The 57,671-nt window shown below is 40.1% G+C and carries 58 protein-coding genes (2 of these 58 cut by a window edge); 13 read left to right on the top strand and 45 right to left on the bottom strand.

Features of this window, described 5'->3' with window-relative positions; all coding sequences use genetic code 11:
* The 5 genes from R2Q94_RS08615 to R2Q94_RS08595 all read right to left on the bottom strand — a co-directional run.
* A protein-coding gene (locus R2Q94_RS08615) for an efflux RND transporter permease subunit (protein WP_316821045.1) crosses the window boundary here: on the bottom strand, positions 1-2,084 show its 5' portion. Its footprint begins 976 nt before the window's first position; the window shows 2,084 of its 3,060 coding nt (coding positions 1-2,084); it begins with the start codon at positions 2,082-2,084; the stop codon falls past the left edge of the window.
* Positions 2,085-2,086: 2 nt separating this feature from the next.
* Entirely contained in the window at positions 2,087-3,010 is a 924-nt protein-coding gene (locus tag R2Q94_RS08610) for an efflux RND transporter periplasmic adaptor subunit (protein WP_316821044.1), read from the bottom strand.
* Between the two features lies 1 nt (position 3,011).
* Positions 3,012-4,262 (bottom strand): TolC family protein, encoded by a 1,251-nt coding sequence (locus R2Q94_RS08605; protein ID WP_316821043.1) that lies wholly within the window; start codon positions 4,260-4,262, stop codon positions 3,012-3,014.
* Positions 4,249-5,028, bottom strand: a complete 780-nt coding sequence (locus tag R2Q94_RS08600; RefSeq protein WP_316821042.1) for a phosphatase PAP2 family protein — start codon at positions 5,026-5,028, stop codon at positions 4,249-4,251. The genes R2Q94_RS08605 and R2Q94_RS08600 overlap by 14 nt, the downstream gene beginning before the upstream one ends.
* A gap of 62 nt (positions 5,029-5,090) precedes the next feature.
* A complete protein-coding gene (locus R2Q94_RS08595) occupies positions 5,091-5,831 on the bottom strand; it encodes a phosphatase PAP2 family protein (protein ID WP_316821041.1) in 741 nt (246 codons plus the stop codon).
* Positions 5,832-5,987: 156 nt separating this feature from the next.
* Between R2Q94_RS08595 and R2Q94_RS08590 the strand changes: the two genes are divergently transcribed.
* A complete protein-coding gene (locus tag R2Q94_RS08590) occupies positions 5,988-6,821 on the top strand; it encodes a mechanosensitive ion channel family protein (protein WP_316821040.1) in 834 nt (277 codons plus the stop codon).
* Positions 6,822-6,902: 81 nt separating this feature from the next.
* Here R2Q94_RS08590 and fabF read toward each other — a convergent pair whose 3' ends face one another.
* The 3 genes from fabF to R2Q94_RS08575 all read right to left on the bottom strand — a co-directional run bounded on the left by fabF (position 6,903) and on the right by R2Q94_RS08575 (position 9,238).
* Positions 6,903-8,156: a beta-ketoacyl-ACP synthase II gene (gene fabF, locus R2Q94_RS08585; protein ID WP_316821039.1), complete on the bottom strand. Its 1,254-nt coding sequence runs from the start codon at positions 8,154-8,156 to the stop codon at positions 6,903-6,905.
* A 55-nt stretch (positions 8,157-8,211) separates the two neighbouring features.
* Complete coding sequence (locus R2Q94_RS08580; RefSeq protein WP_316821038.1) at positions 8,212-8,670, bottom strand: PaaI family thioesterase; 459 nt, start codon at positions 8,668-8,670, stop codon at positions 8,212-8,214.
* A 124-nt stretch (positions 8,671-8,794) separates the two neighbouring features.
* A complete protein-coding gene (locus tag R2Q94_RS08575; RefSeq protein ID WP_316821037.1) occupies positions 8,795-9,238 on the bottom strand; it encodes a hypothetical protein in 444 nt (147 codons plus the stop codon).
* A 101-nt stretch (positions 9,239-9,339) separates the two neighbouring features.
* Between R2Q94_RS08575 and R2Q94_RS08570 the strand changes: the two genes are divergently transcribed.
* Positions 9,340-9,564, top strand: a complete 225-nt coding sequence (locus tag R2Q94_RS08570) for a hypothetical protein (protein ID WP_316821036.1) — start codon at positions 9,340-9,342, stop codon at positions 9,562-9,564.
* Positions 9,565-9,654: 90 nt separating this feature from the next.
* On the opposite strand, the gene R2Q94_RS08565 is transcribed toward R2Q94_RS08570, so the two are convergent.
* The 9 genes from R2Q94_RS08565 to R2Q94_RS08525 form a co-directional block, all read right to left on the bottom strand.
* The gene (locus R2Q94_RS08565; protein ID WP_316821035.1) at positions 9,655-10,023 is read right to left on the bottom strand and encodes a LiaF transmembrane domain-containing protein; all 369 of its coding nucleotides are present in this window, start codon (positions 10,021-10,023) and stop codon (positions 9,655-9,657) included.
* 129 nt (positions 10,024-10,152) lie between these two features.
* Entirely contained in the window at positions 10,153-10,734 is a 582-nt protein-coding gene (locus R2Q94_RS08560; protein WP_316821034.1) for a DUF4833 domain-containing protein, read from the bottom strand.
* A 302-nt stretch (positions 10,735-11,036) separates the two neighbouring features.
* Entirely contained in the window at positions 11,037-11,663 is a 627-nt protein-coding gene (locus R2Q94_RS08555; protein WP_316821033.1) for a TetR/AcrR family transcriptional regulator, read from the bottom strand.
* 174 nt (positions 11,664-11,837) lie between these two features.
* Entirely contained in the window at positions 11,838-14,357 is a 2,520-nt protein-coding gene (locus R2Q94_RS08550; RefSeq protein WP_316821032.1) for a DUF5686 and carboxypeptidase-like regulatory domain-containing protein, read from the bottom strand.
* A gap of 284 nt (positions 14,358-14,641) precedes the next feature.
* Complete coding sequence (locus tag R2Q94_RS08545) at positions 14,642-15,895, bottom strand: murein hydrolase activator EnvC family protein (RefSeq protein WP_316821031.1); 1,254 nt, start codon at positions 15,893-15,895, stop codon at positions 14,642-14,644.
* A 261-nt stretch (positions 15,896-16,156) separates the two neighbouring features.
* Positions 16,157-16,756, bottom strand: a complete 600-nt coding sequence (locus R2Q94_RS08540; RefSeq protein ID WP_316821030.1) for a hypothetical protein — start codon at positions 16,754-16,756, stop codon at positions 16,157-16,159.
* 1 nt (position 16,757) lies between these two features.
* A complete protein-coding gene (locus tag R2Q94_RS08535; RefSeq protein ID WP_316821029.1) occupies positions 16,758-17,237 on the bottom strand; it encodes an RNA polymerase sigma factor in 480 nt (159 codons plus the stop codon).
* 74 nt (positions 17,238-17,311) lie between these two features.
* Complete coding sequence (locus R2Q94_RS08530) at positions 17,312-17,764, bottom strand: SRPBCC family protein (protein WP_316821028.1); 453 nt, start codon at positions 17,762-17,764, stop codon at positions 17,312-17,314.
* An 11-nt stretch (positions 17,765-17,775) separates the two neighbouring features.
* Positions 17,776-18,378 (bottom strand): GNAT family N-acetyltransferase, encoded by a 603-nt coding sequence (locus R2Q94_RS08525; protein WP_316821027.1) that lies wholly within the window; start codon positions 18,376-18,378, stop codon positions 17,776-17,778.
* 123 nt (positions 18,379-18,501) lie between these two features.
* Here R2Q94_RS08525 and metN point away from each other — a divergent pair, with 123 nt between their 5' ends.
* The 4 genes from metN (at position 18,502) to R2Q94_RS08505 (ending at position 22,248) form a co-directional block, all read left to right on the top strand.
* A complete protein-coding gene (gene metN, locus R2Q94_RS08520; protein WP_316821026.1) occupies positions 18,502-19,533 on the top strand; it encodes a methionine ABC transporter ATP-binding protein MetN in 1,032 nt (343 codons plus the stop codon).
* Positions 19,526-20,179, top strand: a complete 654-nt coding sequence (gene metI, locus R2Q94_RS08515) for a methionine ABC transporter permease MetI (RefSeq protein ID WP_316821025.1) — start codon at positions 19,526-19,528, stop codon at positions 20,177-20,179. The genes metN and metI overlap by 8 nt, the downstream gene beginning before the upstream one ends.
* Before the next feature lie 52 nt (positions 20,180-20,231).
* Complete coding sequence (gene metQ, locus R2Q94_RS08510; protein ID WP_316821024.1) at positions 20,232-21,056, top strand: methionine ABC transporter substrate-binding lipoprotein MetQ; 825 nt, start codon at positions 20,232-20,234, stop codon at positions 21,054-21,056.
* 304 nt (positions 21,057-21,360) lie between these two features.
* A complete protein-coding gene (locus R2Q94_RS08505) occupies positions 21,361-22,248 on the top strand; it encodes an alkaline phosphatase (protein ID WP_316821023.1) in 888 nt (295 codons plus the stop codon).
* A 117-nt stretch (positions 22,249-22,365) separates the two neighbouring features.
* Here the strand turns inward: R2Q94_RS08505 and R2Q94_RS08500 are convergent, their stop codons facing one another.
* From R2Q94_RS08500 to R2Q94_RS08460, 9 genes are all read right to left on the bottom strand, one after another.
* The gene (locus tag R2Q94_RS08500; RefSeq protein ID WP_316821022.1) at positions 22,366-23,124 is read right to left on the bottom strand and encodes a metallophosphoesterase family protein; all 759 of its coding nucleotides are present in this window, start codon (positions 23,122-23,124) and stop codon (positions 22,366-22,368) included.
* Positions 23,125-23,208: 84 nt separating this feature from the next.
* Positions 23,209-23,886, bottom strand: coding sequence for a PAS domain S-box protein (locus R2Q94_RS08495; protein ID WP_316821021.1), 678 nt, complete (start codon positions 23,884-23,886; stop codon positions 23,209-23,211).
* Positions 23,887-23,966: 80 nt separating this feature from the next.
* The gene (locus R2Q94_RS08490) at positions 23,967-24,845 is read right to left on the bottom strand and encodes a universal stress protein (protein ID WP_316821020.1); all 879 of its coding nucleotides are present in this window, start codon (positions 24,843-24,845) and stop codon (positions 23,967-23,969) included.
* Positions 24,846-25,072: 227 nt separating this feature from the next.
* Positions 25,073-26,056, bottom strand: coding sequence for a class 1b ribonucleoside-diphosphate reductase subunit beta (nrdF, locus tag R2Q94_RS08485; protein WP_316821019.1), 984 nt, complete (start codon positions 26,054-26,056; stop codon positions 25,073-25,075).
* A 38-nt stretch (positions 26,057-26,094) separates the two neighbouring features.
* Positions 26,095-28,185, bottom strand: a complete 2,091-nt coding sequence (gene nrdE / locus R2Q94_RS08480; RefSeq protein WP_316821018.1) for a class 1b ribonucleoside-diphosphate reductase subunit alpha — start codon at positions 28,183-28,185, stop codon at positions 26,095-26,097.
* A gap of 4 nt (positions 28,186-28,189) precedes the next feature.
* Complete coding sequence (gene nrdI, locus R2Q94_RS08475) at positions 28,190-28,552, bottom strand: class Ib ribonucleoside-diphosphate reductase assembly flavoprotein NrdI (protein ID WP_316821017.1); 363 nt, start codon at positions 28,550-28,552, stop codon at positions 28,190-28,192.
* 18 nt (positions 28,553-28,570) lie between these two features.
* Positions 28,571-28,807 carry a thioredoxin family protein gene (locus R2Q94_RS08470; protein WP_316821016.1) on the bottom strand — a complete coding sequence of 79 codons (237 nt, stop codon included), beginning with the start codon at positions 28,805-28,807 and terminating at the stop codon, positions 28,571-28,573.
* A gap of 316 nt (positions 28,808-29,123) precedes the next feature.
* A complete protein-coding gene (locus R2Q94_RS08465) occupies positions 29,124-29,396 on the bottom strand; it encodes a hypothetical protein (RefSeq protein WP_316821015.1) in 273 nt (90 codons plus the stop codon).
* A 25-nt stretch (positions 29,397-29,421) separates the two neighbouring features.
* Complete coding sequence (locus R2Q94_RS08460; protein WP_316821014.1) at positions 29,422-30,504, bottom strand: ionic transporter y4hA; 1,083 nt, start codon at positions 30,502-30,504, stop codon at positions 29,422-29,424.
* Positions 30,505-30,682: 178 nt separating this feature from the next.
* On the opposite strand from R2Q94_RS08460, the gene R2Q94_RS08455 reads away from it, so the two are divergent.
* Positions 30,683-31,132: a DUF1842 domain-containing protein gene (locus R2Q94_RS08455; protein ID WP_316821013.1), complete on the top strand. Its 450-nt coding sequence runs from the start codon at positions 30,683-30,685 to the stop codon at positions 31,130-31,132.
* A gap of 210 nt (positions 31,133-31,342) precedes the next feature.
* Positions 31,343-33,322, top strand: coding sequence for an ATP-binding protein (locus R2Q94_RS08450; protein ID WP_316821012.1), 1,980 nt, complete (start codon positions 31,343-31,345; stop codon positions 33,320-33,322).
* A 25-nt stretch (positions 33,323-33,347) separates the two neighbouring features.
* Here R2Q94_RS08450 and R2Q94_RS08445 read toward each other — a convergent pair whose 3' ends face one another.
* The 7 genes from R2Q94_RS08445 to R2Q94_RS08415 all read right to left on the bottom strand — a co-directional run bounded on the left by R2Q94_RS08445 (position 33,348) and on the right by R2Q94_RS08415 (position 38,297).
* Positions 33,348-33,869 carry an OmpA family protein gene (locus tag R2Q94_RS08445; protein ID WP_316821011.1) on the bottom strand — a complete coding sequence of 174 codons (522 nt, stop codon included), beginning with the start codon at positions 33,867-33,869 and terminating at the stop codon, positions 33,348-33,350.
* A gap of 114 nt (positions 33,870-33,983) precedes the next feature.
* Positions 33,984-34,877: a hypothetical protein gene (locus R2Q94_RS08440; protein ID WP_316821010.1), complete on the bottom strand. Its 894-nt coding sequence runs from the start codon at positions 34,875-34,877 to the stop codon at positions 33,984-33,986.
* A gap of 117 nt (positions 34,878-34,994) precedes the next feature.
* Positions 34,995-35,306, bottom strand: coding sequence for a hypothetical protein (locus R2Q94_RS08435; RefSeq protein ID WP_316821009.1), 312 nt, complete (start codon positions 35,304-35,306; stop codon positions 34,995-34,997).
* 113 nt (positions 35,307-35,419) lie between these two features.
* Positions 35,420-35,989, bottom strand: a complete 570-nt coding sequence (locus R2Q94_RS08430; RefSeq protein WP_316821008.1) for a phosphatase PAP2 family protein — start codon at positions 35,987-35,989, stop codon at positions 35,420-35,422.
* 73 nt (positions 35,990-36,062) lie between these two features.
* Positions 36,063-36,770, bottom strand: a complete 708-nt coding sequence (locus tag R2Q94_RS08425) for a DUF2490 domain-containing protein (RefSeq protein WP_316821007.1) — start codon at positions 36,768-36,770, stop codon at positions 36,063-36,065.
* 109 nt (positions 36,771-36,879) lie between these two features.
* Positions 36,880-37,986, bottom strand: a complete 1,107-nt coding sequence (locus R2Q94_RS08420) for an NADH:flavin oxidoreductase (protein ID WP_316821006.1) — start codon at positions 37,984-37,986, stop codon at positions 36,880-36,882.
* Positions 37,987-37,997: 11 nt separating this feature from the next.
* Positions 37,998-38,297, bottom strand: a complete 300-nt coding sequence (locus tag R2Q94_RS08415) for a metalloregulator ArsR/SmtB family transcription factor (protein WP_316821005.1) — start codon at positions 38,295-38,297, stop codon at positions 37,998-38,000.
* Between the two features lie 200 nt (positions 38,298-38,497).
* On the opposite strand from R2Q94_RS08415, the gene R2Q94_RS08410 reads away from it, so the two are divergent.
* Genes R2Q94_RS08410 through R2Q94_RS08400 form a run of 3 tightly spaced genes read left to right on the top strand, consistent with a single transcriptional unit; the run spans position 38,498 to position 40,406 of the window.
* Positions 38,498-39,244, top strand: coding sequence for a hypothetical protein (locus R2Q94_RS08410; protein WP_316821004.1), 747 nt, complete (start codon positions 38,498-38,500; stop codon positions 39,242-39,244).
* Positions 39,245-39,297: 53 nt separating this feature from the next.
* Positions 39,298-40,074, top strand: coding sequence for a DUF1080 domain-containing protein (locus R2Q94_RS08405; protein WP_316821003.1), 777 nt, complete (start codon positions 39,298-39,300; stop codon positions 40,072-40,074).
* Between the two features lie 26 nt (positions 40,075-40,100).
* Positions 40,101-40,406, top strand: a complete 306-nt coding sequence (locus R2Q94_RS08400; RefSeq protein ID WP_316821002.1) for a hypothetical protein — start codon at positions 40,101-40,103, stop codon at positions 40,404-40,406.
* Between the two features lie 36 nt (positions 40,407-40,442).
* On the opposite strand, the gene R2Q94_RS08395 is transcribed toward R2Q94_RS08400, so the two are convergent.
* From R2Q94_RS08395 to R2Q94_RS08385, 3 genes are all read right to left on the bottom strand, one after another.
* Entirely contained in the window at positions 40,443-40,982 is a 540-nt protein-coding gene (locus tag R2Q94_RS08395; RefSeq protein WP_316821001.1) for an RNA polymerase sigma factor, read from the bottom strand.
* 162 nt (positions 40,983-41,144) lie between these two features.
* On the bottom strand, positions 41,145-41,795 hold the full coding sequence (locus tag R2Q94_RS08390; RefSeq protein ID WP_316821000.1) for a response regulator transcription factor: 651 nt from the start codon (positions 41,793-41,795) through the stop codon (positions 41,145-41,147).
* A gap of 141 nt (positions 41,796-41,936) precedes the next feature.
* On the bottom strand, positions 41,937-44,111 hold the full coding sequence (locus R2Q94_RS08385; RefSeq protein WP_316820999.1) for a PAS domain-containing protein: 2,175 nt from the start codon (positions 44,109-44,111) through the stop codon (positions 41,937-41,939).
* Between the two features lie 399 nt (positions 44,112-44,510).
* On the opposite strand from R2Q94_RS08385, the gene R2Q94_RS08380 reads away from it, so the two are divergent.
* Entirely contained in the window at positions 44,511-44,759 is a 249-nt protein-coding gene (locus R2Q94_RS08380; protein WP_316820998.1) for a helix-turn-helix transcriptional regulator, read from the top strand.
* A gap of 178 nt (positions 44,760-44,937) precedes the next feature.
* Here the strand turns inward: R2Q94_RS08380 and R2Q94_RS08375 are convergent, their stop codons facing one another.
* From R2Q94_RS08375 to R2Q94_RS08335, 9 genes are all read right to left on the bottom strand, one after another.
* On the bottom strand, positions 44,938-46,350 hold the full coding sequence (locus tag R2Q94_RS08375) for a FecR domain-containing protein (RefSeq protein WP_316820997.1): 1,413 nt from the start codon (positions 46,348-46,350) through the stop codon (positions 44,938-44,940).
* Positions 46,351-46,506: 156 nt separating this feature from the next.
* Positions 46,507-47,904, bottom strand: coding sequence for an aminopeptidase P family protein (locus R2Q94_RS08370; protein ID WP_316820996.1), 1,398 nt, complete (start codon positions 47,902-47,904; stop codon positions 46,507-46,509).
* 167 nt (positions 47,905-48,071) lie between these two features.
* Positions 48,072-48,452 (bottom strand): PH domain-containing protein, encoded by a 381-nt coding sequence (locus R2Q94_RS08365; RefSeq protein WP_316820995.1) that lies wholly within the window; start codon positions 48,450-48,452, stop codon positions 48,072-48,074.
* Position 48,453: 1 nt separating this feature from the next.
* Complete coding sequence (locus R2Q94_RS08360) at positions 48,454-48,819, bottom strand: DUF6370 family protein (protein ID WP_316820994.1); 366 nt, start codon at positions 48,817-48,819, stop codon at positions 48,454-48,456.
* A 52-nt stretch (positions 48,820-48,871) separates the two neighbouring features.
* Complete coding sequence (locus tag R2Q94_RS08355) at positions 48,872-49,807, bottom strand: helix-turn-helix transcriptional regulator (RefSeq protein ID WP_316820993.1); 936 nt, start codon at positions 49,805-49,807, stop codon at positions 48,872-48,874.
* Positions 49,808-49,828: 21 nt separating this feature from the next.
* On the bottom strand, positions 49,829-50,932 hold the full coding sequence (locus tag R2Q94_RS08350) for an efflux RND transporter periplasmic adaptor subunit (protein ID WP_316820992.1): 1,104 nt from the start codon (positions 50,930-50,932) through the stop codon (positions 49,829-49,831).
* Positions 50,933-50,976: 44 nt separating this feature from the next.
* Positions 50,977-54,255, bottom strand: coding sequence for an efflux RND transporter permease subunit (locus R2Q94_RS08345; protein ID WP_316820991.1), 3,279 nt, complete (start codon positions 54,253-54,255; stop codon positions 50,977-50,979).
* A 12-nt stretch (positions 54,256-54,267) separates the two neighbouring features.
* Complete coding sequence (locus R2Q94_RS08340) at positions 54,268-55,665, bottom strand: TolC family protein (RefSeq protein ID WP_316820990.1); 1,398 nt, start codon at positions 55,663-55,665, stop codon at positions 54,268-54,270.
* Between the two features lie 116 nt (positions 55,666-55,781).
* Entirely contained in the window at positions 55,782-57,257 is a 1,476-nt protein-coding gene (locus R2Q94_RS08335; RefSeq protein WP_316820989.1) for an arylsulfatase, read from the bottom strand.
* Positions 57,258-57,387: 130 nt separating this feature from the next.
* On the opposite strand from R2Q94_RS08335, the gene R2Q94_RS08330 reads away from it, so the two are divergent.
* Positions 57,388-57,671, top strand: partial view of a DMT family transporter gene (locus tag R2Q94_RS08330; RefSeq protein ID WP_316820988.1) — the 5' end (the start) only. It continues 577 nt past the right edge of the window; only the first 284 of its 861 coding nucleotides appear in the window; it begins with the start codon at positions 57,388-57,390; its stop codon lies off the right edge, out of view.

Here is a 57,671-nt window from a genome sequence, read left to right as displayed (position 1 = left end):
ATCACAATTCCATCAAACACATCAGCAGTCCCTTTAACTTTTGAAACCACATCTGCTACACTTTTTGAAAGTTGTTGAAGAACTTTCTGATTTGTTCCAAATATTTTCAGTTCGATAGGCTGTGTCGCACTCATCAAATCGCCCAGCATATCTCCAATTACCTGTCCGAAGTCAACAGTTAATGCTGGCTGGGACTGTTCAATTTCACTTCTAATCTCATCGATGACCTCATTAGTTGTCCGCTTTCTGTCCTGTTTCAACTGGATCAGGTAATCTCCAGTATTTGGAGCTGTGATAAAAAATCCCATTTGCGTACCAGTACGTCTTGAATAAGCCTCCAGTTCAGGAATCTTAACCAGCATTCGCTCTACTTCCGTTAGAATCCGATCGGTCTCCTGAAGGGAAGTCCCTTCAGGAGTTTTATAGTCCAGAACAATACTACCTTCATCCATCTCAGGTAAAAAACCCGTTTCCAGACGCGGAAACAAAAGTACCATCAGCAGCAGCAGGATTGCGATAAATCCAAAGCTCAGATAGGGTCTGTGAATAAAATAACTGATCCAGGTCTTAGCACCAGAAACATTCAGTTCATTTTTTGGAGCCGCTGTCTTTTCTTTTTTTGTCAATAACAGGTAGATCACCGGCAAGCCAATCCAGGTCACGAAAAAGGAACAGATGAGTGTGATGACCATCGTTTTGGTCATCACCTGAAAATAAGCACCTGCAACACCAGTCATCAGTACAAAAGGGACAAAAATGACGATGGTGCTAATTGAAGAAGCCAACATTGCAGGAAAAAGGTAGCCGATCGCTTTTTTTAGCAAGCCCGGAGTTCGTTCAGCTGGATGCTCTTCGTGTGTACGATGAATCTGTTCGACCACCACAATTGCATCATCTATGATTAACCCAATAGCTGCTGCAATCGCTCCTAATGTCATGATATTAAAGGAATAACCGATCAGGTTTAAAACAATCAAAGTGAGACCAAGGGTAATCGGAATGGTGATCAGAATGGTTAGACTTGGCTTCCAGGATCTTAGAAAGAAAATCGCCACCACTATGGCCAGCAGTAAACCTAGCCACAAGCTATCCGTCACACTGGTTACCGCCCGATTTACAAATTCTGCCTGTAAATAATAAGGTTTAATGGTTACGCCCTGAGGTAAAATCTTTCTCAAATTAGCAACCTTTTGTTCCATTTGCGCAGAAAGATCAATCAGGTTGGCATTAGGTTGTTTGATCACTGCAATCAGGATCCCCTCTTTACCATTGGCATTCACGCGTGTATATTCGATGGCTTCCGCTACATTTACCTCCGCCAGATCTTTTAACCGAACCGCTCTGTTGCCCTTTTTACTAACGATCAGGTTTTCCAGATCTTCTTTAGTTTTTAAAGTAGCATCCGTAACTGATAAGTATAAATAATTATAATCTGAAAGATATCCGTTCGATTTCACAAAATTAGTTTGTGCCATCGCGCCGGCAATTTGTTCCGGACTGATCGCCAATGCGCTCATCCTGGAAAAATCTAACTTTACCCGATATTCTTTCGTTTTTCCTCCAATGATCCTGATTTCTGAAACACCCTCCACTTGTAGTAAAAATGGCTTAATGGTATAATCCGCCAGCTGTTTCAGCTCTACCTGCGACTTACTCTTGCTTTCCAGAGTATAACCACTTACTGGAAGAATTGCAGGATTCATTTTTTCTATGCTAAGGTTCAACCCGGCAGGGAGACTGTTTTTAATCCTGGCAATTTGCGATTCAATTCTTTGCTGACTTAAATCAATATCTGCATTCCAGTTCATGTAAGCAGATATTTCACAACTTCCCCTGCTGGTTACACTCCTAATCAGCTTTAAATCGGGTACCTGTTTTACCACACTTTCCAGAGGTTTCGTCACCGTCAGCATCATTTGATTAACCGGTTGTAGCTCCCCTTCTGCAATGATTTTGATTTTAGGAAAAGTGATCTCAGGAAATAAAGCGGTCTTGATTTTAGTATAAGAAAAAGCACCAGCCAGAAGGATCAACAGTAATACTGCAATCAGAGGTCTCTTGTGAGAAATGAAAAAACTATTCATGGCTATTTCTTTATTTTAATCTTCGCGGTATCCGCTAGCCCATAGTTACCAGTCAGCACAAACCGATCATTTGCAGCAAAAACAGGATTCAGGATTTCAACCTGTTTTCCATCGTCTATTCCCTTTTTCACAGGCACTTTAACCGCTATCGAATCATTGCTCAATTTCATCACCCAAAACTCATCTTCAGTTTCATTACTCAGCACAGCTGATTTGGGAAGTGTTACCGCATTGGGATGAGCAACACTGATCAACCTGGCAACAGCCACCAGGTTTTCCGGAATGGAATGTCCGGGGCTAACACGGATGATGAAACGCTGCGTTTGCGCGATAGAATCTACAGTAGCCAATGGGATAGTCAACCTTCCATTTAGCTTTTCACCATCAGGTAAGCTGAGCAGAACCTCAGTGTTATTAATTACATTTTTCCGCATGGCATAAGGAACATCCAACAGAAACACCAGACTGTTTTTATTGCTCAATACCGCTAAGGTTTCTCCCTCCTGTACATAATCTCCTTTTTGATGGTTCAGCATCGTGATAAAACCCGATTGAGCTGCCCTGATGTTTGATATTCCGGAGAACTTAAATCCAGGGTCCAAACGATTGATCGAGTTTCCGATCGCCTGCGCTTCTTTGGTGACCAGGCTAAACAACACCTGGCCACCGTAGACAGCATCCCCTATGTTCACCTTCATATCCCGCAAGTATCCATTGATATTTGCTTTCACATTACTTTTTTCCAGAAAAGCCGAACTGGCATTTAAATCGACATAAGACATCATATCCTGATGCCCCGCATGGGTAACTTCTACAGGTGTCTGCAGTTCTATTGCATCCGACACTTCATCTTTCTGTTGCGTTCCGCAAGCCATCCATAATAAACCGAGGCCAAAGCCCATGATGTTCTTTATCAGCTTCTTCATATTACCTGTTCCAATAATTGAATTGATTGATCAGCTTAAAGCCGTTGATGTCTGTTTGGCGCAATAGATTCTTTGCCGCCAGATAATTGTTAATGGCAATGATATAATCCGCAATCCGAAGATCGCCGGTAGTTAAGAGTCGGCTGTCGACTTCCATGAGACTTTTCGCAAAGTGGATTTGGGCATTGATCTGAGGATACAGCGCTTTGTTTTCCCTAATCTGTTGCAACAATAACTCGACCTGCTGTTGGTGTTGCCGGACAAAAAACTCCTTATATGCGAGCCCTGTTTCCTGCTGAATACGCAACTGATGGAGTTGAATTGCCTTCTGGTGTCCATCATAAAGTGGAATAGAAAGCGTAAAGCCGGCACTGGTTCCAAAGTTCTTATAAGGTTGAAGTAAAAAAGAAGAGTTATATCCCCCATTTACATAGATATTGGCTTTAGGCCGGTAATTGAGTACTACACCTTTTTTATCATTTTCATTTTTCAGACTGTCGAGTTTAAAACGTGTGATGAAGAATTCACCTGCCACAGGTAGAGCAGCACTCAGATTTGGTGCTTTCAGTTCGGTTAATGCCGTATCCCGAATCCCACACAAGTAATTCAGAATCCCGTAATCATTCTTAAACTGAATTTCAGCCTGTTTCCAGGCCAATTGTTGTTGTTGAAAGCTGACTAAAAAAGTAAGGTATTCGGTTTGTTTATAGGTATTAGTCCGCGTCAGCTTTTTGAGGAGTTGTTCTTCTTTTTTCAGCAATTCATAGACCTCTGCATTAAAAGTCATTTGTTCCTGACTGGCATAGGCATTCAAATACTGATCGGTGATGTTTTTCTTTAAGTCCAGCACAGACCAATTGGCAGCATAAGTCAGGGAATCACTATGAATTTTCGTTTGTGTGATTTGCTGGTTGATTCTATCTTTTCCCACCAGGGTATAGTTTAGATTCAATAAAGCTTCCAGCGATTGCCCGTTGGTAATGGCCTGATCATAGCCATAACCTTTGATTACAGGCGCGTACACTCCAGCGGAACTTGCGGTTAGCTGTGGTTGATACCCAGCCCTCCACCTTAAACTATCCAGCTGATTACTCCGTTGTTGATTTCTAAGATCATGGAGCACCGGACTCGTACTCAGGCCTTGCCGGATGAAAAAATCCAGGTCTCTGCCAGACTGTAGCTGTCCTTTCCCTGAAAGGGATAAGAGGACAAAGCCGACAAGGGCAAAAATGCTATTTTTAAAACGTTCCATGGAAGGAGAGACCAAAGGTTTTATCCTCATAAACTGGCACCATACTGTAGCTGACCGTTTGTTTCCCCAACACAAGTTTCTTTAGATGGGGATACAGGTAATAGGCGATTTTGGTGGAAAGGATACCTATCCCGGCACCGGCTACCACATCACTGAACCAATGTTTATTGTTGTACATCCTTAATGTTCCGGTGGCTGTTGCTACTGCATATCCCGCAAAGCCATACCATGGAGAAACGTCTTTATATTCCTGTTTCAAAAACTCTGCACCTGCGAAAGCCAAAGCAGTATGTCCGGAGGGAAAAGAGGTATAACTACTTCCATCCGGTCTTAAACGATGTGAACTGTGTTTTAACAGAGAAACGCTACCTCCCATAATAGCAGAAGACAACAAGTAAATCCCTGTTGCATCTACCAGGTTATTTTTTCCTTTTATCCCGGCAAGGTTTAAAGCATAAACCGACAGTGCTGGTGCAAATTGCATGTAATTGTCTAAATGAGCCGCAAACAAGGGATGATCTTCCTGAAGCTCATTCCTTGTGCTGCGATCTAAATTACTGATGGGATTATCTCCGAAAGACAGGGCGCCATAGGTAATAAATGCTGCTGGAATGATCAGTGCTTTTACATGCAGCGGATTTTCGTTGGTACTCGCTTTCTGATTCTCCTGGATATTCTTTAAAGCTAAAGAATCAGTGGGTTCTACCTGGGCATACAAAAATGCTGGAAGACAAATTGCGATAAACAAACAGCGCAGCTTTTTCATGATTTGAATTTTAGATAAAGCTAACACTCAAATATGTAGAAATTCTGTAGCTGGTTTTCTACTTAAAAAGTTCCGGACATGGAGAATCCAACCGCCTTTTGCTGGTAAACGGGCATCACATTGAAATTACTTTGTTTGCGACCCATGATGAGTTTTTTAAGCTGAGGATACACCAGATAACCTAGTTTAGCAGATAAAATACCCACCCCGGCGCCAGCCACTACATCACTTACCCAATGCTTGTTGTTGTAAAGTCTGAAGATGCCGGTAGTTGTGGCCACTGCATAACCTGCGTAACCTATCCAGGGAGATACATCCTGATATTCCTGTTTCAGGAATTCGGCTGCAACAAAAGAAGCGGCGCTATGTCCGGAAGGAAAGGAATCGTAACCACTGCCATCAGGTCTTAACCTATGGGATTGCTTTTTAGCAAATGCAACTACGCCGGTCATGATTCCCATTGAAACCAGGTAATTCCCGGTAGCATCAACATAGCTGTTTCGCCCTTTTACTCCGGCCAGGTTTAGGCCATAAACGGCCACTGCCGGTACATATCTCATAAAGTCATCTGCACTTTTGGAAAAAAAAGGATGATCTTCCTGAAGTTCCCTCTGTGTATTGCGATCTATATCTCTGATAAAATTATCCCCTTTTGCCATGAGTCCATAACCTATAAATACTGCCGGTATGATAAAAGGAGCAATTTTAACCTTATTGTGGTTTGCTATGGAATCAACTTGCTGAGCCTTGGTACTCAGCGAAAAAAACAAGATTAGCACCAGGCTACACTTCAATCTCAACATCTTATACTGTTCTTTTTCAAAACTACCGATCAATTCTGTAGCAATTCTGTGGGCTTAAAAGCTTAATTTAGGCTTAAATTTCAAAATTAACAAAATCAGCTGCATTGATGGCATCATAAATGTTGCTACCAGCCGAATACACAAAAATTACCATATATGTCCAAAATTGAAATCACTCTGGATCAACTTTTAAACGGCTTAATTGCCCGTATCCCCTCTTTTATAGCGGCCATTCTTACCTTGTTTGTAGGACTTTGGCTGATCAAATTTTTGATTCGTTTTTTAACCAACCGATTTACAAAAGGCAGAATCGACATCTCTCTATCCAGCTTTCTCTTGAGCATCATCAAAGTAGTGCTATATGTGCTGTTGCTGTTAACGGTAGCTTCTACTTTGGGCATCCAAACCACTTCATTTGTTGCCGTACTCGGAGCTGCAGGTCTGGCGGTAGGTTTAGCCCTACAAGGTAGTTTGTCTAACTTTGCTGGCGGAGTGTTAATTCTCCTGTTTAAACCATTTAGAGTTGGCCATGCCATCAGCACCAATAATGGGGTGAGCGGTACCGTACTTAAAATTGACATTTTATATACCACATTAAAAGCAGGCAATGGTACTACATTATATGCTCCAAATGGTCCTTTGGCAAATGCGGTGATCAACAACTTAACGGATAACGAGACCAGGATGCTGGAATATGTGATTGGCGTATCCTACGATTCTGACATTAATGTAGCCAGGAACGCCATTACCAAAATTCTTGCTTCAGATCCACAGATCCTAAAAGATCCGGAACCTAAGGTATTGGTCACAGCTTTAGCAGACAGTTCCATTAGTCTGACCATCCGCGCCTGGGCATCCAATGCAGAGTTTTGGCCGGTTTACCACAGAAACTTTCAATCGATCAAAGAGGAACTGGATAAAAACAGTATCGGAATTCCAGCACCGCAGCGTGAGGTACATGTGATTACCGGAACAGAAACAGCAAAATAGATAGCCTTTAAGGCATAAAAAAAGAGGGTCGTAAATTTACGACCCTCTTTTTTTATGGATATGCGATAGAGAAAAAACCTTCTATTTACCTTCGTATTTTTTGAAGATAGATGTTGCAGTATGTCCACCAAAACCAAAAGTATTGTTCATTACATAATTGATTTTTTTAGACACCGACTTACCTAAAACGATGTTTAATCCTTCAGGAATCGCTTCATCTAAAACTTCCGTATTAGTAGTTCCAGGAACCATATCATCTTTTGCAGAAAGCACACTGATTACTGCTTCAATTCCACCTGCAGCACCTAGTAAATGGCCTGTCATTGATTTTGTTCCACTGATCAATACCGGAGCATCGTTAAATACTCTTTTAATAGCGATCATCTCACTTAAATCACCAAGACCTGTAGAAGTTGCATGTGCATTGATATAATCGATTTGTTCCGGTTGAAGTCCAGCATCAGCCAATGCTTTCTTCATTCCTTGTACCGCACCTAATCCCTGAGGATGTGTACCGGTTAAATGATAAGCATCAGCAGCCATACCACCGCCAACCATCTCAGCATAAATTGTCGCCCCTCTGGCAATAGCATAATCATAATCTTCCAGGATTAAAGCTGCTGCACCTTCCGCAATTACAAAGCCATCTCTGTCTTTATCAAATGGACGGGAAGCTTTTTCTGGCTGATCATTTCTTTTCGATAGTGCCTGAGCACCATTAAATCCTCCTACTGAAGAATCCGTAATTGCAGCTTCAGAACCACCGGCAATCATGATATTTGCTTTTCCTAATCTAATGGTATCAAAAGCACTGATAATTGCAGTGTTTGAAGAAGCGCAGGCAGAAACCGTACAATAGTTCGGTCCATGCAGTCCGTTACGGATAGAGATCACCCCTGCTGCAATATCAACGATCATTTTAGGAATAAAATAAGGGCTGAATCTTGGAGTACCATCACCTGAATGATATTCTTTCAATTGTTGTTCAAAAGTACCGATTCCACCATTCCCTGTTGCCCAGATTACACCTACTTCACAGCGGTCTTCTTCTGACATATTAGCGAAATCCAGTCCAGCAGCTGTGATGGCCTGATCAGTTGCTGCAACAGCATACTGAGTATAGACATCATACTTTTTGATTTCTTTCTTTTCAAAATAATCTTCTGCATTAAAATCTTTGACCTCACAGGCAAAATGAGTTTTAAATTTGGTAGAATCAAACTTTGTGATTGGCCCTACTCCACTCTTACCTGCCAGGATATTCTTCCACAATTCATCTACAGAATTTCCTAATGGACTAATAACACCCATACCGGTTACGACTACTCTTTTCATCCTATTTTTTATTTTATTTTAATATTGTTAAGGCTTAAAGCCATTCTATCTTCTTTTATTTGTGACCTGTACTTTCTTCTGGTTTTCTTTTTTCCGTCCGCAGCAGATTACTATAACCTTTTGCAATGAGTCTCGTTCTGCTTTCATTCCAAACTTCACAAGCGACATTAGCCACTTGCCGTCCTTTCTTAACCATGATCGTTTCCGCAATGATCAAGTCCCCTTCTTTCGCAGAGGCGAAATAATCGATCACTAAATTGATCGTAACATAGTAATGTGGTTCATCATAGGCAAACAGCGTTGCACCAATAGCATCATCAATGATAGCGGCTGTCATTCCACCATGCAGGATTCCCATTGGATTGGTCATTTCTTTCCTCACCTTGTGCTGCAATACCAGCTTTCCTTTTTCTACGGCCAGAATCCTTGGCTTTAACCAGTTCAGTACCGGCGACAAAGACCTATCCATCTCTTGTCCGATGTGCTGTATGAAAAATTCTGAGGGCTTAAGCATCTATCAATAATTTTAAGGTGAATTGGATAAGATTTCAGATCCGTGCAGCTGTGGAGGCTATAAATTCCACGGCGCAAATATACCCACCCTTAGTTGAAAAACAAACTAAAAGGCCGAATGAATGTTATCCAGCAATAGTTGCCTCAGCTTTAACTTGCGTTTCATTTGCTGTTTTCTCTGTTTCTTTAGCAGTCAAGCCTCTATTGATTTCGTTGTACATGGCTAAAGCATCAGGATGTAAGGCCAGGATTCCGTTTACCTGTTTTGTGTTTCCAATGGCCAATTGCTCATTTAACAGTACTACATCTGCCACTGTCAACTTTTTATGCTCAAATTTTGCGGTCCAGTGGTTGATAAAACCCGCCAGTTGTTTCGTTTCCATTTCAGAGCTGATCGGGCTCAGGCTTTTTTTCAGGACTTCCGCTTCATAGCTTGCTGGACTACACATTGGATTGAATGCCTTTAGAAAAGGCATATTGTGCCTGTTTAATTTCTTGAAGGAGCTGAAAAGATAAGGTAAAGCGATGAGGGTGATTAGGATTAAAGCGCCAATTGTAATATAGTTCATATTTAAGCTTTGATTTGATCTTTTCTTATATACCCTACTCAGGGATGATTGCAGCAAAAGTAATAGAAAAATAAGGAATATGACAAATACTAAATATACAGTTGCGTCACATTCATATCCATCACCACCTTTCCTTCGGCATAAGCAGACAATACCTCATATCTGGTGCCTACAGCAGCCTGAAAGGCCCGAGAGGGGAAAAAGACTTCAAGAGACCGCTTTATGAAATCCTTGAGCAGGATTACCATACGATTGCAAATCCCTCCAAGGTAGAAATATCAGCGATAACTGCTGATATTTCTACCGCTGCAAAACTGGAAGCATAACCTGGCTCTCCAGTTTTACTGAGAAAAAGATTTGTATATGACCAGTCGGAGCGACCGGATTTCCTTGCCACAACTGCATGGTAATAAGGATTAAAACTGTACAGGTTTCTTAGGGCCAAAACCTCCACAGGTATGAACTTTCGCTGGTTTAACCAACATATAAATCCCCAATCCTATTAAGATTAAAGATGCTTTTAATCCTGATAAGTCGAAAAACGACAAATCGCCCAAGGTGTAAACCCCTCCAATAATCACCAGAATCAACCAGCCGGAGATTTTAAAATCTCTACGGTAGCCCATCCACAATCCTATACCAAGCATGATCGTATGCCATGACAATAACCAGTGCGGAAGTCCCAATCCCAGGTTCCCCAATAGCATGATTAATCCTAATGCAACGATTACTGATCCAGTAATGATATGAAAGTTTAATTTTTGTTTTTTTTCTTGCGTTTCCATGTTCTTTTTTTCTTCAAAACTATGGAGCTGGGCAATGGAGATCAAGCGACCGATGTTGTACGTCCCTCTACCGTCGGTAGAAGCAGTAAAAACATCGGTGGATCGCTTTAAGAAATTCTGTTATACCGGTTAAACTTTGATTCTTTCTACAACTGGGGTATCAGTAGCTGTATTGATCCCGGTAAGTTCTACATACTTTACGTTTGGCAACCAGAAAGAGCCCCCTTCGATCCTCACAAAGATCTTGGACAATTCTATCTTTTTGTTATTTACCGTTACGTATACATGATACTTTTGATCCTCTTTCGACTGCATTAAATACATTGGAATTTTCTTATGAGATACAAAACGAATCTCCCACTGGTCTTTTGCAATTTCTTTAGTCTGGATACCATAGGCAAATTTTCTTTGAATATAGCTCAGGTCTTTCTTCTCATCATTGTCGTCGTAGCGAAGCCAATAAACCAGGATGGGTTCGTTTTTATTTACCTCTCCTCTGCCGTTCACATTGAGTTCATAAATGATGGTATTGGTATTTGGATCTCTTTGTAAATAGAACAATTGGTTCTTGATTCCTTTTGGCGTTGGAAACTTTAATGGAGAAGGATTACTGCGGTCGGCAGTCTGCGCATTTACCGTTGAAAATGCAGAGAGCAAAATAAACACAGCTAAAAAGCTGCAGCTTATTTTAGTGAAAATTTTAGAAGTCATTGTATAGGCTATTTTATTCCATTAAGCAAACCTGTTATTAAGTCTGGCGGGAATAAGGTAGGGCAAAGCTAGAGATTTCTAAAAACAACTTATCCAGTAGATTGTCAAAATAATGGTCTGGGCAATATTTTTTTTATGTAATCTAAGCCTTTATTCAGTATTACTCAGTTCTTGGTCTTTAGAAATCAACAGACTAACTCAACATAAATAAAAACAACAGACAAGCTTACATAACTAGCTGAATTACAATAACAAATAAAACAGTTAATAATTTGTTTTAATCAATTGATTAACGGAAATTATCATACAGAAAGGGTTTTTAGCATGGCTTCTATCCAGATTGGAATCCAGTATTTACGTTCTTCCATCAATTGATCAAACTCCAGCTTACTTTGCTCATCCGCGCCTCTGAGCACCGGACTTCCGACAAATGGAAAAACCAAAATTCCAAGGAGATTCATGATCAGATGTATCGGTGCTATTTTCTTTTGAGTAGTTGCTTCCAGCTGTTTATAAAAATTGGATTCTCCCAACATCTCCTGAATACTTAGGTTCTTTTCAAGCCAGGAGGGCGCTGCTTTTATTTCCGTAAGTATAAACAATGGCAGGTCTGGATACTTTTTTAGCAGGTCAATATAATGGACCGCAATGCGGGCTACTTTATCTTTGAGCACTGTATTCACATCGTTCAAAATCTCTTCCAATCCAACTAAAAATAAAGCCAGACTTTCGGCCATGACCACTTCAAACAGCTTCTCTTTGCTCCGAAAATAATAATTGAGGAGCGCAAGATTAATCCCCGCTTCTGCTGCAATATCCCGCGTTCTTGTTGCTGCAAATCCTCTATCTATAAAAAGCTTAGTTGCGGCTTCCTTAATCTTCTCTTCAGTAGTCAACACTACGGCTACTATATTTTCTTTCTCTGCCATTTTTAAATTGAATAGGTCCAACAAACCCCGCAAAGATAGAAAATCATCCCTCCCTTTAATCATTTGATTAAAGGGCCTTTCTTCAATTTTTCAAGAAAAAAAAAGCGATGTGGTTTTGTTCCCACATCGCTTTATTAAATTGTTATTCTTAAGTATCTATTAGCCTGCTTCGGTTTAGAAATCGAACTTCACCCTTGCACGAATCCCCCAGCTCGACACATCCGGATTATTCAGGTAATTGAACCTTTTCACTGCATCTACCCTTAGTACCTTAAAGATGTTTCCGATACCGACACTACCTTCCATATAAGGCTCGCTGTTGAGAGAATTCGTGATCGACTGCCCATTTGCATTACGAACAAACTGCATAGCCTCGGGATTCTTATCTGGATTATTTTCGTCCCTTAAACCACCATAAAGTACCTTTAAAGACATCACCTCACGCAACTTCAATTTCTTTAACAAAGGAATTTTATTGAAGAAGAAGCCGTTAAAGTTATGATCCAGGTTAACGCTCGCATAGTGGTCACTCACAAACTCTAAGAAGTTCATCAGGTTGTAAGAATTCAGTTGATAAGCATAAGTCTGATTGGCTCTGTGAATCGCCAACAAAGGGAAAGGGACTTTACCAATGATATAAGCACCTTCCAGGGTCACATCTGTATAGCCAAGCTGACTCAGGTAAACACGTTTATCAATACTTCCCATAAAGTTGTGGTAATTGTATTCTCCGCCTAACACCCCTTTAATCCCTCCGGTATAACGGAAATTGAAAACAGGATTTGGTCCTACGAATGGTACGCGATAAACTTTACCCTGGTAAAACTTCTCATTTGGCGCATATCTTAAACCCAGACTGATCTCCGTAGTATTAATATGATCCGTAGGCTTAATTAAGCCGTCCTGACTGACAGTATTGAAGTACAGTGACCCTGCAGGACTCTGCTTCCATTTGCGCAGCCCTAAGGTGTAAGAAAAATGATTTTCGAACTCATGTACATAATCCAGTCTGTAGAAATCATTATACAACATCATGTTGTTATCCCCTCTTTTGAAAGAAAGCAAGAAGTTATCCTCCTGAACGAATTGAAGTTCCTGTCCGGGGATCTTGGTATCTCTTTGAAAACTTGCCCTGATATAGTTTTGAGGAAAAGCGTAGATAGACTTATTATTTAAAGAATAAGTTCCACTCAGGAAGTACTTCCATTTTTCATCCTTAAAGCCATAAGCGGCATAAGTTTCGAAATAATAACGCTTGCTCAAGGCAGGAGTTGTTCTTCCCCCGAGGCGCAGTCGGAAACCTTCAACCCCATTAAAACTGTAAAAAGTGTTGACTGGCCCCATTTCAAAGGGACCAAAATCTTTATATCCAGCGAAGAACAGGGTAACGATATCCAGTGTTCTTTTAAAGGAAGGGATTGTTTGCAAGGAATCTATATTACTGTAGATATTTATTCCTGTCGGGCTGAGCGGTATAGGACGGTTACTTGCCCAGAATTCATCTGATTTTTTACTTGCATCAGAAAGCACAGCCAATTGTCCACCCACTCTAAACGTGGCATCAGGAACCGGCACATTGATTTTGAAATCCTTGAAGGCCACTGTTCTTTCTCCTGTGAAACCTCCCCCACTCTTCTTACTCAGTCCAAAATCAACAATCAGATTGCTTTTACTCAAATGATAGCGTTTATCAGGATTCTGTTCAAAATCCAGTTTAGCTTCTAAAGCGCGTACAAAATTCAGGTTAATGTCCTTATTGACGGTCAGGTAAGCATTTTGAACGGCATAATTACCATCCAGTGTGATGTACAACTTCCCTTCAAATAACAGGTCTGTTTTATTACGTGGGGTAAAAGCAAGTTCAATCAGTTGAGGACTATGATTCTTAATCGTATCGGTAATGAAAAACTTATAAAAGGTTGGGGCAGCGTCTGCAATTGGGCTCAACAACTGGTTACTCACTACATTGATATTGTTATCGTAGATATTGATATCCTGATACATACGGTCAAAATAAGCCGTTAAACCCTGGTTGTCAATAAAACGTTCATCAAAGTTGACTTTTTTATCTGCAACAACTACAGTTTTAGTGTCTTCCGGTTGTTTCCTAAAATAAACATTACTCAGCTTTTCTTCCTGAAATACAGGCAGAAAATTCTTTCCACCGATCTGCGTGGAGTCCTGCTCCTGGAATAAAAACTGATAATTACGGAAAATCCTTTTGTTTTTAAACTTATCTGAAAGGTTGCTCAGGGAAAACTTCATCAGTTCGTATTTTTGATATTCTACGAAGTGATAGTTTTCCATTTTATTCTTAGACTTATTGGCGATCACCTTTCTAATCAACTCCACAGCAGGATTTTCTTTATTGCGGTATCGAGGCTTTTTCCCGGCAGAAATCACCACCTCATTCATCAACATGGCATCTGGCATCAGTTGCACATTGATCAGCTGATTCGTCCCTGGCTTTATGGTTTTGGTTTGAGACTTATATCCTACATAGCTAAATTTAAGTACATTACCCTCTCCTTTAAGTGTAATGCTAAATTTACCATCTGCATCAGTTCTGCCGCCAAGGGTTGTCCCTACAATCAGGTAAGAAACATAGGGAAGTGTTTCTTTCGTACTCCCATCAGTTACAGTCCCGCTGACTACAGTCTGCTGGGCTTTTACCGGACCTGAAAATAATAACATCAAAAAGAAGATGAATAAACCGGCCGACTTAAAAAAGGCAGCAAACACCTCTTTTTGAATCAGAGATGGCTTTTCTAGGATAATAACAGTAGGCCTGTTGCCTGCTGGAGATGAGTATAATTTGTGCACGATACCGGTTAACTTATTTGATACTAAATAGAGTAAGTTCTGAGAACGGGCACAAATATATAGCTAACATCTGACTATCAGTACTGTTTTGGTCAGCATGAAGATCAAAGCTAGATGTTATGACATCTAAATGAAAATTCCGGAATTTTAATGCGTTATTTTGCGATCCAGGCTTCTGGATTGAGTTTGTTCTGCCCCCTCATAATTTCAAAATGGAGAACTGGTCCATCTTCTTTTGAAGCAACAATACCTAAAGTCTGCTTGGTTTCTACCTTATCGCCCCTGGCCACACTTACTGATTTAAGATTCTGATAAATGGTAAAATAATCTCCGTGGATTAAGGCTACGATATAAGTGCCATACAACTCTCTAACAAACAAAACCTTTCCTTCAAAGACTGCTTTTACGGCGGCACCATTCTCTGTCAGGATATTGATTCCATCGTTATTATAACTGGCCTGACCCTCTGTATGGGCTCCAAAGCGCTCTAAGATAGAATATTGACTCACTGGCCATGGCAAACGTCCTCTGTTATTTTCAAACCCTGCGGAAAGCTTAGCAGCCTCTGGAGAAGCAGTCAGGTAACTGGAATTGGTTTTCTCTTTTACCGCAGCCACTGGACGGCCTTCAGCAATGGCTTTTTGATTCGCTAAGCGCTCCTCTTCTTCCGCTTTTCTTCTGGCAATTTCTATCTCTTTTTGAATGGCAGCCCTGATTGCACGGTCAATATCCGCTTGTTTTCTTTTTCTCGCTGCAAGATCCTGTCTGAATTGTTTTTCCTGACGGCTAATCTGGTTTAACATCACCGATTGCTCAGATTTGTTTTTGTTGAGCTTTACTTTTTCCTGCTCCTGTTCGGTTAAAAGAGTGCTTTTTTCTTTTAGATTCTTATCCAGCACACCGATTTTATACTCTATATTTTTCTGTGTTCCCTGAAGGTAATCTACTTGTTTCTTACGGTACTGTCCAAATTGTTGCAAATATTTAATCCTTTTATAAGCCTGATTAAAGTTATCAGCGGCGAATACGAACATCATTTTATCATAAGCATTCTGATTTCTTTGCGCAAAGCGAATCATACTTGCATATTCTTTTTTGAGCTGACCTAGCTGTCCTTTTAAGGTACGAACTTCATTGCTGTTTTCATGAATCTGATTATCCAGATTTTTCACTTCAGAATTGATGACAGCAATTTTGTTTTGCATTAAGCGGATCTTTGCATTTACTGCTCTGATCTGACCTAAAGTCATCCGTTTATTACTGGAAGTCTCATTTAAATTCCTTTGCAACATTTCGATCTCCCTCTGGATCGCTTCTTTATTCCTTTTCAACTCTGCACTGGTTTGTGCAAAAACTAGGTTAGTTAGGGTAGTAAATATGATGATTAAGAATAATTTCTGGAGCTTCATTTTGTGTAATAAGTAACTGAATACCGCAGCTATGCTAGTGTGTTAAATTAGCAACGCGATTCTAAAACTATTGAAATCGGGGCTCAAATGCAAATTGTTAGGCAAAACAATCCAAAATATCATTGTATTTACCATATTGAGGGAGATTATGACACCTGGTTAACCTCCCTAAAAGTCTCTTCGATCAAATTGAAGCTGAGCTGATTATTGAAAAACCAACCTCATAAGACCCCTAAAATATAAGGTGCCCTATACATAAAATTAGTTTTCCATTTGTTGCAACTGCGATTCCAGCTTTGCAAGATATTTACCAAAGGCTACTTTATTCATTTTTTCCGCCAGATATATCAGGGGAATCCCCAAAAGCATCAGCAGAAATATAATCGTCAACATTTTAGGATCGGTAAATAACTCAGACGCCTCCTTCCCTTTTGCAATCTTTATCATGATAAACCCAGTCGGACCGGCAAATGGAATCATGATTAAGCCCCAAATCCTTTCAATTTTTAACGTTTGTTTAATGGCCTGGAGTTGTTCGCTTAAAACCGATTTTGTCGCATCTGCATAATTCAGGTCATATCTGATGGTTTTCATTTGCTGTTTAGCAAAGTAAATTCCCAATTCGTAAGCCAATATTAAAGCCAGAAAGCAGTATTTTAGTGGAGCATCAGTAAAAATTAAGCCGATGAAAAATGATATAGAGATTCCTCTGGCCCATAAAAATTTAATATAAAGGTTCTTTTTAAGGAGTGACAGGACGCTAATTGATGCGGTCTTAAGTTCTTCAGCACCAATTTCTCTGTCACCAGCATTGGCGATCAATTCCTTATTCAATTGATTCCATTCGTTTTGCAAGTCCATCTTATTTCTGATTTAGAATTTGAATTAACTGTTGTTTGATCCGGTGCAATTTTACGCCGGTATTTACTTTTGAGATGCCCAATATCTCAGCAATCTCTGGATTTCCATAACCTTCCAGATGTAACATAACGATACCTCTATCCAATTCATTGAGCGTTTTTATAGCGCGATAAAGCTTATCAGCCCTTTCGGAAAGCTCTTTGCTTGGAGCAACTGGGTCTACAGGAAAGGATTCTCTTATCTTTTCTCTTCTATCTCTTTTTGAAAGATAAGTCATAGAAACATTTAGACTAATCCTATATAACCAGGTAGAAAAGCTGGAAAATCCTTTAAAGTTTCCATAGGATTTATAAGCCTGAAAGAGGATTTCCTGATACAGGTCTTTCCGGTCTTCCTCATCATCCACATAGAGGTTGATGATCTTGTAAATGATCCCCCTATGTTCATTGATGTTTTTTAAAAATTCATTTTGTGGCAGCATATTTCATCTATTCATTTCTCAATTAGTATTGGAAATGGGGTTAAGATTACATCAATGAAAAATAAATTGGAGATTTATTTTTGTTCGGCATGGAGCCGGATGACTTCATTTCTTTTGATCAGTAAGTTTTTCATGTAGGCATACAGGAATAGCCGATCTGCTAAACGTCCTAAAATACCCAAAGGAGCGACATAATTGAATACATCAATCATAATTGTACCGGAAAGCTGGGATTTAAAAATGTGCTCATGTTTAAAAGAAAAAAAAATACCCTTTTGCATTTCATCTACAAAATAATCAGGCTGTCTTAAAGCTGTAATTTTGGAACTCAATTGTTGTATCACACCAAAATGACAGGCTTCCCAGGTCACACTTTCATCAAGCTCCATAAGGCCGGAAAGCCGGCCGGCAACCACCCGTTCTTTGCTCTCTACGGTTGAGAGCTGGTGCAGCTCCACACTTCTGGACAAGTCAAATACCAGATTAATATCTGCATCAATAAAAGTTTCCAATCTGATTTCGGGCATTTCAGGTAATTTTAAACTGATTTTGATTGATGGTTTGACTTCAACAAACTGTAAATTTCACTATCTAAGAACTTTCCATTATAATAAAGATCCTGTTTAAAGTAAGCTTCTTTAACATAACCTTGTTTAAGCAGTACTTTAGCAGATGCCACATTTTTCGGATCAATCATCGCGTAGACGGAATTTAATCCCAATGAACTAAAGCCAAAATCATTCGTTAATGCCAGGGCTTCCCCCGCAATTCCTTTGCCCCAAAATCCAGGAGCGATCATATAACCTATTTCGGCACGAAAATTATCAAAATCAAGCTTTGGAAAACCGATAAAACCGATCAATACATCAGGAGCTTCTTTTAAAGTGATGGCCCAACCAAGATTGACCTCTTTCAAAAAACCATCATGTATCTGTTCAATCAGTGCATATATTTCATTTATATCTGATGGTCTGGGTCTGGGTACATATTTCATTACCTCTTCATTACTTCTCAATTTAAACATGGCCTGAGCATCATCTCTGCACAGTTCCCGAAGTGATAGTCGCTCAGATTCTAAAACCGGCGGTCTATCAAAATCAAAATTCTTGAATTCATCCATCATTTGATCTGCTAATATCACTGACCAATATAGCAGTTTTCGGCGATTTTAATATCGCGGAATTTCATTCTATACTAGTTTAATAGAATTTATAGCAGTTCTAATGCCCTGAAACCTTATCTTTGTCGAAAATACCTCCGGGCAATGATTGAATTAAGAAATATAACGAAAACATTTTTCCAAAAGACGAGAGCGATCACTGCCCTATCAGGAGTTTCACTGACGGTACCAGAAGGCAAAATATTCGGGGTAATTGGAAGTTCCGGAGCAGGAAAAAGTACCTTGATCCGCTGCGTGAATCTACTTGAAAAACCAACTTCCGGAGAAGTGATTGTGGATGGTCAAAATCTCATGAACCTTTCTCCAAAAGAATTGGCAAAGGCCAGAAGACATATAGGGATGATCTTCCAACATTTCAATTTGTTATCCTCACGCACAGTTTTTCAAAACGTTGCATTTGCTCTGGAACTAGATCAAACTCCAAAAGCAGAGATTGAAAAGAGAGTCACTGAATTGCTGGCTTTGGTTGGTTTGAATGAAAAACACCACGATTATCCGGTAAATTTATCGGGTGGACAGAAACAGCGTGTGGCCATAGCCAGAACTCTGGCCAGTAACCCTAGAGTATTACTTTGCGATGAGGCAACCAGTGCTTTAGACCCTGCAACTACCAAATCGATACTTACGTTACTAAAAGACATCAACAGGCGACTAAATATTACCATCCTACTCATTACCCATGAAATGGAAGTGGTAAAAGACATTTGTGATGAGGTTGCGGTGATTAGTGAAGGGCAATTGATTGAACAAGGTGCTGTGAGTGAAATCTTTTCTCATCCAAAAACAGAATTGGCAAAGGCATTCATTGCTTCAGCTTTAAGCCTGGATATCCCCTCCGACTACAAAGCGCGACTGGTTACTGTTCCTACCGAAAACAAAAGGCCATTGTTAAAACTGGAATTTACAGGACAATCCGTAGATGACCCTGTATTGTCGGAAGTGGCTCGTCTTTATCAGATTGACAGTAATGTGATCAGTGCCAGAATGGATTATGCAGGTGGTGTTAAATTTGGTGTAATGCTGATTGAAGTATTTGGCACCCAAGAAAACAGCCTTCAGGCGATAGAATTTTATAAAAGTAAAAACATTAAAGTAGAGGTCATAGGTTATGTCTGATTCAATGCTATTGCTCCTGGCTAAAGGAGCCTGGGAAACCATCGTCATGACTTTTGTTTCTGGATTTTTTGGTTTCTTAATTGGTTTACCCACTGGGGTGCTCTTATTTATGACCAGAAAAGGTCAGGTTTTAGAACATAGAACCTTTAACCATACCATTTCTATTATTGTGAACATCTTTCGTTCAATCCCATTTATCATTCTGATCGTTTGGATGATTCCTTTCACCAGAGCATTGGTGGGGACTTCAATTGGTGTGGAAGCCGCTATTGTACCTTTAAGCATAGGTGCTGCTCCTTTTATTGCCAGATTAATTGAAAACAGTCTGATCGAAGTTCCTGGAGGATTGGTAGAGGCAGCCAGAGCAATGGGAGCCACACCTTTTCAGATCGTTTACAAAGTATTGTTACCGGAAGCCCTTCCTTCCATCCTGAACAGTGCCTCCGTTACCCTGATTACCTTAGTTGGTTATTCAGCAATGGGTGGTGCAGTTGGTGCCGGAGGATTAGGCCAGATTGGCTATCAATATGGTTATGTTGGATACGACGTATTCGTAATGAATACCGTACTGATCCTGTTGATTGCATTGGTATTTATCATTCAATTCCTGGGTGATTTTATTGCTAAAAGAGTAGACCACAGGTAGTCCTGCTGCGAATGCAGGCCAACAGGATTTACCGAACAAATATGAAAAATAAATGAATACAAAAAACATCAAAATTATCGCGGCATTAGCCATCTTAAGCAGTTCAGTAGCTTTATTTAGCTGCAGCTCTTCTAAAAAAAACACAGATCCAAACTATATTCAGGTGGGGGTTGAATCTGGTCCGGAATATAGTTTAGCAGAAGCAGCTAAAAGGGTTGCCAAGGAAAAATATGGTTTAGAGGTGGATCTGGTTCAGTTTAACGATTATGTGATGCCTAATGAAGCCCTGAACCAGGGTGACATCGATGTAAATGTTTTCCAAAACAAGCCTTATCTGGATGTACAAAGCAAGCAACGTGGTTATAAATTTGTGATTGTAGGAAATACTTTCGTTTATCCTCTTGCTGGTTATTCGAAGAAAATCAAATCTTTATCAGAACTTAAAGATGGAAGCACAGTGATTATCCCTAATGATGCGACCAATGGCGGAAGAGCATTATTGTTAATGGCGAAATTCGGACTGATCCAGCTAAAAGATGGCGTTGGACTATTACCTACTGTAAATGACATTACCGGCAATCCTAAGAAACTTAAAATTCTGGAACTGGAAGCACCACAATTGCCAAGAGCATTGGATGATCAAAATGTAACTATTGCCATCATCAATAATACCTTTGCCGCTCCAATCGGTTTAAGTCCTGAAAAGGATGGATTATTTGTAGAAGCAAAGGATTCCCCTTACGTCAATTCCATTGTAGCTAGAGAAGACAACAAAAATGAGGAGAAAGTATTGAAATTTGTCAAAGCTTATCAATCAGAAGAAGTAGAAAAAGCAGCAAAAGAAGCCTTCAAAGGAGGTGCAATTAAAGGCTGGTAATTCCTTTTTTACTTGATGATCACATAAAATACTGATCTAAAAAATAGTTTAAATGCCCTATAATTAACTTTATAGGGCATTTTTATGCGCTGAAGTATTTCAGTTAGTAATTTTAATCTCTGATCTGCTCAAAAATCAATACCCCAAAATCACCGATCATCAGCTACTTTTCAATTGAAAAATCGGTCATTCCTGTTTGACAATTGATTTCCCAACAAAAAAATCGCATTTGTTTAACAGAACTAAACACCAGAACACATATATTTAACATTTCAATCTGATTAACCAATAATAAACCACACAAATGAAAAAATCAATTATTGCTTTTTGCTTGTTCCTAGCTGGTTATAGCGTAAATGCACAGGTAAAAAATGTAAAACACGTCATCCTGATTGGCTGCGATGGCTTAGGTGCTTATGCCATTCCAGATGCGCAAATGCCCCATCTTAAAAAACTAATGGCAACTGGTGCTTCCAGTTTGGCTGCAAGATCAGTACTTCCCTCTTCCAGTGCAGTAAATTGGGCATCTATGTTAATGGGCGCAGGTCCAACAGAGCATGGATATACTGAATGGGGAAGTAAAACACCTGAAATCCCTTCTGTAACTACGACTAAGTATGGTATCTTTCCTTCCATTTTTAGTGTCATCAGAGATCAGAAACCAAATGCAAAAACGGCAGTGATTTACAGTTGGCCAGGAATCGGACCATTGGTAGAAAAAGATGCGATAAGCATTGTAGTTCCTGGAAATGATAAAGATGATTTCTGTGCAGACACTACTGCAACAATCATCAAAAAAGAAAAACCTTATTTTACTTTCGTTCATTTTGATGAACCAGACCATACGGGTCATGAAATTGGGCACCGAACTCCTGCGTATTATGAGCAATTGAAAAAGGTGGATGAGAGGATCGGAAAAATCGTTCAGGCGGTTAAAGATGCTGGAATTGAAAAAGAGACGATCATCATTGTCTCAGCAGACCATGGAGGTACAGGTAAAGGACATGGCGGAAAAACATTGGATGAAGTACAAATCCCATGGGTAATCAATGGTGTTGGGGTGAAGAAAAATCACCAGATCAAAGATGTCATCATCACATATGATACCGCAGCTACCCTCGCCTGGATCATGGGTTTAAAAGCTCCACAAAGCTGGAGAGGTAAAGCTGTTTCTGATAGTTTCAGTAAATAAGAACACTATGCTAGGAGGTGATTTAAGTATCCTCTCTTCTAAAATTCATATAAATTAAAAAAGGGAAAGGAGCTTAATTAAGCTCCTTTCCCTTTTTAATCCGCCAATCATACAAATTTAAGTCTTGATGTTGCTCAGGAAGTCTGCATAGAAATCGGGAATAGGACTATTCTTAATCCCCTCAATGGTTTCTTCAATAGAATAACTAATTTTTCGAATTGTCGGCTTCAGACGATCAAGTCCGCTGGCCTCATTGGCTGCCAGAATTTCCAATTGTAGGTAGCAAGCTTTACGATCTTCTTCTTTTGATCGCCCTACAGATCCAGCATTGATCAAAAGTTTATCACTTTGAGTAACGAAGTCTGAAAAGAAACGTAGGTAAGAAAGGTGGGTATGTCCGCAAATGATCAAATCTACTCCTTGTTTCCGGAACATTTCAATGACCATATGTTCTTCCCTATCTTCATAAAGGTACTCTTCATTACTATCAGGACTACCATGTACCAATAAAATATTCAGGCCATCCACTTCTATCCTCAATGAAGGCAGCAAAGTGGCTAGAAATGCTTTATTGCTTGCTGTAATGTCTTGTTTTGTAAAATTAATGGCCGCTAAACGTGCCTCCTGCTCAATTTGGCTATGTTTCTGAAGTGGCAAAACCGGATGATCAAAAGCAATCCTTTCATCGTGATTTCCCATGATTGTTGGGATTTCCAATGCTCTGATCAACTCCATCACTTCATTATGCCATGGCGCCGCATCGGTTAAATCACCCAAACAATAAATCTGATCCGGATTAAAAAAAGACATATCTGCCAACACCGCTTTTAAGGCCGGCATATTGCCATGGAGGTCACTAATGATTGCTATTTTCATTGGAGAGTTTCGGGGTATAAACAACAAAGGTGTTGTTTTTAGCAACACCTTTGTTGTATTATTAAATGAAAAAATGGTATAAAACTACTGACAGGATTCTGAATCCTGCTCATTGCGAATCTTATGAACAAATGCAGCAAGTTCCCGGGTATAGTTGTCAAGCATAATTGCCGATTCTTTGATCCCTGCAATCATGACCTTCAGGTCTTCCTGAGAATTTCCGCTATGTTCAATCAACTCCGAAAGGCCAAGAATCTTAACAACGGGTTGTCGGAGTTCATGAGAGATTTTAAACAACATCTCTTCCATGGCATTGACCTGATCTTCTCTGTCTTTTTCTTCTTTCTCTTTTCGCTCTGAAATGAGTGTTCTTAAAGAAAGATATTGTACTGGTTTCCCATCCTTATCTTTAATGGGCACAATCACACTGTCCACCCAATAAAACGAACCATCTTTAGCCTGGTTTTTAATTTCTCCATGCCATACCTCCCCTTTTCCAATCGTCTTCCACATATCTTTAAGGAATTCCTTAGGGTGAAAACCAGAATTAATAATGCGGTGATTTTGTCCCAGCAATTCTTTTCTACTAAATTTTGAGACTTCACAAAACCGTTTATTTACATGAATTATCGTCCCTTTCACATCTGTAATCGAGGAAATTATACTGGTGTCTACTGCTTGTTGATAAGCCATTAATAATGGAACCAATCGTTCCTGAGAACCATCCACCAAGTACATCTCATCCTTCTTTAATATTCCCATAAGCGCTCAAATTTACACTTTACCCGAATTTCTCGGCAATTAAAATGTAAATTAAGCGCAGCAGGTTAAATTTATTAAACTTAAAGCAGGGTATGTGTTTCCGGTGGAAATACCAATAAAGGAAGTTTTACATGAACAGCCATTTTCTGAGTATGGCTGCCTTCAAATAATCGCTTGATAAAAGGATGTCTGCGGTGAACCATAGCCAGCATATCAATATCTACATGCTTGGTTAACCAGGTTAAGCCCTCATCTACTCCCATGTCCTTCACATGACGGTAATAAACCTTATGGTAATGTACCTTACAAGTCACCTCATTTAAGAAATCATCCACTTTCTTTTGATGTATTTCAGGGTTGAACTCATCCGGACTGATGTGGACAATAAGAATCTCTGCATTAAAAGGTCGTGCAAAAAGTGCGAGGGAATGAATTAATTCCAAATCTTTTGCACTTAAATCTGTCGCGAATGCGATTCTTTTCAATGGTTTAAAATCCGTTCCCGGCGGAATCAACAGGATTGGAAAACTAGCATTATCTATTAGATCCCGACTTGTACTTCCAAGAAAAAACCGGTTTAAGCTCCCTACACCTGAAGTGCCCATCACTACAAGATTGATTTTTTCCTTTTCCGCTAACATTTTTAAGACTTCGGTTACAGAACCGACCTCTGCCAGGACCTCTACGGGAGGGTGTTCATCTACTGAAAGACCAGCCTCTTTATTTTTTTGTTTCAACTTTTTGGCAAGACTATGAAGTTGATGAGTCGCATCTGTTCTCAAAGTCCCCAAATCCATCAATGGCCAGGCCACCTGAGGCGACATTTGTGCAGCAGCTGGCACCATCACGGCATTGCATAATTTAAGGCTTGCTTTCATGCTTTTTCCGAGTTCCATAGCGTAAAACGCGGCATGATCAGCATTCGGAGAAAAATCAGTTGGAATTAAGATAGTTTTCATCTGGCTTGTTTTAATTGATCTTCAGCTAAGGTCAACAAACTTTAGTTAAAGAACCATGATATACATCATATTAAACACTGATTATGAGCGCATTTGTTTTAAAAAAAGAAACCTATCTTTATCAGACTATTTAAAGCCATCAAAGACAGGTTTCTTCTTTATTCCGGGAATTTGGATCCATTTGCCCTCAAAAGCAGATGCATAATTTATCCTTAGAAAGCAATTTATTAGAAAACTGGTTCCGCAGCCACATGGAAATCTTCATCTCTCAGGTGTACCACTTCCATACTCTTCTCATAATTTGTTGATTTCTTAGAGAAGAAATCGTGCTGTGTTGTTTCGCCATTTAAGCCATTCAATACAATAGAATTAACGGCTTTGACTTCGAAAAGCTCTTCAAAACCAAGGTTCATCATGGCTTTATTGGCATTGTACCTAACATATTCTTTTACGTCTGCAGTAAGTCCAACTTCCGTATACAATTCGTCGGTGTACTTCAATTCATTTTCATAAAGCTCCATCAAAAGGTCAATCAGATCTTGTTTGCTTTTCTCCGGATGAGGTAGTCTTTTATACAGATCCTGAGCCAGTAAACCTACAAACACCCCGTGAATGGATTCATCGGCTACAATTTTTTTAATGATATCTGCACTGGCCACCATTTGCCCTTGTCCAGCTAACCATAATGGCATAAAGAAACCGCTATAGAATAAGAAAGATTCCAGCAAAACTGAAGCTGCGAGCCCCATAAACAAAGTTTCGTCGCTTACTTTCTGTGCATCCAGACTTCTGTAATACTTGTCTATCGTAGCTGCTTTATATTGAAGTAGCTTATTGTTTTCCACCCATTCAAACAATTCATTGATTTCCGCTGTACTGTTTACCGTGGTAAAAATCGTAGAGTAAGACTTGGCATGAATTGCTTCCATCATACACATAAAGGACAATACTGCCTTATTTTGCAGTCCATCGATATGGTCTAACAATTTAGGCATTCCGGTATGACTTTGCAGGGTATCTAATAATGTAAGGCCACCCAATGCTTTTTTATAAGCTTCCTGGATTTCCGGGCTCAACGATTTCCAGCTGTCAATATCTTTTGAAGGGATATATTCGGTATCCACCCAAAACTGGCGAAGATTTTGTTCCCAAAACATACCTGCATAATCATTTTCAGGCGTATTCCAGTTTACTGCTTTATATGAACTCATTTATATATTCTTAATAGGTAATTAATTGCTGCCTGGAATTATACCGAGCAGGATACACATTCATCAATGGAAGCTTTACGCGTCCGGGTATAATACAGAGATTTTAGTCCCATTTTATGCGCATAGATGTAATATTTAGCGATATCACGTGTGTTGTCTTTCGTGTTTGTATGTAAAATCGTCGAAATCCCCTGATCCACGTGTTTTTGAATGACAGATATCAGGCGCAATACATTCTTCTGATCCATATCATACGCTGATTTGTAGAAAAAATAGTTGTCATTGTCCAGGTAAGGCATTGGATAGTAAGTTGTACTATCGCCATATTCTCTTACTTCAATCACATCTACCACTGGCATCACAGAAGCTGTAGCATTCATAATATAAGATGTGGATTGATTTGGTGCAATGGCCAAACGGTAAGCATGATATAATCCATGACTTTTCACGTCATTCATCAATGCAGTCCAATCCGCCACAGTAGGAATTTCCATTCCTTCAAATAAAGCAGCAATTTTATCACTTACCGGTGCGATATCCTTGATCAAATATGGCTGGAAATAATTTCCATTTGCATATTCTGATTGCTCAAAACCTACAAAAGTTTCCTTTTTCTCTTTTGCAATTTCCATTGAGCTTTGAATAGAATAGAAATTAACCATCATAAAGAAAACATTACAGAAATCCAATGCAGCAGCACTTTCATACATGATCAGGTTTTTAGTCAGAAATCCATGTAAATTCATTGCCCCAAGACCAACGCTATGCAATTCTTTATTTGCTTTCTGAACAGAAGGCACCATTGCGATATCGGTCAAATCTGAAACTACAGTTAAAGAGCGCATGGCCGTAGAAACCGCCTCTTTGATCCTTTTGTTTTCCATAACCGTAGCAATATTCAGCGAGCCCAGGTTACACGAAATCCCATAACGGATCGTATCCTCTTTTCCATAAATTTCGATATCTGAGACCTCTGAAATCTGCATAATCTCTGTACAAAGGTTAGAGAACTTCACATTTCCAAGTTCTTTCAAAGCATGTCCTTTATTGGCATTTCCTTTGAAAAACAAGTAAGGGTAACCACTCTCTTTTTGTGTCTGAGCAATTTTCACCATCAAATGACGGGCATTGATCTTTTTCTTTCTCACTAAAGGATTCGTTACCAATTCTTCATACATCTCATCCATATCCAATTCATCCAGGTATTTTCCATACTGTTTAAAAACGGTATGTGGATAGAAAAGGTAACAAGCTTCATCATTTTCAGCAAGTTCCATGAATTTATCAGGTACAATTACACCAATAGAAAGTGACTTAATGCGGACTTTCTCATCCACATTGATCTTTTTACAATCTAAAAATTCTTCAATATCTGTATGGAAAACATTAAGGTATACCGCTCCTGCCCCAGGACGTTGCCCCAGTTGATTGGCATAAGAGAAAGTATCTTCCAGAATCTTCATAATTGGCAATACTCCACCTGCACGTCCTTCCACATCCTTGATGGCCTCTCCTCTTGCACGAACTTTAGAGATGTTAAAGGAAACACCTCCGCCGATAGAAGATAGTTTCATGGCAGAATCAATTGCATATCCAATTCCATTCAGGTTATCGCCGATTTCGTCTAAAAAGCAGGAAACCAATTCACCAGAACGTTTTTTTCCAGAATTTAAGAACGTTGGGGTTGCAGGCTGATACTCCTGATTGATCAATAATTCTGCGTATTGTTTTGCCTGGTCGACATCGCCTCTAGCCAGGAATAAGGAAACTGCGACTACCCGATCTTCATATCGTTCCAGGAATTTTTCTCCGCTATCGTCCCTGAGTGCATAACTTTGAAAAAACTTGAAAGCACTCATGAAGGATTGGAACCTGAATTTCTTGGCGTAAACCAGGTCGTATACTTCTTCCATTTGTTCAAACGTATACCATTGATAGAAATCAATGTAATACTCCTGTTCAATGAGATAATCAATTTTCTCTTTTAAGGTATAAAAGAAAACTGTGTTTTTATTTACGTAGTCCAAAAAGTAAGAACGAACTGCTTCCTTGTCTTTGTTAAGGCTGAATTCGTCGTCTTTTTTAACCATGATCTCATTGTTCAATAAGATCCATTTTTTAGTTACCATATCTTTAGCCTTCTATATTATCTATAAATTTTTGAACATCTTCTGCGGTGCCTGAAAGTTCAAACTGCATCAAAATGGGCAGTTGAAACAGGGCAGAGATTTTTTTTGCTGCGAGTGCATAGTTAGGACCCCAGTTTTTATTTCCACTGGACGTGATCGATTTAATTGAGCTGCTATTTTCTTCAAGGAACCGTAACGTAGAGGCTGGAACTTCGCCAAATCCAGTGGTATAGGTAATCAGGTGTCCTTCCTCCAGGGGTGCAGACACTTGATCAATCTTTTGAATATTCCAATTGCGATGTAACTTCAATCGGTTCACAAACCGTTCTACATTACCAGTTTTACTATCGTAATAAATGCAGGTCATCAATAGAATCGAATAAAACTAGGCTAAAGCGGCTAATTCTTCCGGTTTATATCCAATTACTCTTGCCATTTCCTGTTCTGCTTCCATTAAAATCACCGTTGGCACAGAACGTACTCTGAATTGCATGGCCAGCTCAGGGTCATTGAAAGGATTGATGGTTTCATAAACTATTCCTTTTCTATCCAGATATTCAGAGACCATGTTACATGGGCTGCAATCTTCTTTTTCGAATTTGATGATTCTTTTAGTACTCATTTCGTAGGATGTTTTAATAAATCAGCCCTCATGCAGGGCTGGTGATGGATTTCAAAAATGGCAAATATTATCTGGAAAGACTCTAAACTGTTATCCACATTCGGTGGAAAAACAACTGCATTTTATGACAGATGAGCTACTGAAAGAACAACAAAAATGATTACACTTAATAGGACTTGTTCTGTAATTCATTCGTATAAAGATTATTGAGAAAAATAACTATAGGATGGAAAGCTTTCAAAGCAAAAAAGCTATACCCCGAATGTTTGATTTCGGACTATAGCTCCTCAGGAAATGACAAAATTCTGTATTGAAACTAAAGAGACTCCTCCTCTTCTAGGTAGATTTCATGCACTAAGAATTTCACTTTTTCCATTGTCACCAATAAGTCCTCAATATCCTCAGAAAGGATATGGTGAATCAGGTCTCCTGTTTCCGGAATTTCAGAATTTGGAATTAGTTCAAAAGCTTCGATGCTGCCGCCTAGATTCAGGTTCACAATTTTCACATAATTAACACCATTATTGATCCAATCCTTCAGAATATTGGCATCAAACTCTACATATCCTTCTATGTTTACCTTTTTCATGTTGGTAAAAATAAGAATAATGAAATTAAGGTGCGATGATGGTGAACAAATAAACGGCAAAGATCACCAACAAAACTACACCTTGTAAGATATTGGTTTTTCCGGTGGCCAGCGACAGCATAATCGTAAAGAGCGACAATAGCAAAAGTACAGTAGATTTCATATCGATCCCCAGGGTAATCGTCATTCCTGTCACCATCGCAACAATTGCAACTGCAGGAATGGTCAGACCTATACTCGCCAATGCAGAGCCCATTGCCAGATTTAGACTGGTTTGCAAGCGATTTTTCTTAGCTGCACGGTATGCAGCAAGGCCTTCAGGCAGGAGCACTACAGCCGCAATGATCACTCCTACCAATGATTTCGGTGCACCGGCATTTACCACTGCCAATTCAATATCAGGCGCAAGTGATTTGGCCAGTAACACGACTATTCCTAAGCAGACCAGTAGTAATAAAGCACTCCAAAGTGCCACCTGTTTTGTTGGGGGCTCGGCATGTGCATCTTCATCCCCATCAGCCTCTGGAGGCAGGAAAAAATCGCGATGTCTTACCGTCTGAACCAAAACAAAAGTTCCATAAAGCACCAATGAGACTACTGCTACAAAGCCCAATTGTGCGGTCGTATATACAGGTCCTGCTTTACTTGTTGTATAATTTGGAAGAATTAAGGTGAGGACCAGAATGGCGGAAAGTGTAACCAGCGCAGCACTTACTCCTTCCAGACTAAAAAACTGTTCTTTAAATCTGGCTCCCCCAACGAGTAAACACAAACCAATCATTCCAGTTAAAATGATCATTACTGCCGCCAATACCGTATCCCGGGCTAAAGCAGTGGTTTCCGGACCGCCGGTAAGCATCAACGAAACGATCAATGCGACCTCTATCACTGTAATCGCTAAAGCCAGCAATAAGGTGCCATAAGGTTCACCTACCCGATGAGCAACTACCTCAGCATGATGTACAGCAGCCAACACACTCCCTATTAACACTGCAGCAAGTACAAAAGAATACATACTCCCGAAATCCAATGATGTTGCAAAATAGGCAATCCAGGCTATAATAGGTATCGCAATAGTCCATAAAGGAAGAGGTAGCTTTTTTTTCATAGTAGAAGATATTTATTTAGAACCAAAAAAATCAATATTTGTTTAATAAAGCTATATTTAAGTCTCAGTTGAGTATTTGGAACCAGGTATTTATACCTGTTTTTTTAATAGGGTATTTTCACGGTTACCACGACTCCCAGGTAATGGTAATTTAGGGGCATTGAAATATCAACCTCAAATGATAACTGAACAGATTTTAACTGAACCAATTAATTTACGTGTCCTAAGCGAAGGGTTATTCCAACCTGTGCTCCATTTAAATTTGCAACAACAGCCCTCAGGTACCATTTCCGGAACCGCCATCATCACCGTAAAAGAATTCACAGGTCCACTTAATTTAAGCTTCAAAGTATTCGGAAATTACCAAAATGATGTTATTAATCCAAATGTATCGATACAACTTAGAGGTTATAAGCTGCTGGACAGCGATCAGAGCCCATGTTTATTTATAAACTTAGAATTGAATGACGCTTACACGACTGGTATCTGTAATTATAGCTATCAAAATGAAATCCATAAAAAAGTCAGCAATGCAACCGTATCAAGTATCATGTTTGCAACCACTCCATCAAAGAAAGCCTTTAGTGTGACTGACCTTTCTCAAAATAATCATTACGCTCTATTGTGATCAAATATCTCTCAAATTAATATTTGATTCGTTAACTGGCAGTTCCCCCACCTGCCAGTTTTTTTTGCAGGAAATTTAGCCGCAGTTCCAATCATGACCAATAATAAAAACGCAAAAAAGTTTTAAGAAAATATTTTTTTGTATAAATTCATCATACGAGCCGCTTCTAAATTATATATATTTATTTTTCAGACCTATTTACCTATTTCTATGCTTTCAAATCAGGATCACCAACCAAATTATCATCACTATTTAGAAGGAGGAGGAGAAATGGGGCGTTTGATTCGCGATTATGATTGGTCAAAAACTGCTATAGGATCGCCAGACCAATGGTCTCAGAGCCTCCTCAGTACCATTAGCATCATCATTTCCTCGCGTTTTCCTATGTTTTTATGGTGGGGAACGGAGCTGATTCAATTTTATAATGATGCCTACCGCAAAAGCCTTGGGGAGGATGGAAAACATCCTACTGCACTCGGTCAGCGCGGAGAAGATTGCTGGCCAGAGATCTGGGAGACCGTTAAACCCATGATTGATCAGGCGATATCTAAAGGAGAGGCAACCTGGTGTGAAGATGAGTTACTTCCTATCTTCCGAAACAACCAACTGGAAGATGTTTATTGGACCTTTAGTTTTAGTAAAGTAAAAGATTTGCCCGGGCAGCCAGGTGGCGTTCTGGTCATTTGCTCTGAAACTACTGAGAAGGTCCATGCGAATAGAAAAATAAAAAACACACTTTCCGAGCTGGCCAGCAGTGAGTCAAAAATCAGGTACATGCTGGATGATGCTCCTGTTTCTATCGCTTTGTTTACTGGTCCGGATTTCATTATTGAATCAGCAAATAAACAGGTAATGAAAGAGTGGAATAAAGGAGAGGAAATCATCGGTCTCCCATTGGCACTCGTATCTCCAGAGTTAAACGGGCAGCCATTTTTCGACTTATTAAACAATGTTTTTACTACCGGACTTCCTTATTACGGTAATGAAGTTAGAGGGATGCTGAAGCAACAGGACAAACTGGAAGAGTTTTATGCCAACTTTGTGTATCAGCCAATGAAAGATGAAAAAGGGAAAACCAAGAGCATCCTGATGGTGGCTAATGTGGTGACAGAACAGGTAGTGGCGAGAAAAAAAGTTGAACAGGCAGAAGAAATGCTTCGCTTATCGATTGAATCTGCAAATGTCGGGACCTGGAGACTGGATATTGAGAGCAATACATTTTTTGCCTCTCCAAGGATGAAGGAGCTTTTTGGTTATGCTCCTGATGAGGAGATTTCCCTGAGGGATACACTGGATCAGGTTCATGCAGATTACCAGCAACAAGTTGCTGATGCGGTAATGAGTTCTATAGCAACCGGAAAAGATTTTAGCATTACACATCCTATTGTGGGTCGGGACCATCAGGATTTGCGTTGGGTTAAAGCCTTGGGCCGACTTTATCCATTAGAGGTCGGTCATCCCGCACATTTTTCAGGAATGATCCTTGACGTAACAGAACAAAAACAAGATGAAATCCGTAAAAATGACTTCATTGGCATGGTTAGTCATGAATTAAAAACACCGCTCACCTCCCTGATTGGATATATCCAATTGATGATGCTCAGATTAAAAAATCCGGATGATCAGTTTACCTCAACTTGTTTGAGCAAAGCAAATCTCCAGGTAAAAAAAATGAATAGCCTGATCAACGGCTTCCTGAACTTATCGAGATTAGAGTCGGGAAAGATACACTTGAATATGGAGCACTTCGACCTCAGTCAACTGCTCAAAGAAATGATTGAAGAAACCAATCCTACCCTTCATCAACACACCATTTCCTTAAATTCCTGTGCAGCAGTTACCGTTCATGCGGATCGTGATAAAATCGGTGCTGTCGTTTCCAATTTATTGAGTAATGCAGTGAAATATTCGCCAAAAGGAAAAAAAATAGAAGTGAATTGCCAGCTCAGCCCATCTGCAGCACAAATCAGTATTAAAGACGAAGGAATGGGCATTAAACCCCAATCACTGGGAAAACTATTTGAACGTTTTTTTAGGGTAGAAACCAAACACACCGAAAACATTTCCGGCTTTGGGATTGGCTTGTATCTCTGCTCAGAGATATTGGAACATCATGGAGGGAAAATATGGGTGGAGAGTGAGATTGGTATTGGTTCTACTTTTCATTTCAGTTTACCAATACCGAACTAAACACCCTCCATCCCTTAAATGATTTTTATTTCACTTTAAACTCTACACGACGGTTTAAAGCTTTTCCGGCTTCAGTAGTATTTGGGCTGATCGGATTTGTAGCGCCATGTCCCTTAATGTTCAACCTATTGCCATTCACTCCAGCATTTACCAGATAAGACTTCACTGCATTAGCACGGTCTACTGATAAAGACATGTTGTGTGCAACGGACCCCTCGGCAGATGAATTTCCATGAATGGTCAGGACAACTTCCGGGAATTTTTTCATTTGACTTACTACCTGATCCAATACGCCAAAAGAAGAAGTTTTCAATACATCCGAATTAAATTCAAACTGAACGTTGCTAAAATCCAGATTTGGTATTTCTACTTCTGCTTTTTCCTCTTGTACAGGAGCTGGAGCAGGTTTTTCTTCTTTCACAGGGGATTTGGCTTCCACTGGAGGAGTAACAGGTTTTGCGACTACTTTCTTAGTCTTACAAGCTTGCATCGAAAGGGTCAACAACCCAATCGCAACGATTAGTGTACGTGTTCTTAAAATTTTCATTTATGTTTTAGTGTTTGTTAAAAATAAAAATTATTATCCAATGATTAAGGAATAAAACGAATTAGTTACGATTATAGTGTTAGTCGCAACAAAGGGAAGAGAAATAATGCCCGGTTACTTCTTCCCACGTAAGATCCCACTGGAAATTCCAAGGCGAATATAACTGTATTTATTCCTGTAATAGATATTATAGGGGTCTTCTCCATAATACCCTGCAGCAACCATTAAGTAGGCATTATTCATAAATGGAAAGCTATAATGATAGGAAAGCTCTGCATTGAGTCTTTTTTTCAGGGCAAAAAGCTCGTATTCCGTCATTGGGTTAACGGCATAATTAACTTCTAAGTTGAGGCGCCATTGTTCTTTTTCAGGTTGATAACTCCTCCAGGAGAAATTATAGAGGAATCTACTAAAGCCATAATCGTGAGTCAAGGCCTTTTCATAATTAAACCATTTGTGCCATTCAAAACCAATTTCATGATTTAAGGAATAATAGCCTGCGTTTGTGTTCTTGTTGAGGTCTGTCCCAAAATGGTAAGATAAGGTTAAAGCATTCGTCGTGAAATTACCGTTTGTTGTGTTGATACTGCCATCCGGATTTAAAGCCTCCCCGTCCTGTCCATTGGAGTGATGAGTATAAGTTAAAGTAGCATATTTATAGTCTGGAACTGACCTATCTAATCTGACAAATAATGTTCCCCCGAGTCTGAAACTTGGCGTCCTCACTGCTGCCGACCTTTGTTCCAGAACTCTCACAGTAAAGTCTGGTACCACTGCAAAAGCAATGGGCAATTTTTCTGTAGCTAGCAGCATATAAGTGGTAGTGAGCCTTCCGTTGATCACATATTTATATGGGGATCCTATCTCTCCTCTTGGCGAAATATAAGATAGCTCCGCATTCTCTTTGTAAAGCTGTATAAAGTCCGTATTTATTTCCTGCTGATTTTGAGCATGAACTGAGATTATATTTAGGCTACAAATTAGTAACAAGAAGCCTGAAATTTTCATTTTGGCGCTTTTAATACAACTACGTATCAGAGCTCAAAAAAGTTTCATATTTCTAAAAAATAAAGGAAAAGAAATCGGCAAATATAACTGATCACTTAAAAAGACTGGAAAGCGCCCTTAATCTCTATTAAAAGCATTCAATGTAGCTGTTTTCCACCTCACATAACCCAATTTATCACACTGTTCCGCAACTTCAGCAATAGCCGATTCAGGGACGTCATTTACAATTTTCCAGCGAACCCCCTGCTTATTATAATAGCTGATATAAATTACAATATCCTCAAATAAAGGTTCCATTAATTCCAGTTCTTTGAGGTGCTGATCCTGCAGTGCTCTGGCCATCAGGACCAGCTGATCATTCATTTCTTTTACTAAGGGGTCTCCCGGTTTAATATCGGGCTCTATAATTGGAAGTACGGTTATGGTCATACGCTTATTCAATCTAGGATCCTATCCATTGCCTGCAAGTCATAAATTTTGCAAGCAACAGAAATGCTACAAATATTAGCAAATATAAAAAATATTATGTATTAAAGAAGCAATTATTTATCTCCGCGCATAAAACCCATAGACAATGCTGATCCGGTTCCTAGCACTGCACCAGCAGCCACATCTGTTGGATAATGAACACCAAGATATAGACGGGAAAAGCCTACAGAACCTGCCCAAAGGTAAGCTGGGGCAATGACATACCATTTCCTATAGCTATTCGATAAGGCTGTTGCCGTAGTAAAGGCTGTAGAAGTATGTCCGGAAGGGAAAGAATAATGTGAAGGCTGGTAAACGGCATTAATTTTCACCTGACCATTAAAAGGCCTTGGACGTTTCACCAATTTTTTAATCAGTAAAGTTGCCAGCACATTTACAGCCGAACTGCTGGCAATATAGGCCGCATTTTGACGCATTTCTTTGTCATTCGATATCACTCCCGCAGCCATCAGTCCAACAGGAACGCCAACATTAACGACATCATTATATTTTGAAAGAAACATAAAGAAGCTGGTTTTCTCTGGAGTTCTACGTTCTGAAAGGTCAATCAAAATCCGGTCATCCAGGGCTTGTAAGCGATGCTGGCTGAATGCCTGCATCGGGATGGCCAACCCTATTGTCAACTGAAATAGGATAATATATTTAAGAAATGTGCTTTTCCTGCTCATCATGCTGTAAATCTACATTTATTTTTACTTAAAACCTGGTGTAAACCGCCAATTGAATGGCATGGTTAATCGTTTGTCCGCTACGCATTTTCTGCGCCTGATTCAGGTAACCTGCCTCCAGATCGAATTGCTTACTAAAGCGATAACCAGCTGCTACATAGGCCCTGTTCTGATCGAAAAAATGGCCATTTACATTTCCTTTATGCTGTATATTAAACATCAACTCATTTTGTAAAGCAACAAAAGCTCCTTTTTCAAATTTCTGCTGGCCTTTTGCCAGGGGAAGTATGGCACGGACAAAATACCTGAGGCGCTGGGCAAACAAATCCTCCCCTTTTTGCTGATCTATAAAGCGCTGTTCCAGTCTAAACCGATGGCTGAAATTAAGTACATTAATTTTATGTTTGTAAATGTATTGTTGCCAAATCCGATGTTCATTAAGCTGAATATCACTCATACCAGCCTGAGGAATATAGGTCTGATTTAATAAGTATCCCAAAGTCAGATCGCTTTTATCATTGATAAAATAGGTCAGCCCGGGTCTGAACATGAAGTTTCTCAAATGACTAAACTGGTCTCCTGTTCTCAATTGAACATCCAGATGAGTTCCCCATTTTTTTGTCAATTTATTGTTATTCATCAGGAATAACCAACCCGTACGCTGATTGGAAGTCTGGGCTATGGCTAAAGTGCTACATAAACACATTAAAGCCAGCAAAAGGAAGTAAATACGCATTGTAAAAAGGGTTGTAATGGTGTTTGGCTAAAATAAAAAAATATGGCGATAAAAGAAATGGCCATATCAAATCATTGAAATGGCCATTTCTTTAAATATTAAGAATGACTTAGTCCATCACTAGCTTTGCTAATGCTTCTTTGGTAAATCCTTTCAATTCATCTACACGGTTTTCCTTGATTTTCTTTACCCAGTTTGGATCGGCTAATAAAGGCCTGCCTACACCTACCAAGTCAAAATCTCCTCTATCCATACGTCGCATCAATTCATCCAAAGAACTTGGCTCTGAGGCTTCTCCTGCAAATGCTTTTAAAAACTCTCCTGTTAAACCTACAGACCCAACGGTGATGGTTGCTTTTCCAGTGATTTTTTTAGCCCAGCCGGCAAAGTTTAAATCAGAACCTTCAAACTCTGGCTCCCAGAAACGTCGTTGTGAGCAATGGAAAATGTCGACACCAGCATCCGCCATAGGATTTAACCAGGCTTCCATTTCCTGAGGCGTTTTTGCAAGCTGAAAAGTATAATCAGCAGGCTTCCATTGAGATAATCTCAAGATCACTGCAAAATCTTCTCCTACTTGTCTGCGCACCTCTTTAACTACTTCTACTGCAAAACGACTACGCTCAGCTAAGGTTTTACCACCATAAATATCTGTACGTAAATTGGTGGCTTCCCAGAAGAACTGATCAATCAGGTAACCATGAGCACCATGTATCTCCACCGTATCAAATCCCATTCTTTTTGCCTCAGCTGCTGCTTTACCATAAGCCAAAATTGAAGCTTCAATATCAGCTGCTGTCATGGTATTACCATTGTTAAATTCAGGTCTGTTTAAACCTGATGGACCTTCAAATGGAGTCGAAGGTGTCCAGCCTGAATGGTGGTTGTCCATAATACCCATATGCCAGATTTGTGGTCCCATTGCTCCACCTTCTTCATGCACACTTTTAATCACATTCTGCCAGCCTTCCAATGCTGCTGTTCCATGAAAATGAGGCACATTGGCATCATTTGAGGATGCCGGGCGATCAATTACTGTTCCTTCAGAGAGAATCAGTCCGACTTCTCCCTCAGCTCTTTTGCGATAATAAGTCGCTACATCTGCTCCTGGAATACCATTCGGCGAGAAAGATCTCGTCATTGGCGCCATCACAATTCTGTTTTTTATATTCAAAGATTTCAGACTAAAGGGTCTGAATAAGCTATCTGTATTCATAATTATGTTATTTATATATCGGATTCTATGATTTTACTCAGTTCATTAAATGCTTCTTCATTTCTTTTATAGTACGTCCACTGCCCTACTCTTGTTGAAGTCACCAGACCGGCACGCTGAAGAATGGATAAATATTCAGAAACAGTAGATTGTGTCAATCCTGCTTTGAGTTGGATTTGCCCCACACATACACCAAACTCAAACCCGGAATAGATCTGGTCAGGAAAACTGGTTTCAGGGTCCTTAAGCCAAAGTAAAATTTCCAATCTGGTCTTGTTGGACAAAGCTTTAAATATCTCTAACTGTTTCATGGTACAAATATATATCGACTTTTTCCGATATCCCTATTGAACTGAAAGAGATGACATTAAGCTGATGATATCGGCAAAAACCGATATAAGTCCCAAATATAAATGGCGCTTCCCTACCAGAATTTTCAAGAAAATCGGATATTTGAACGGTATCTGTTTTGAAATTGATCATTTATAAATGACGATGCCTTCCCACCTTTATGAAAAAAAGAGAGAAACTGGCGATCATACGTCAACATTATCCAAATGCCATCAGCACCATTGATAGCATCAATACCTTAATAGATTTTGTAGAAGCAAATCTGGATCTGGAACCTGCACAGATCATGATGGCAGATAGCATTTGCAGTGACGATGTCAATAGCATTCAATTTCCGGTGAGGTCCAATGAATTCCTAGGCCCTTTTAAATTGGGTGGTTTGGATGGTTTCCCTTTCGCCGGACTAAGCGGAATGGCTGCCTTGGCGAGCCATGTTCCCGACGAGGGGGCTGTTCTGGTCTATTACGGTCCACATATTGGAATTTCGAAAGCAGGTATCTTAGGTGAAATTCACCGTTATGGTCAACAAAACAATACAGATTGCTGTGGCGCGGCAAAAGGTGCATTAGAAAAACTACATGCTAACTCTATTAAAGAAGGACACCTGGAAGATTTAGATTATCAAATGAATACCATTGAACAAATCATCTTCCAGCAAAAAGAAAGAATCCTCTCCGCTGTGCATCCCATAAAAGAGACTACAGAAGTCATTTATGAGGCTATTGACGAGCGCATCAATGAATTGGTCAACCGAACTAAATACCCTTGCAAATACGTCATTTTATTGGGCACAATTCACATCAACAGCGATTCTGACATGGGCTCTTTTACCTCTGCTAAACGCTTTGAGCTCCTCAATCTTGCAACAAATGAGCGACAAAACCTAATGCCGGAATTTTTCAATTAAAACTCTCTTCAATAGTGCTATATTAGAAAAATTTATCACGTAAATGATCAGCTATGAACTTGAATAAAGCCATTCTAAGCACTACTTTAATCCTGGGAACTTTAGGCATTGCCGATGCTCAGGAGGCCAAACATGAAGATACCGAATTTTACACCCCGGTTCCGGCGGTGGTAACTCCGGCGAAAATCCCTGGCAATGCACCATCTGATGCAATTGTTCTTTTTGACGGAAAAAATATGGACCAATGGGTGATGACCAACGACAGGTCTCAACCTGCGCAATGGAAAGTAAATAAAGGTGAGTTTACAGTAAATAAACAAACCGGGAACATTGAGACCAAACAGTCTTTCAACAATTATCAATTACATTTAGAATGGAAAGTTCCTGCTCATATTACGGGTGAAGGACAAGCCCGCGGGAACAGTGGTCTTTTTCTGGCATCCATAGGTAAGGGAGACCTGGGTTATGAACTACAAATCCTTGATGCTTATCGCAATCCAACTTATACCAATGGTATGGCTGGAAGTATTTACAAGCAGACTACTCCACTGGTTAATCCAGCTAGAAAACCAGGAGAATGGCAAACTTATGATGTGATCTGGACCGCACCTGTATTTGAAACCGATGGTACATTAAAAAGTCCGGCTAAAGTAACTGTACTGTTTAATGGCGTGTTAGTTCAAAATAATTTTGAACTAAAAGGCCCCTCACAATACGTAGGTTTACCTTCTTATCATAAAGCACATGGTCCCTCTCCTATAAAGCTACAGGCACATGGGGATAAAAGTGAACCACTTAGCTTCCGTAACATCTGGATCAGAGAACTATAAATCAGCGAATTATAAGATAATAACTTATGAAAAAGTCGATCTTTCTTCTAGCCATAGGCATTAGTTTTGCAGGCTGTAGCAGTATGAAATCATCAACAGATGCAAATACGGTTCATCTCTCAGGAAAAATTGAAAAAATGGGAATGACAACCTATCAATATGGGACGCATACCATAGAATCAGATCATAAAACCTATGCTTTAAAGAGTAGCTCAGTAAACTTGAATCATTTCGAAAAAAAAGAGGTTCAGGTTATTGGAACAAAAGTTCCGGGTTATCCATTGGAAAATGGCCCTGCACTAATTGAAGTCAGTTCAGTGAAAGTAAAGTAAAGATTATTCTCCCATCAAATGATGGGAGAACTATTTTTATTCCGGGTTTCCATTGTGGAAAAACTGATCCTTATAGGATTTTAGGTCAGCTTTCAAAATTCCTCTGGCCACGTGAATTCTGGTTTTCACTGTCCCTATCGGAATATTCAATTCCTCTGCAATTTCATGGTATTTGTAACCTTCAAAGAATTTTACAAAGGGAATATAATACTGAGGTTGTAATTTATCCAGTGCACTGTGAATGTCGTTCATAATGCATTTTCCTACTCCTGCATTATGAGATGCGCCTAAAGTTCCAGTCGTGTTCGTAATATCTACCCCAAAATTCATGAAGTTTTTTGCCAGGTTCCTGCGTCTGTAGGTATTGATAAAAGTATTCCTCAAGATCATATACAGCCATCCTTTAAGATTGGTTCCCTGTTTAAAGTTCTTCTCATAACGAATGGCTTTAAGCATGGTGTCCTGAACCAGATCATCAGCATCGTCATCATTCTGTGTAAATGCCAAAGCAAAAGATCTTAAATTGTCCTTGTAGCTCCAGAGTTGAAAGTTAAAATCGATTGTGGTTGTGCTCATTGGATTATAGTTTTAGTTCGATACAGGAATATCAAATGCTATGCCTTGTACCTGCCTATTTTCGCTAAACCGTATAAATCCTAAGCAAAACAGGTATTCTATACACCAACTACGTAGTTACCGCAAAACACACGTTTAAACCTCAAAAACAGCGATTCAAGGCTATTTGATCAAGCGATTTAACACCGCATAATAAATTAACGCAGGGGTATTTCTGGCCCCGGTTTTTTCAATCAGGGTCTGACGATGCCCCTCTACTGTTCTTTTACTAATAAATAAACGCTCGGATATTTCGGTATTGGTCAGTCCTTCTGCAATTAAGGACAGAATTTCGATCTCTCTGTCGGAATAATTCTGAATAGTTTCCGGCTGCTCATTCGCTTGTATAGAAGGCTGCCCCCCCTTTTCCAACATTCTTATGGACAATTCTGAACACAGGTATTTCCCTCCTGAACCGACATGCTTTAATGCAAAGATGAGTTCTTCCGCACTGATGCTTTTCAACAAATACCCCTTAGCACCTGCTTCAAAAGCTTGTAATACATATTTTTCATTATCATGCATAGAAAGCATCACTACCTGTGCAGCAGAATTCTTCCCTTTCATTTCTTTCAGCAGCATCATTCCATCCAGTTCCGGCATATTTATATCGGCAAGTATAATGTCTACCTGTGCTCCCGTATTGAGATAATTTAGGGCTTCTAACCCATTTTCGGCCTCAGCCACCACGTTTATGCCCTGGTCCGTTTCCAATAACATTTTAATACCATTCCGAACAATATTGTGGTCCTCTGCTAATAATATATGTAACATCTTGCTAAATTTAATCATTTAATACCGCAATTGCCGCTCCTTCATATTCTCATTCAGATGGATCAGCATTGCTTACTTTTGCGCAAATTTAATCGTCGAGCTCTGCTGAGCTGGAGATTGTAGGTCTGGGATAATTAACCGTTAAGAAGGAACATTGGGAAATAGCACTGAGACGACCGTGCCTTGCCCTAAAACTGAATTTATAGCCAGACAACCATTCAATAGATTTGCCTTATTCCGAATTGCTTTCAGCCCTATCCCCTTATTGATTACCTGCTCCTGCTCAAATCCTACCCCGTCGTCCATTATCTGAATATGAATCACCTCATCATTTGCATTAATCACGAGTTTAATTTTGCTGGCCTTGGCATGCTTCAACACATTCATCATCAGCTCCTGAACCACTCTATAAATAGCAGTTTCCAGGAATTTATCCAGCTTTTTTTCCAGACCAGTATATACAGTATGAATGGGAATGGCAATCTGAAATTGATTGCAAATATCGTCCAATGCGGCTTTTAGCCCAAAATCTTCCAATACCGTAGGCATCAATTCATGGGAAAGTCTGCGGCTTTCTTTGATCGCATCCGACAATAAACTGTCAGTTTGTTTCAATTCTTTGAGATGATCAAGAGAAGATAAACTGGTATGATTGATCATATTCTTAGCTAAACTCAGCTTCACACCATACAACAATTGTCCGAGTCCATTGTGCAGATTTTCTGCAATGCGCTTTCGCTCCTCCTGCTGTGTCCCTAATATGGTTCTGAAAATTTCTTTTTGAAGTAGTTCATTCTTTCGGAAGAGTTCTACCTGCAGGGTCATATCGATATCCACTCCCAGCACCTTTAAAGGTTTCCCATTTTCATCCTGCTGTATAGAAGCTTTTATTTTCAGTACTTTAGCCTGTTGATTTACCATAATTTCAATACTCTCTTCAAAGCCCTCGTTTCCGGCCTTCAGGAGACCTACAATTTTTTCGGCAACAGCGCTATACTTTGGTGTTGCATATTGCAGATAAATTTCGGGACTGGGAATCTGGTCTTTTGACAAATCAAAAAGATGATACATTCCATCAGACCAATTGAACGACGCGGAGTCCAGGTCATATTCCCAACTCCCAATTTTTGCCATGTCTTCCGACTGCTGCAGAATCATCAAGTTTTTTGATAGCTCCTGCTCAGCAAATTTTCGGGTGCTGATATTAACAGTAGTCACCACCAATGCATCTTCCATTTTTACAAACATGCTGGAGTACCATTCATTAAACCCATCAAGGTTATAATAAAACTCTGTTTGTTCTGTTTCCCCCGTTTGCATTACCCTTAGCATCACCTCCAGTAAGCCAGAATTCCTCACGCCCGGGAATTCTGATAAATACAATTTGCCAATTAAATCCTCACGCCTTGATTCTCTTTGTAATTCACGGCTCAACATCTCAATCCGAAAATTTATGATTTCTCCTGAAGCATCCCTAACCGCCCTTAACAAAGAAATTCCCAACAAACTTGCATCAAAAACAGATTCTATTAATTCTTTACTCTCCTTTAATTCTTGTGTAGTCTGATGATAGGCAGTCACGTCCTGCATTACTCCATAAAACCGGGTTGTTCCAGTTTTCGCCTCATATAAAAACTCAACTTTCATGTGGACCATCTTCGCTTCCTTGAGGGCAGTAATCAAGCGATAACTTTGTTCAAATGAACGCCTTGTTTTCAAATGCTTCCTGAAGCTATCCATGGCCTGAAATCGATCTGCCGGATGGAAATAAGAAAAAAGATCTTCAAAATTCAATGGTTTTTCCTGAGCCAGAAAGCCATAAATACGATATATTTCATCACTTAAATAAAGCGGGGCAGCATCTGTAATTCCTTCAAAATAGCCAATGTTACCTATTTCCTGGGCCAGTTTTAATCGCCTTTGTTCTTCCAGAAGCTGAAGCTTGACCATACTGATTTCAGTAATTTCAGTAAACATCAGTACCACTCCATTTCCTGATGGAATTACATGGAGGGAAACCCAGATTTCAGTAAGGGCACAAAAATACTCGCTAATGTGTGACTTTTGTTTGCGCACAGCATACTCAATGGCATCAAAGGCTTCCTTACAAAGGTTTTTATCGAAAACCTCCCAAACATTCCTGGCCATGATTTCCGATAGTTCCAACTTAAAAAGCACTGCGGCTTTATGATTTCCATAGATAAGATTATGGTTCTTATCCAGCTGTAAACAAGCTACATCAATTAAATTCAGAATATTTGCTGCTAAGTCATTTGCAGGAACACTGGAATGATTTTCTAAGGAGGTGCTGATCATAAATCAAAGGAAACAAGGCTATCTGTTCATAAATAACAAAGCAAGATACAAAGTGTTTGTGGACTTCCAGCCCCATAATCCCTTATATAGACAATTTAAAGATTCTTTTTCAGGTAAAATATATTGCCAATCAGCGCTATTAAAATGTAGAGTGCAGCTTCAATATTATTAAATAATTTTTTGCATAATATTTTATATAATTAGTTAACTTTAGTTTTAAATAGAACCAAAACTAAAAAACCATTATTTTAAACCTATAAATGACCACAAAGAAAAATACGAAACAGAAAAACTAACCAAAAAACAACAATCAACCAAAATTAAACCAACTCTTAACGAAAAGACAAATACAACACCGCAGCCCATCTGTAACTGTATTTTCTTCTTTAATGCGCTCAAATGAATACAAAATCGAAGTTTGAACTAGAAATTGTTCGTAAAGTACGGACAATCAGAAAAGAAAAAAACAAAGGCCAAACCTATATTGCCATGGTGTTGAAAGTTTCTGATGGATATATAGGACAAATCGAAGGAGAAAGATGGCCAGCAATGTATACCTATGACCAACTCAATAAAATAGCTATAGATTTTGGCTGTAGTCCACAAGACTTCTTTCCCCATGAAAGTATCATAGAGAATCATATTTAGAAAGAACCACAACTAGACTGATTCCAAAAACAAGCAGATGAATGGCGTTTGACTCCTAATTCAGCAAAATTCATCTGTTTGCTTCTATTTTGTGCATCATTCACAAAATCCAGTTCCAGATCAATTGGAATTTCTTGGTCAAACAAAGAAACCATGATGAAGAGATAAATAATGTACCTTATTTTAATACAACAATCCGCTGCGCTTCGAGTTTAAAGTGGACTGCTCCAGTCAATTCCAGCTGACTCAATATGGTAGAAAGCTCATCAAACCTGGAAAATTTTGCAGTCAAAACACGATTCTGATCAACCAAATCATCATATACCACCGCCACATTGTACCAACGGCTGATCTTTTTCATGATACTTCCCAATGATTCCTGATTAAACACAAATAAACCACTCTTCCAGGCCACCAAATCCTCCACATTTCGATTTTCTACCACAGCCTTGGTTGTCGTCAGCAATAACTCTTGTCCGGCTTTCAATAATGTTTCTTTATTATCCACTGAGGGATGATCTACCAATACGCTACCTTGTAATAGCGCAGTACGTACAGTATCATCATCCAGATAGCTGCTCACCTGAAAATGAGTTCCCAAAACCTTCAGTTCCTGCCTGGCTGATTTAACAATAAAAGGACTCTCAGCAAGGCTTGCAACTTCAAAATACGCCTCTCCATCCAATATTACTTTACGTATTTTCTGTGCTGAAAAAACCCCTGGAAATTTAATCGAGGAAGCTGCATTTAACCAGACCTTAGACCCATCAGATAAAGTGAGCATATACTGACCACCATTGGGCGTTTCAAGAGTAAATTCCGTTTCATTGGCTAAAACCGGCAATTCCGTACCATCATTATAAGTAATTCCGGATTCGCTGATCAGCAATCCACTGTTCACCTCACTCAAATTCATCCTTTGTCCATCAGCCAACACTAGCGTCGCCTTATTACTTCCCGGTACTATCCCATAAGAAGCTGAACCAGTAATCGGATCATTAAATTTTGAAGCCCTGATCTGAGGGTAAAAGATAGACATCAGGCCCGTCACCAATAAAGCCGTACAGGCAATCGCGAGATAAGCAAAAGACCTTTGCTTATAAAATGGAATGAGTTTTATCTTTTGATCGGCAGATTTGATCAGTTCACTTAAAGCAGGATACAGGGCGGCAATATGTTTTTTTAAACGCGGGTCGATAAAACCTGGAGGCAGTTCATCTACCAGAGCTTTACGAATCAATAAACGCAACTCCTTTTCGGAAAGCGTTCCAAAATGCGCCATCAGCAATTCCGTTTCCTCATCGCTGACAAACTTTCTGAAGTAATCAAATACCAGATTTTCGGCCAGTGTATTCAAATGAGTTTTGAAATCAGTTTTTAGAGGAATACTCCCTCTTTTATCCCAAACGGTCAGGAATAAATCCTGGACCAGTTTATCAGTTAAATTCTGATCCTTTAAGAGGTGAAGCAGTTGCCCATATATCTTCCCACTGAAATGCGTATAAATGTTACCGAATGCAGTCTCATCCCCTGCCTTCAGTTTGATCAGTTCTTCTTTTTCATTCCAGTGATCTGGTACTTTAATCCCCATAAATTATTTGCCTTGTTTTGATTAATGAAGCCTTTTCCTGATTAAAAATAGTGATTTTCCAAACCTAAATTTAATCAGGAAAAAAGCAATTAATACTTATAACAACAATTTAATACAAACGTTTGTATTAAATTCTCAATTTTACCAGGGGCTGGATTAATAAGCTCTGCTTCTGATCTCTTCTATATCTGCGATAGAAATTGCCAGATCCTTACCTAACTGTCTGAAACCATCTGCAGTCACCACATAATCATCCTCTACCCTAATGCCACCAAAGTTTCGGTAAGCCTGAACTTTATCGTAGTTGATATAGGCTGAAAATTCATTCGCTGCCTGCCATTGGTCCATCAATTCCGGAATAAAATATAATCCAGGCTCTACAGTCACCACATACCCCTCTTCCAATGCTTTTCCTAGTCTCAGCGACTTTAGGCCAAACTGTGTGGTATTTTTAACCAGTTCATCCGTATAACCAACGTATTGCTCCCCAAGATTTTCCATATCATGAACATCTAAACCCATCATATGACCGGTTCCACATTGAAAAAATAAAGCATGTGCACCCTGTGCAACTGCATCCTCCATGTTCCCTTTCATCAGGCCCAATGTCTTTAAACCTTCAGCCAGACTAAGACAGGATTGATAATGTACATCGATATACCTTACACCAGGTTTTAAAGTTTGTACTGCTTCCTGATAGGCATGAAGCACGATATTATAGGCATCTCTTTGTTCTGCTGAGAATTTTTTGCCCGCAGGAAAAGTACGTGTCAGGTCACCTGCATACCCCATAGCCGTTTCCGCTCCTGAATCGTTCAAGACCATATCACCTTCTTTGAGAATATTCCCATGGTAATGATTGTGCAAAATCTGTCCGTTTACGGTGAGAATAATCGGATACGCCAATTGTCCGCCAGCCTGTAAGGCCACCTGATGAACAGCGGCTGCCAGTTCATTTTCTGACATACCAGGTCTAGCCAGCTCCATCGCTCGCAGGTGCATATCTGCCGAAATCACAGAAGCCTTATCCAGTTCCCTGATTTCCACTGCTGATTTCCTGGAACGCTGTGCCACTACAGCTTTGATCAGGGGAATCGATGCCTGTTCTTTTACTCCAGCTGGCCTGATGTCCAGCAATTCTGCCAATTTGATTTTATGCTCTGCGCGATATGGTGGTAGAAAATGTATGGTTCTCCCCTGACTTTTTGCTTTAGCCAGGTATTGGTCCAGCTGGCTAAAAGCACTGAGGGAAGTAATCCCTGATTCATTCGCTTTTTCGGCAAGTGTCTTTTGCCTGCCCATCCAAACAATGGCATCAATGCTCATCTCATCTCCAAAAAGAGTCACCTGGGGTTCGTCAAGGTCAATTACCGCAGCCAATTGTGGTTCCGGAATTCCAAAATAATATAAAAAAGTGCTGTCTTGTCGGAAGTGATAGGCATTATCCAGAAAGTTCATCGGACTCTCTTCATTTCCCAGGAACAACAAAATTCCTGATTTAAATTGTTCGGATAGTTGTTTTCTTCTTGCTATATACTCGTCTTTATGAAACATATCTGATGGTTTTTTAATGCTTTTTCAAAGTTAGCGCTTCAACACAAGTATTCTACATTTTTCGGGAAATAATCAGAGCAAGCTGATCAGCTGAAAGCGCAATAAAAAAGGCTATCTCTGTAGAGATAGCCAGTCTGAATCATGATATAACCGCTTGATCCGGCTGTTTATTTCAATACATGAAATGCCAATACATTTTGTACATCAAATACATTTACCGACTTATTAAATCTTTTTTTGATGCTAGGGAGTGCTTCTCCGGAGATCCAGATTCTAAGCTCTGCATCCAGATCAAATGTGCCGGAAGTCTCTACACTAAAGCGGGAAATGCTTTTGTAAGAAACAGACATAAATTCTGTTTTGCTACCTGTTAATCCCTGAACGTCTACCAGGATAAGGCGTTTTGTGGTAAAAATAAAAGTATCTCTGAGCAATTTAAATCCCAATTCAATGGTCTCTCCTTCGGTTAAAAGTTTTTGATAATCTTTGTTCAACTGATCGTTGTTAACGATACCTGCATTGCCCATCAGGGCAGAAAATAATCCCATATTATATTTTAGTGTTTGGTTTCGCCTGTTCTTCTTTCAATAACCTGAAAGAGGTAGCTTTAAATCTACCGTTTACCACTTTCCCAGTCACCTCTGCTTTTCTGACTTTATTACAGAAACCATCTTTAGCATGTGCATCTCCATGATCGTCAATATCTGATCCATCTACAAAATAAGCATGGCCATCAATACGTACTGCAAGGTCACATTCCTTTCCTTCCATCCCAAATTTACATTCTCCACAGGCAGTTTCTACCACATGTGGTTTTTCAAAATTGATGACAACCGGAGCTTTTTTTGCTTTCTCCTGAGCCTGAACTCCCAGTGCCAGGACAGCGAAAAACATGAGCGTGATAAACTTTTTCATATTCGTTTAATTTTTTCTAAAAATAGAATAATTTAATAGCATTCGAAATAGGCTATCTAAAAGATTTAGGGGTACACTGCAGGTGTTTTTTGAAAAAAATATTAAAGTTAGCAGGATATTCAAAACCAAGGCAATAGGCGATCTGTGCTACATTCCACTCAGTATGCTTCAACAAAGCAACGGCCTCAGTTGCAATCCTTCTGGATACATGATCCGATGTAGTTCTGCCAGTCACTTCTTTTACACTATGGTTCAGGTGATTCACATGTACAGAAAGCTTATGGGCAAAATCATGAGCCGTTCTCAGCTCCAGAACATGATCAGAGGAACCGATTGGAAACTGGCGTTCCAGGAGCTCTAGAAACAGAGAAGTCAACCTCACAGAAGCATTGTTTTCTTTGAAATAAGTACTCGCCGGCCTGACTTTCAAAGCTTCATGTACAATCAAATGAATATAGTTGCGCAAGAGGTCGTATTTATGAACATACTCCCCCTCCATTTCTTCCATCATTTTCATCATGATGCCCTTAAAAGTCTCCTCCTGCTGTTCATTGATCAAAATCACAGGGCATTCCTGGATTCTCCACAACAAAGACTCCCTTAAACTTTCATTCCTCTTATGAATAAAATTCTCCGTAAAAAGACAGAAATAACCAGTTTGAGCTTCGGAAGTCGACTCCCATGCATAGGGAATATTAGGATTGGTGAATAATAATGCTCTTCCATTCACTTCAATCTTTTCGTTGGGATAATGAAGCACCCCATGGCCTATAATCAAAGAAATTTTGTAAAAATCCCTGCGGTTATATGGCGTTGGATTCAGGTGGCAATAAGCCGATCTTTTGAAAACACCAAAATGTCCGATATCGCTCACCATTTCAAAACTTGGAACAACAATTTCCGGGCGCTGAATCTTTAGATTATCATAGTAATCCTGCAAGCTTTCACTCTTATTCACTACGTACAGGTCTTGATTTTTCAGCAACATAACATCGATATTTAAGTAAATTTAAGGTTTGATCTGCGTACCTGCACGCAATTCTTCAGATGGACTTGTAACAAGTTCATCACCAATCCTGAGCGCGCCAAAAATTTCAGCTTGATCATCCGTTTCTCTACCTTTTTTTACATTCACTTTTTCCGCCTTATGATCTACGACCTTCCATACATAAATGCCTTCGGCAGTTTCTATGATTGCCTTTTTAGGAACTACAAAAGTACTCGCATTGGCTGGAAGTGGAATATAAACTTCTGCGATCATTCCTGGTAAAAGTTGTTTATTGACGTTTGGAACATCCATTTCCACTTTTTCTGAACGCAAACGTAAGTCTAAAGCCCCGGATAAACGCTTCACTTTAGCTTTAAATACTTGTTCCGGAACAGACCTCAGCGTAAAACTCACTTCATCCCCTGCTTTTAAATAACCTGTATATACTTCAGGAATCGCAACGGCCAGACGCAGGTGTTTTTGCTCTTGCAAAGTAAACAATGGAAGCTCAGATCCTTTTCCGGAAGGACCTACGTAAGCCCCCAAATTCACATTCCTGGCCGTAATGATCCCATTAAAAGGTGCACGAATTTCCAGGTAATCCCGTAAAGAACCGACCTCCTGATAAGCAGCTTTAGCCGCATCCAACTGTGCCAGATCAGAATTCCTGCGGGCAATCGCCTGATCCAGGTCATTCTTTGAAATCGTACCAGGGGTTTTACTGGTTTCATACAGACGGTCGTAATGTGCTTTACTTGCCATGTAAAGCGCTTCCTGTGATTTCAACCTGCTTTTTGCAGCCGACAACTGGGAATTGGTTTCAGGTGCTTCTAAAGTCATCAAAAGCTGGCCCTTCTTCACCTCCGAACCTATATCTACGTTTAAAGTTTTCACAAAGCTGCTCACCTTGGCATAAAGGTCTACCTGCTGAAAGGCACTTAGCTCGCCAGGAAGCTGTAAAGCCGTCGACAATTTCTCCTTTTGAAGTTTAAAAGTCGGTATTGCTGCCGGTTTCTCAGTACTCAGTTCTTCTTTTTTTGCATTGGCTGTACAACCATTTAACAAGGTCGGCAATGCCATTCCCCCAGTAAGGTAAATGAGGTATGGAAATATATATTTTTTCATTTGTGCGCTATTTTATATCTTAATAATGATGAGTACCTACCGTTTTATTCAGACAATCCCTGAATGTAATGTTTACTGTCTTTATCTTCCGGATCAAGAGAAATTGACTCCGTTGAAACTTTTCCCTGCACCCAGGCGAACACGAGTGGTAAAATCACCAGCACTGCAAAAGTAGAAGCAATTAACCCGCCAATTACCGCTCTTCCCAATGGGGAAACCTGATCACCACCTTCGCCATGTCCAATCGCCATTGGTAACATCCCTGCAATCATAGCCACTGTGGTCATGATGATGGGACGAATCCTTAAAGCCGCGGCCTCTCTTGCCGATTCCAACGCATTTCCATTGTGTTTTCGCAAGTGTTCCGCATTGGTAATTAGAAGTACAGCATTGGCTATGGATACGCCCACCGACATGATAATTCCCATATAGGACTGCAGGTTCAAAGTAGAGCCTGTGAGCATCAACAGTAACAATGCACCTAAGATCACCGCTGGTACCGTTGCTAAAATTACTAAAGGAACTTTAAAAGATTGAAAATTAGCGGATAACATTAGAAAAATCACCACAATAGCGACCAACAATCCGGACTGCAAACTACTCAGGGTATCGTCCAGCACTTTAATCATTCCTACTGGCTGTACAATTAATCCTCTTGGTAGTGTTCCCAACGACTGAATAGCCTCATTCACATCTTTTGAAGCAGTCCCCAGATCTTTTTTGTTCAAATTCGCCGTAACCGATAAATAAGGAGTAGCGCCCACATTGTCATTTTCACCATAGGTCGTATCAGTGGTAATGCTGGCTACATCGCTCAAAACCGGACGACTGGAGTTTTTCAAGAGCGGAATTTCTCCCAGGTTTTCTTTACTATCCATTTTATTGAAAGGCACCTGTACCTGTACGCCGTAGGCCAGGCCAATCCTTTCGTCAACCCAGACGTTTTTATCCGTGTATCGGGAGGATGAGGTAGAAGCGACCAAAGATCTCGACACATCATTTAAATCCAGGCCTACCTGAGCTGCTTTAATCCGGTCGATGTTGATATTCAATGAAGGATATTTGATCGGTTGCGCAATCTGCACATCTCTCAAATAAGAAATTTTAGAAAGTTCCTTCTTAATTTTATTCGCATATTCTTCGTTTTCTTTTTTGTTCTTTCCGGCAATACGTACCTCTACCGGAGTAGAAGAACCCTGGCTCAGCACTTTGTCTGTCAGCTCAATCGGTTCAAATGAAAGTTTAACATCTGGTTCCAGTTCTTTCACACGAGCCCTTAACCGGTCTTTGAACTCCTCCATATCCACATGATAATCTTTCAGGCCCACCTGGAAAACAGCTTCATGAGGCCCAGCCATAAACAGGTAAATCGGGTTTACAGAAAACAAAGCGGGATGCTGGCCTACATAAACAGAAGTAATTGCCAGGTGTTCCGGCCCCACCATTTTCTTTAACTCTGCCAAAATCGACTGTACCTTTTCTTCAGTGCGTTCCAGACGGGTGCCATCAGGGGCTCTCATTCTCATTTGAAACTGACTGGAATTCACTTTAGGTAAAACATCTCTACCAATATTGGCCAGTAAAAGGCTTGCTATGGAAATGATCAGCACCAGATATCCCAGCACTACCGGCTTCCGATAAGGCATCATCCGATCCAGGAAACGCATGAAACGGTTCCTGAATCGCTCAAAAAGACTGATTTTTCCATCCTTGTTAAAATCTGAACTTTCTACTAGAACCTTCTTCTGATTCAGGGTATCTTTTTCTGATTCCAGACTTAATCCCGTTTCCAGAAAAACAGCTTCATCCTCTGTAATCTTATCCGAATGGGCTTTTGCCTTTTTTGGATGCGCAATCATCAGCCAGTTGGCCATAATCGGCACAAAGGTCTGAGATAAAATGAAGGAGACTATCATGGAAAAACCAATCGCCAATGCCAGTGGCAGGAATAAAGCACCAGGAATCCCGGTCATGGTAAAAGCAGGTGCAAATACAGCGAGGATACAGAATAAAATCAGCAATTTTGGAAAGGCAATTTCCTTACAGGCATCCCAAATGGCTAAAGCCTTTGGTTTCCCCATGTCAAAATGCTGGTGTATATTTTCAATGGTTACTGTCGATTCATCTACCAGAATCCCAATAGCCAGCGCCAATCCACTCAAGGACATGATGTTGATCGTTTGTCCGAAAAGTTTCAAAAACAAGACCCCGGCAATGATAGAAGTAGGAATCGTCAGGATCACAATCAATGCGGCGCGCTTATCTCCAAGGAATAATAAAACCATCAATCCCGTTAGCAAAGCACCAATTACGCCTTCACTGATCAGACTTTTCACCGCATTGATCACATAGACCGATTGATCAAACTCGTAGGAAAGTTTCACATCTTCCGGCAATGTATTCTGAATCATCGGTAAGTTCTCTTTTAATTTACTCACCACATCCCAGGTAGAAGCATCTCCAGACTTCGCAATACTTAAATACACCGAGCGTTTACCATTAATCAGGGCATAACCCGCCGTAGCATCTGCCCCATCCCTCACTACCGCAACATCACGAAGGTAAAGGTTTTGTACTCCCCCTTTAAACAAAGGAATGTTCTCAAATTCTTTTACTTTTTTGATCGTATAATTGGTTGGAGTCAGGTAATTCTTATCCCCCATACGGACATTTCCTGAAGGTGCAGTCTGGTTGTTCACTTTAATCGCTTCAACAACCTGATCCACCGTCAGCTGATGGGCACGTAACAATTCCGGATCTACATTGATTTCAATTGTACGTACACTTCCACCGAAAGGTGCAGGAGATAGTAATCCTGGAATCGCAGTAAATGAAGCCCTTACATAAGTATTCGCAAAATCCTGCAATTCATTGTTACTCCGGATCGGACTACTCAACACCAGCTGCCCGACGGGCAGGGATGAAGCATCAAAACGAATGATGAATGGCGGCTGTGAACCCGGAGGGAAAATTGCCTGGGCTCTATTAGACAGCGCACTGAGTTCGGCAGCAGCCTGAGCCATATTCGTTCCTTCATAATAGGTGAGTTTCATCAACATCAAACCTTGCACATTCTTCGTTTCTATGGCCTTAATTCCATTGGCGAAAAGCAGGATATTGATGTATTGTTTTCCAAAATAAGCCTCCATCTGGGAAGGCGTGTATCCCCCATAAGGGTGTGCAATATAAATGACCGGAAGGTTCATTTTTGGTAGAATATCTACCTTGATGTCTTTGATGGCACCTATTCCAAAGAAAAATAAACCGGCAACCAGCACCAGGATGGAGATGGGTTTACGTAGGGCAAAGCGTATTAAATTCATGGACGTAGCTAATTAAAATTCGTTGATAAACAGGTCAAAATCCCCAAGGGCCGCTGATTTGAGTAAGAGTGCCTGCCATACATTGTTATAGGCAATGTCGCGGTCAGTTTCTGCCCGGTTCAGGACATACAGGGCCTGAGTAAGGTCCACGATCGTGCTGAGTCCATTTTTATATAAAGTGCTCTTTTGCAGGTAAGCATCCGAAGCTGCTTTCACCTGAATCGGTGCTTCTTTATAATTGTCGATTGCGTTTTTCAATTTGGTATCTGCAATGGCCAGCTGTGCCTGCAACTGTTGCGCTACAAGGTCGTACTCCTCCTGCAGTCCTTTCGAAAGAAATTCCTGTGCCTTTACCTGCGGATGTGTCCGCAGGATGCTGGTCAGATTCCAGACCATTCCTACACCAAAAAGATAATTTCCACGAACCGGATTGATGCCATCCGCATAATTCCGCGTAAAAGCAGTCTGATTTTGTGCATAGGCAGAACTGAACCCGGATCCCCTGCCTTGCATTACACCAAACATAGAGAAAGTAGGATAATAGGATTTGCGAAACAACTGAGTCTGCTGATCACTGACTGCCAGCCTACTGCGGTAGAACTGTAGCAAAGGATGTGATTTTTCCTGCAGGGTACTATCTGGATACAATTGCGAGGGAATTCTGGTAATGGAGGCAGTATCCAGTACCAGACTGGTCACCGTTTGTCCCATCAATAAACCCAGCCGGTTGGCCTGCTCCTGCTCCAGGTCTTTTGCTTTTGTTAAAGCAATCTTTGCGCTGGAGACCTCCGCTTTGGCCAGAGAGGAGTCGACACCGGCAATCAGGCCGTTACTCGCCCGGATCACTGCGGTATTTTTAAAAGTGACCGCTCTTTGCAGGTTGTTTTCCTGAGACCTTCTGAGGCGCTGTGCGGCCAGTAAATTAAGGTAAGCGGCAGAGACCTTGATTTCCTGCTGGAACTGTTCCTGTGCCAGATCCTGCTGGTCTCTTTTCAGAATTCCGGCAGATACCTTTACCCGCTCTTTAATCTTCCCGAAACTAAAAAACTCCCAGTTCACATTGGCCAGATACAAAGCTCCAAAAGCTGCATTCCAGTTTTGCTGATCAAAGGCTGGTCCGCTGGAAGCAATACCAAGGCCACCCAAACCATAGGAAGGCCCGTTCTGTCCGTTAATGGTTCCGTAATCCTGCTGGGCAGATAAACTGAGGTTTGGTAAATAATCTTTTCTGGCTTGCTGAAGAGCCGCCTCTGAGGCATTTACATAATTCTTTTTAGCCTTAATGCTGCCATAATTTTCCAGAGCGGTATGGATCGCATCTTTTAAATAGAGCGTTTGTGCATAGCTGCCGGAGCTGTTCAAGATTAAAAAACCAGACAGTACGGCCATAAATAATAAAGGTTTAGGCATGGTGTATGTATTACACCACAAATTTATCCCCTGAGGGTAAAATCAAAGTATTCCGTTCAAACCAATAATTATGAAAATCAAATAATTTTCTCAATTATTTCTTAATGACATTCCTTTTACAAAAAGTTCCAATCCTTCACATGGGAGTCCTGATGCTCTTTTTTCGCGATGTCCTTAAATTTTGCTACCAATTCCGGCTGACTAGCAGCCAGGTCTTTAGTTTCATTTCTATCAGTTTTCAAATGATAAACCTGCCATGGGCTATTCGGATCCTTCCTTACATTGGTACGAACCCCTTTCCAGTCGCCCATTCTGATGGCCAGCTGTCCTCCTTTTTCAGGAAATTCGAAATACAAATATGCGTGCTTTTGCTGCTGCCTGGGTTTTCCGGTTAAAGTGGGAAGAAAGGACAATCCATCTGTATTTTCTACTTTCTGCCCGCTTAGTTCTCCAAGCGTAGCTAAAAGGTCGTACTGCGCAGAAATCAGCTTAGACCTAGATCCGGCTTTAATTTTCCCTGGCCATCTGGCGATAAAAGGTTCCCGGATCCCTCCTTCATAGACATCGGTTTTCAAACCCCTTAAACCAGCAACACTATTGAAATATCTCGCATCCACCCCTCCGTTAAAAGTTGTTCCATTGTCACTTGAAAACATAATAATCGTATCCTCATCTAAGCCCAGATCTTTTATTTTTTGGAGAATGATCCCTACCTGTGCATCCAAAAATGTGATCATTGCAGCATATGTGGAAAAAGGATACTGATTGGGCGCATAACCTTGTTGTCCATAATAAGGCTGTTCTTCAAACTTACCCAGATAAGGTTTCAGGTAAGCATCCGGCACTTGCAGTGAAACATGTGGCAATGGATATGGGAGGTATAGGAAAAAAGGCTTTTCTTTATGCTGATCGATAAAAGATAAGGCCTTCTCCGTCATTTTTTCGGGAGCATAAACCTTTCCTTTAAAACGGTCAAAATCTTCCTTCTTCGCTTTTTTAGGATCCAGTGGCTGATGTACATAAACATAAGGATTATCCAGTGAATCCAGCTGGTCATTTTCCCATAAGTGGGTCGGGTAAAAATTATGTGCTTGCTTTTGATCCAATAATCCGTAATAATAATCAAAACCTTGTTTCAGAGGAGAACCGGAGGTACCATTCATCCCCAATCCCCATTTACCTACCAAGGCGGTTTTATAACCGGCTTGCTGCATCAAATGGCCTACCGTGAAGGTCCCTTCTTTTAAAGGCATCTGTCCGCGTTCTTCACTATCCGCAAAACCACCAAGCTCAAAATTGCCACGGATATAGGCATGACCACCATGTTTACCCGTCATCAGCATGGCCCTTGCAGGTGCACAAACAGGGGTACCGGTATAATGCTCTGTAAAAGTCATGCCCTCTTTTGCAAGCTGATCCAGGTGAGGAGTTTTAATTTTCTGCTGCCCATAAGCACCAATTTCAGCATAGCCAAGGTCATCGGCATATATGTAAATGACATTCGGCTTTCTTTGGGCAAAACAATTATTAACTAATCCCCATCCAAAAACAAATTGAACGAGAATTCCTGCAAATAAAACGAGTTTTTTCATTGTTGCCTAAGATATAAAAAGATCAGCCAAATATTCTCGTCTGCTTTTCGTAATTTTGCGCTCCTTATTCGGAATAGCGTTTCATGCTGCCATGCAAACGTTTGATTTACCTCATTTTTAATACCTCCACATGATGAAAAAAAACAGCCTGCTTCTTATTCCACCTTTACCCGCAGTGTTATTGGCCATCATCAGTGTGCAGGCGGGTGCAGCGATTGCCAAAGGTCTTTTTCCAGCTATTGGCCCTACAGCTACAGCTTCACTCAGAATTGGACTTTCAGCGATTATCCTTTTGATTGCTAACCGTCCAAAGGTATCTAAACTCACAAAAGCACAATGGAAAGCAGTCATTCCCTATGGATTGGCGCTAGGCGCGATGAATGTGATTTTTTACATGGCGATTAAACGTATCCC

This window comes from Pedobacter gandavensis, from assembly GCF_032678465.1.
Taxonomy (GTDB): Bacteria; Bacteroidota; Bacteroidia; order Sphingobacteriales; family Sphingobacteriaceae; genus Pedobacter; species Pedobacter gandavensis_B.
The sequence above is the reverse complement of the archived record's forward strand: the minus strand, read 5'-3'. Positions and strand labels throughout refer to the sequence as shown.

Bases quoted from the DNA above. Each gene is read 5' to 3' on its own strand.
- R2Q94_RS08565 (WP_316821035.1), bottom strand. From the start codon at position 10,023: ATGGAAACGCAAGAAAAAAAACAAAAATTAAACTTTCATATCATTACT.
- metQ (WP_316821024.1), top strand. From the start codon at position 20,232: ATGAATACAAAAAACATCAAAATTATCGCGGCATTAGCCATCTTAAGC.
- R2Q94_RS08535 (WP_316821029.1), bottom strand. From the start codon at position 17,237: ATGCTGCCACAAAATGAATTTTTAAAAAACATCAATGAACATAGGGGG.
- R2Q94_RS08545 (WP_316821031.1), bottom strand. From the start codon at position 15,895: ATGAAGCTCCAGAAATTATTCTTAATCATCATATTTACTACCCTAACT.
- R2Q94_RS08395 (WP_316821001.1), bottom strand. From the start codon at position 40,982: ATGAGCACAACCACAATCGATTTTAACTTTCAACTCTGGAGCTACAAG.
- R2Q94_RS08360 (WP_316820994.1), bottom strand. From the start codon at position 48,819: ATGAAAAAGTTTATCACGCTCATGTTTTTCGCTGTCCTGGCACTGGGA.
- R2Q94_RS08405 (WP_316821003.1), top strand. From the start codon at position 39,298: ATGAACTTGAATAAAGCCATTCTAAGCACTACTTTAATCCTGGGAACT.
- R2Q94_RS08590 (WP_316821040.1), top strand. From the start codon at position 5,988: ATGTCCAAAATTGAAATCACTCTGGATCAACTTTTAAACGGCTTAATT.
- R2Q94_RS08500 (WP_316821022.1), bottom strand. From the start codon at position 23,124: ATGAAAATAGCAATCATTAGTGACCTCCATGGCAATATGCCGGCCTTA.
- R2Q94_RS08400 (WP_316821002.1), top strand. From the start codon at position 40,101: ATGAAAAAGTCGATCTTTCTTCTAGCCATAGGCATTAGTTTTGCAGGC.
- R2Q94_RS08540 (WP_316821030.1), bottom strand. From the start codon at position 16,756: ATGGACTTGCAAAACGAATGGAATCAATTGAATAAGGAATTGATCGCC.
- R2Q94_RS08425 (WP_316821007.1), bottom strand. From the start codon at position 36,770: ATGCGTATTTACTTCCTTTTGCTGGCTTTAATGTGTTTATGTAGCACT.
- R2Q94_RS08445 (WP_316821011.1), bottom strand. From the start codon at position 33,869: ATGAAAATTTTAAGAACACGTACACTAATCGTTGCGATTGGGTTGTTG.
- R2Q94_RS08390 (WP_316821000.1), bottom strand. From the start codon at position 41,795: ATGTTACATATATTATTAGCAGAGGACCACAATATTGTTCGGAATGGT.
- R2Q94_RS08365 (WP_316820995.1), bottom strand. From the start codon at position 48,452: ATGGGATTATTTTCTGCCCTGATGGGCAATGCAGGTATCGTTAACAAC.
- R2Q94_RS08465 (WP_316821015.1), bottom strand. From the start codon at position 29,396: ATGAAAAAGGTAAACATAGAAGGATATGTAGAGTTTGATGCCAATATT.
- fabF (WP_316821039.1), bottom strand. From the start codon at position 8,156: ATGAAAAGAGTAGTCGTAACCGGTATGGGTGTTATTAGTCCATTAGGA.
- metN (WP_316821026.1), top strand. From the start codon at position 18,502: ATGATTGAATTAAGAAATATAACGAAAACATTTTTCCAAAAGACGAGA.
- R2Q94_RS08350 (WP_316820992.1), bottom strand. From the start codon at position 50,932: ATGAAAAAATATATATTTCCATACCTCATTTACCTTACTGGGGGAATG.
- R2Q94_RS08450 (WP_316821012.1), top strand. From the start codon at position 31,343: ATGCTTTCAAATCAGGATCACCAACCAAATTATCATCACTATTTAGAA.
- R2Q94_RS08490 (WP_316821020.1), bottom strand. From the start codon at position 24,845: ATGAAAACTATCTTAATTCCAACTGATTTTTCTCCGAATGCTGATCAT.
- R2Q94_RS08505 (WP_316821023.1), top strand. From the start codon at position 21,361: ATGAAAAAATCAATTATTGCTTTTTGCTTGTTCCTAGCTGGTTATAGC.
- R2Q94_RS08455 (WP_316821013.1), top strand. From the start codon at position 30,683: ATGATAACTGAACAGATTTTAACTGAACCAATTAATTTACGTGTCCTA.
- nrdE (WP_316821018.1), bottom strand. From the start codon at position 28,185: ATGGTAACTAAAAAATGGATCTTATTGAACAATGAGATCATGGTTAAA.
- R2Q94_RS08530 (WP_316821028.1), bottom strand. From the start codon at position 17,764: ATGCCCGAAATCAGATTGGAAACTTTTATTGATGCAGATATTAATCTG.
- R2Q94_RS08355 (WP_316820993.1), bottom strand. From the start codon at position 49,807: ATGTTGCTGAAAAATCAAGACCTGTACGTAGTGAATAAGAGTGAAAGC.
- R2Q94_RS08595 (WP_316821041.1), bottom strand. From the start codon at position 5,831: ATGTTGAGATTGAAGTGTAGCCTGGTGCTAATCTTGTTTTTTTCGCTG.
- R2Q94_RS08385 (WP_316820999.1), bottom strand. From the start codon at position 44,111: ATGATCAGCACCTCCTTAGAAAATCATTCCAGTGTTCCTGCAAATGAC.
- R2Q94_RS08375 (WP_316820997.1), bottom strand. From the start codon at position 46,350: ATGGGGATTAAAGTACCAGATCACTGGAATGAAAAAGAAGAACTGATC.
- R2Q94_RS08610 (WP_316821044.1), bottom strand. From the start codon at position 3,010: ATGAAGAAGCTGATAAAGAACATCATGGGCTTTGGCCTCGGTTTATTA.
- R2Q94_RS08460 (WP_316821014.1), bottom strand. From the start codon at position 30,504: ATGAAAAAAAAGCTACCTCTTCCTTTATGGACTATTGCGATACCTATT.
- metI (WP_316821025.1), top strand. From the start codon at position 19,526: ATGTCTGATTCAATGCTATTGCTCCTGGCTAAAGGAGCCTGGGAAACC.
- nrdI (WP_316821017.1), bottom strand. From the start codon at position 28,552: ATGACCTGCATTTATTACGATAGTAAAACTGGTAATGTAGAACGGTTT.
- R2Q94_RS08415 (WP_316821005.1), bottom strand. From the start codon at position 38,297: ATGAAACAGTTAGAGATATTTAAAGCTTTGTCCAACAAGACCAGATTG.
- R2Q94_RS08345 (WP_316820991.1), bottom strand. From the start codon at position 54,255: ATGAATTTAATACGCTTTGCCCTACGTAAACCCATCTCCATCCTGGTG.
- R2Q94_RS08600 (WP_316821042.1), bottom strand. From the start codon at position 5,028: ATGAAAAAGCTGCGCTGTTTGTTTATCGCAATTTGTCTTCCAGCATTT.
- R2Q94_RS08495 (WP_316821021.1), bottom strand. From the start codon at position 23,886: ATGGGAATATTAAAGAAGGATGAGATGTACTTGGTGGATGGTTCTCAG.
- R2Q94_RS08435 (WP_316821009.1), bottom strand. From the start codon at position 35,306: ATGACCATAACCGTACTTCCAATTATAGAGCCCGATATTAAACCGGGA.
- R2Q94_RS08420 (WP_316821006.1), bottom strand. From the start codon at position 37,986: ATGAATACAGATAGCTTATTCAGACCCTTTAGTCTGAAATCTTTGAAT.
- R2Q94_RS08440 (WP_316821010.1), bottom strand. From the start codon at position 34,877: ATGAAAATTTCAGGCTTCTTGTTACTAATTTGTAGCCTAAATATAATC.
- R2Q94_RS08555 (WP_316821033.1), bottom strand. From the start codon at position 11,663: ATGGCAGAGAAAGAAAATATAGTAGCCGTAGTGTTGACTACTGAAGAG.
- R2Q94_RS08580 (WP_316821038.1), bottom strand. From the start codon at position 8,670: ATGCTTAAGCCCTCAGAATTTTTCATACAGCACATCGGACAAGAGATG.
- R2Q94_RS08605 (WP_316821043.1), bottom strand. From the start codon at position 4,262: ATGGAACGTTTTAAAAATAGCATTTTTGCCCTTGTCGGCTTTGTCCTC.
- R2Q94_RS08550 (WP_316821032.1), bottom strand. From the start codon at position 14,357: ATGTTATTATTTTCAGGTCCGGTAAAAGCCCAGCAGACTGTAGTCAGC.
- R2Q94_RS08380 (WP_316820998.1), top strand. From the start codon at position 44,511: ATGAATACAAAATCGAAGTTTGAACTAGAAATTGTTCGTAAAGTACGG.
- R2Q94_RS08575 (WP_316821037.1), bottom strand. From the start codon at position 9,238: ATGAACTATATTACAATTGGCGCTTTAATCCTAATCACCCTCATCGCT.
- R2Q94_RS08410 (WP_316821004.1), top strand. From the start codon at position 38,498: ATGAAAAAAAGAGAGAAACTGGCGATCATACGTCAACATTATCCAAAT.
- R2Q94_RS08470 (WP_316821016.1), bottom strand. From the start codon at position 28,807: ATGAGTACTAAAAGAATCATCAAATTCGAAAAAGAAGATTGCAGCCCA.
- nrdF (WP_316821019.1), bottom strand. From the start codon at position 26,056: ATGAGTTCATATAAAGCAGTAAACTGGAATACGCCTGAAAATGATTAT.
- R2Q94_RS08370 (WP_316820996.1), bottom strand. From the start codon at position 47,904: ATGTTTCATAAAGACGAGTATATAGCAAGAAGAAAACAACTATCCGAA.
- R2Q94_RS08340 (WP_316820990.1), bottom strand. From the start codon at position 55,665: ATGCCTAAACCTTTATTATTTATGGCCGTACTGTCTGGTTTTTTAATC.
- R2Q94_RS08560 (WP_316821034.1), bottom strand. From the start codon at position 10,734: ATGACTTCTAAAATTTTCACTAAAATAAGCTGCAGCTTTTTAGCTGTG.
- R2Q94_RS08335 (WP_316820989.1), bottom strand. From the start codon at position 57,257: ATGAAAAAACTCGTTTTATTTGCAGGAATTCTCGTTCAATTTGTTTTT.